The organism is Agrobacterium leguminum (assembly GCF_005144435.2).
GTDB lineage: Bacteria > Pseudomonadota > Alphaproteobacteria > Rhizobiales > Rhizobiaceae > Agrobacterium > Agrobacterium leguminum.
Window position 1 is genome coordinate 914,302 of sequence record NZ_CP120212.1, and the last position, 57,671, is coordinate 971,972.

Sequence of the window (57,671 nt, forward strand, 5' to 3'; positions counted from 1 at the left end):
ACCTGGGGGCTGAACCGCTATCTCGACCTGACGGCGGACGTCAGCTACCAGTGGACGCCGGTTTATGACAGCAGCGAGCTGCGTGTCGGCGCAGGACTTGTCCTCAAGCGATAGGCTTCGGCCAAAAAGAAATCCCGGCGCTAAGGCCGGGATCCCGTTTCTGTTCTGGTGGATTATTTCAACCCGTCGATCAGAGCCTTGATCGGCTCTTCGATCGCAGGGCGAATATCGCCACGCTCCAGCGCGAAGGCGACGTTGGCAAGGATGAAACCATCCTTGGCGCCGCAATCGAAGGTCTGGCCACGGAAATGATAGCCGGAGAATTCCTGCGACTTGGCAAGCGTCAGCATGCCGTCCGTCAGCTGGATTTCGTTGCCGGCGCCACGCTCCTGATTTTCGAGAATGTCGAAAATCTCGGGCTGAAGAATATAACGGCCGTTGATGTAGAAATTCGACGGCGCCGTACCCTTGGCAGGCTTTTCGACCATTTCAGTGATCTTGAAACCTTCGCCCACTGCATCGCCCACGCCGACGATACCGTATTTATGCGTCTGGTCGGGAGCGCATTCCTGCACCGCGATGACGTTGCCCTGGGTCTGGTCGTAAAGTTCGACCATGCCCTTGAGGCAGCTTTTCTGCGAATGCATGATCATATCGGGCAAGAGCACGGCGAAAGGCTCGTCGCCGACGATATCACGGGCGCACCAGACTGCATGGCCAAGACCGAGCGGCACCTGCTGGCGCGTGAAGCTCGCGGTGCCCGCCTTGGGCAGAAGGCCGGCCAGCAATGTCAGCTCGGCATTCTTGTTGCGCTCGCGCAGCATCTGTTCAAGTTCAAATTGAATATCAAAATAATCTTCGATCACCGCCTTGCCGCGGCCGGTGACAAATACAAAATGCTCAATGCCCGCTTCCGCCGCCTCATCGACGACGTATTGAATGACCGGCTTGTCGACGACGGTGAGCATTTCTTTCGGAACCGCCTTGGTTGCGGGCAGGAAACGCGTGCCGAGACCTGCGACCGGAAATACGGCCTTCCGAATTTTCTTCTGTTCTACCACATATCCCTCCTGAGAGATAAAACTTGATCACAATCCCCGCACGCTGTTGTTATTTCAAAAATAACAACGTTTTGTAAAGGGTGACGCTACCATCTATTAATGGTAAAGAATTTGTTGACGTTCTTTTGTTATCCATGATGACGCCCGATGCGTTTTCGCAATCGAAATGACATTCGAGAGAACGAAAGACAGACGATGACAAAGATGATCCTTTCAGATGTCCGCAAATTCGGCTGCATGGTGGTTGCAGGCCTGGCAATCTCGCTGGCGCCCGTTTCGGCCCGCGCCGATCAGGGATTCCGTCAGTGGATCAACCAGTTTTATGCAACAGCCGCGAAAGAAGGCATTAGCAAGGCGACCTATCAGAAGGCCTTTGCCGGTGTCAGCGAGCCGGATCCCGACGCGCTGCGCAAGGCCACCTTCCAGCCGGAATTCACCACGCAGATCTGGGATTATCTCGATTCCCGCGTCAATCCGTACACGGTGCGGATCGGCCGCGAGATGAAGATGAAGCACGCGACGACCCTCAACTGGATCGAGCGTAACTTCAACGTCGACAAGCACATCATTCTCGCCATCTGGTCGATGGAATCGAATTACGGCGCGGTTCTCGAAAAACCCGAACGTCTGCACAATATCCCGCAGGCGCTGGCAACGCTCGCCTATTCCGATCCCAAACGCGCCAAATTCGGGCGCACGCAATTGATCGCTGCTCTGAAGATTCTCCAGGCGGGCGATGTCACGCCGAAACAGCTGACAGGCTCCTGGGCAGGCGCGATGGGTCACACCCAGTTCATTCCCACCAGCTACCTGCTTTATGCGGTGGATGCGGATGGCAACGGCAAGCGCGACATCTGGCACTCCGTTCCGGACGCGCTGGCAACTGCGGCCAATCTTCTTTCCAAGAACGGCTGGGAACCGGGCCGGACCTGGGGTTATGAAACCGCCGTTCCGCGTGGCGGCGCCCGTTATGAGGGGCAAACGAAGACCATTGCGGAATGGTCGAAGCTCGGCTTTGCCCGCCCGAACGGCAAGAACTTCACGCGCGGCTCCGATCGCGCCATGCTGAAATTGCAGGGCGGAGCAAACGGCCCCGGCTTCCTGATGATGAAGAACTTCTTCACCATCAAGAAATACAACGCCTCCGACAGCTATGCGCTCGCCGTCGGCCTGCTTGCGGATGAGATCGCCGGTTATGGCGGCATGCAGCAGAAATGGCCGCGCCCCGATGGGACGCTGGACATTCGTGAAAAATTCGAGCTGCAGACCCGCATGAAGGAACTCGGCTATTATGACGGCGAGGTCGATGGCAACTTCGGCTCCGGGTCGAAAGCCGCCATCAGCGCCATCCAGTCGCGCATGGGTATGGAAACCGACGGCCAGCCGTCGCAGCGGTTGCTGAGAGCCCTGCGCAATTGATAATGTGCCGGTGAATTCGGCGGCGGCGTGAACGCCGCCGATGCATCCGGAAAGGTTGATGTCATGAGTAGGAAACCTGCGGCAAAGAACGGAAGAACCGGCTGGCGTTTCTGCGCCGTCCTTCTTTCCGCTGTCCTTGTCGTGCCGCTCGTTCCTTCCGAAAGCTTCGCCCAGGAGCAACGGCGCACCCTGTTTGAAATGCTCTTCGGCAGACCGGTGGGCCGCGATGGCGGATCCGGGCGCGAATACCAGCCCCGCAACCGCCGCGACTTTCCGTCTGCTCCGCGTGAAAGATCGGTCACCCGCCCGCAACCCGCCAGAAAAGCGCCCTCGGTGGTGCAGATGCGAACCGCAAAGCCGGAGCCTGCCGCCAAGCTTGAAAATGCGCGGCGCGTTCTGGTCATCGGCGATTTTCTCGCCGGCGGCATGGGCGAGGAACTGGTCAATGCCTTCGCCAGTTCGCCTGCAATCGCCGTCGATGTGCGTGCCAATGGTTCTTCCGGCCTCGTCCGTACCGATTATTACGACTGGTTTACCAACCTGCCGCAATTCATCAGCGAGACCAAACCGGCCACCATCGTCATCATGATGGGATCGAACGATCGCCAGCAGATGCAGATCGGCGATATCAGGGAAAAATTCGGCACGGAGGTCTGGTTCAAGGAATATGAGCGGCGGATCGACGAGCTTCTGGCCCTTGCCGGACGCCAAAAGGTGCCGCTCTTGTGGGTTGGCCTGCCCGCCTTCCAGTCGCCGTCGCTTTCGGCCGATCTCGTCGGTTTCAACCGGCTTTATCGCAGCCATGTCGAGAAGTATGGCGGCGAATTCGTGGACGTCTGGGACGGTTTCGTCGATGAGGCGGGAAAATTCGTCATTACCGGCTACGACATGAACGGCCAGCAGGCCCGCCTGCGCGAGGCTGATGGCATCGGCATGACGCAGGCCGGCAAACGCAAGCTCGCATTTTACGTCGAAAAATTCGTGCGCCGGCACCTCGATAGCGCCGGGCCGGACCTCGTGAAACTGGACGGCAGCAATCTGCCGGCGCTTACCTCCCTGCCCGCACTCGGCATCGATGCCGGGCAGGTGCGCACCCAGCCTATCAGCCTCACCGACCCCAATCTCGATGGCGGCGACAAGCTGCTGGGCGATGCCCCTTTGGCCGCCGGACCGACACGCGTATCCGTGGTGGAATCGCCGCGCGAAAGGTTGACCAAGCGGGGCGAGATGGCCGATGCACCGGCAGGCCGCATCGATGACTATCGTGTGGCGCCCGATACCACGCAGGCAAAACAATAAGCCCTTTCGCAGCAGCCTGACCGCCCCGCAGCGGGCGTAATGTTTAGGCAATCCGCACATGACAGGATAGGTACAGCTTTGCAGGAATGCGGGGTTGGCCATCCACCATCCCCGGTCCCCTTTTTGCATGGCGACATCTATTTGACGGCGACGCCTCGCTTGTTCGTGGCGTCAGCGGCGCCGTCGTTTTTTTGCCTTTCGCCGCGCCCCTTTCCGGAAGGTACGCCGGACAATACCGAGATGAATTCATGCGCCTGCTGCTTGTTGAAGACGAACGCGAAATGGCAGCAGCCCTGTCCGCCGCGCTCCACCGGTTCGATATTATCGTGGATACGGTCGGCACGCTCGATCTTGCCCGTCACGCCATCATGGACGGCGTCCACGATCTTGTCGTGCTTGACCGGCAATTGCCCGACGGTGACGGCATCCAGCTTATCGAAGATTTGCGGCTTCTGCCCGTCACCCCGCCCGTCATCGTGCTCACCGCGCAGGGCGCGCTTGTGGATCGGGTGAATGGCCTGAACCTCGGTGCGGACGATTATCTGGCCAAGCCATTCGCAGTCGAGGAACTGCTTGCGCGCATCCGCGCCCTGATGCGCCGGCCGGCCGGCGCCGTGACGATGACGGCAAAACTGGGCAGGCTGGAATTCTGCTTCGAAACCCGCGAAGTGCGTATCAAAGGCGAATTCCTTCCGCTGACCAGACGCGAACTGCTGATCCTTGAGGCCCTGTTGCGGCGACAGGGCAGAACGGTGCTGCGCTCATTGCTTGAGGAAGCCGTTTATAATTTCGACGATGAGATTCAGTCCAATGCACTCGATTCCCATATTTCCCGCTTGCGCCGCAAATTGGCGGCCGCGGATGCGGGCCTTGAGGTCCACGGCATTCGCGGCGTCGGTTACCTGCTGAGGGCAACTTCGTGAAGCTGGCCAGAAGAAAATCGCTCAAGCGCCGGCTCACCATTCAACTGCTGCTTTTCCAGATCGGCAGCCTGTTCTTCGTCACCGCCGCCATTGTCACCTATATGTCGAGCGGCGGCGCAGGCAGCGCGCTGCTCAGCCCGGAGGCGGCCCAGATAACCGCCAACGCGATCATACGGAATGAGGACAATCGGCTGGTTCTCAAAGAAACGCCCGAATTCATCAACCTGCGCAGCAATACCTCCGATTTCTGGTTCGTCGCAGTCAGCGAAAAAGGTGAGATCGTGCAGGGCGGGCAGGTGCCCGAGGCATTCAGCAACATGGATCAGCAGCTGAGCGACATCAGGGTCTCCGACGTGCGCGACGCGGCGCTGTCCTATTCCTACCTCGCCGTGGTGCGCATCGCCGTCGTTCGCCGCGCTTCGGGGCCGGCCGGAGAATTCGTCATGATCGGCAAAGGCGGGCCGTTCAGCATGACCTTCCCCGTTTTGTTGTTCTCGAACATATTGATCATGCCTGTCCTCATTCTCATGTCCATCGTGACGGTCGTGACCATCCCCTGGATCATCCGTAGGGAATTTCGCGCCCTTTCCACCATTGCCCGCACGGCGGAAACCATCGATATCGACAGGCGCGGATACCGATTGCCGGATGGCGATATTCCACGGGAGGTGCAGCCGCTCGTGCATGCCGTCAACGGCGCGTTGAAGCGGCTGGACGATGGCTACGAACGGCACAAGCGCTTCATTCTCGATGCCGCCCATGAATTGCGAACCCCCGTCGCCATTCTCCAGACCCGGGTGGAAACGCTGCTGGACGGCCCGGCCCGCAGCAGAATATTGGCGGATGCCAGCCGTATCGCCGTGCTGGCCGAACAATTGCTCGATTTGCAGCGCCTTGGCGGGCAGAAGGCCCCTCTGGTCCCCCTTGATCTTGTCACCCTGTGCAGATCGGTCGTCGCCGATATGGCCCCGCTCGCCATATCACAGGGATATGCGCTGTCCTTCGAACCGGAGGAAGAGCCGATCCTCGCCCTTGCCGACGACGCTTCGTTGCAGCGCGCCCTGATGAACATCGTGCAAAACGCCATCGAACATGGCGGCAATCGCGGCACGATCACGATAAGGGTGGCGGCAAACCGGGTGATCGAGATAGCCGACGAGGGCAATGGCATTCCCGAGGAGGACCGGGAACTGGTTTTCGATGCCTTCCACCGCCTGCGACCGAAAGATCGCGGCACCGGGCTCGGGCTCAACCTCGTGCAGGAAATCGTCCGTTATCACGGCGGGGAGATTACCATCAGCGATGCTTCCACCGGTGGCGCCTGCTTCCGTATCACCCTTCCCTATTGCTGAAGAAGAAGCCGTCATTTTCACAGCCAAAAGAAAAGGCCTGTTGCATCTGCAACAGGCCTTTCCGGCTCGTATTACCGTCAGTGCTTAGCGCGGAAGAACGGTCGCACCCATCAGCGCTTCATCGATCGCGCGCGCCGCCTGACGGCCTTCGCGGATCGCCCAGACCACCAGCGACTGGCCACGGCGCACGTCGCCCGCCGCCCACAGCTTGTCGACCGAGGTCTTATAGTCCGTTTCGTTGGCGATCACATTGGTGGAACCGCGACCGTCGGTGTTGAGCGTCAGCTTGCCGTCCATTTCCTTGAGCACGCTGTCCGTGAAGGGACCGGAAAAGCCGATGGCGATGAAGGCGAGATCGGCCTTGATGATGAATTCCGTGCCGGCAATCGGCTTGCGGCGGTCATCCACCTGACAGCACTTCACGCCGGTCAACACGCCGTCTTCGCCGACGAATTCGAGCGTCGCCACCTGGAACTCGCGGATGGCGCCTTCGGCCTGCGAGGACGAGGTGCGCATCTTGGTCGCCCAGAAGGGCCAGACCGCCAGCTTGTCTTCCTTTTCCGGCGGCATCGGGCGGATGTCGAGCTGCGTGACCTTCACCGCACCCTGACGGAAAGCCGTGCCAACGCAGTCGGATGCGGTATCACCGCCGCCGACAACGACGACATGCTTGCCGCCGGCAAGAATCGGATCGGCCGGCCAGCCGACGCTGTCGATATTTTCGCGGCCGACGCGGCGGTTCTGCTGCACGAGATAGGGCATGGCATCGTAAACGCCATGCAGATCGGCGCCGCCGATACCGGCCGGGCGCGGGGTTTCCGAACCGCCGCAATAAAGCACGGCATCGTGGTCGGCCAGAAGCGCCTCAACCGTTACATCGACGCCGACATTGACGCCGCAATGGAAGGTGACGCCTTCACCCTTGATCTGCTCGACACGGCGGTCGATGAAGTTCTTCTCCATCTTGAAGTCCGGGATGCCGTAACGCAACAGGCCGCCGGGCTTGGATTCGCGCTCATAGACATGAACCTCGTGGCCGGCGCGGCCGAGCTGCTGCGCCGCCGCCATGCCCGAAGGACCGGAACCGATGATGGCGACTCGTCTGCCGGTGTGGATCGTCGCCGGCTTCGGCACAATAAAGCCCAACTCATAGGCCTTGTCGGCAATCGCCTGTTCGACGGTCTTGATGGCGACCGGCGCATCCTCGAGGTTCAGCGTGCAAGCCTCCTCACAAGGCGCGGGACAGACGCGGCCGGTAAATTCCGGGAAGTTGTTGGTGGAATGGAGGTTGCGGATCGCCTCTTCCCAATTGTTGTTATAGACCAGATCGTTCCAGTCGGGGATCTGGTTGTGCACGGGACAGCCGGTCGGGCCATGACAATAGGGAATGCCGCAATCCATGCAGCGCGCCGCCTGCTTCTGCACCTCAGCATCCGACATCGGAATGGTGAATTCGCGGAAATGGCGGATACGATCCGATGCGGGCTGATACTTGCCCACCTGCCGGTCGATCTCCAGAAAACCTGTAACCTTGCCCACGTTTATATCCTCACATCAAAGCGGAGCGCCTGTCGGGCCCCAGTACCAGTAAGCGAAACCAAAAGCCGCCCCCAGCACGATGAACTCAAATCCGGTCTCGCCGCTCGTCCAGTAGATCGCCGTGGGAACGGCGACCGCGATCATCAGCGAGACCAGTTGGTGTAGTATCCTCACGCGGCGGATTACTCCGCCGCCACGCCCATGCGCATGCGCTCCATTTCCTCAAGCGCACGACGGTATTCGACCGGCATGACCTTGCGGAACTTCGGACGGAACTCGCTCCAGCGGTCGAGTATATCCTTGGCACGCGACGAGTTCGTGTAATGGAAGTGGTTGGAGATCAGCTGGTAGAGGCGCTCCTCGTCGTGGCGCGTCATGTCCTCGGAAACGTCCACGCGTCCCTTGTGCATGAGGTCGCCGCCGTGATGGTGCAGCTTTTCCAGCATATCGTCTTCTTCCGGAACCGGCTCCAGCTCGACCATGGCCATGTTGCAGCGGGTGGCGAAATCGCCCTTCTCGTCGAGAACATAAGCCACGCCACCGGACATGCCGGCCGCGAAGTTGCGTCCCGTTTCACCGAGAACAACGACGATGCCGCCGGTCATATATTCGCAACCGTGGTCGCCCACACCTTCGACAACCGCGACCGCGCCGGAGTTGCGCACCGCGAAACGCTCACCGGCCACGCCACGGAAATAACACTCGCCGGTGATCGCGCCGTAAAGAACGGTATTGCCGACGATGATCGAGTTTTCCGCGACGATACGGGTGTTTTCCGGCGGGCGCACGATGATGCGGCCACCCGAAAGGCCCTTGCCGACATAGTCGTTGCCGTCACCCACCAGATCGAAGGTGATGCCACGGGCGAGGAAAGCGCCGAAGGACTGGCCCGCCGTTCCCTTGAGGGTGACGTGGATTGTGTCGTCCTTGAGACCCTTGTGACCCCAGCGCTTGGCGAGCGCACCCGACAGCATGGCGCCGGCGGAACGGTCGACGTTCTTGATCGGCACTTCGAACACGACAGGTTCGCGGTTTTCGAGCGACGGCAAGGACTTTTCGATCAGCTTGCGGTCGAGAATATCGTCGATCGGGTGCTTCTGGCGCTCGGTCCAGAAGGTTGCTTCCTTGGGAGCCTCGACCTTGTGGAAGATGCGGCTGAAATCCAGCCCCTTGGCCTTCCAGTGCGCCAGCATCTCGTCCTTCTCGAGCAGTTCGGAAGCACCGATGATCTCGTCCAGCCTGGTAACGCCAAGCGAAGCGAGGATTTCGCGCACTTCTTCGGCCACGAAGAAGAAGTAGTTGATGACGTGTTCCGGCGTGCCCTTGAAGCGCTTGCGCAGAACCGGGTCCTGCGTGGCGACGCCCACCGGGCAGGTGTTGAGATGGCACTTGCGCATCATGATGCAGCCGGCCGCGATCAGCGGCGCGGTGGCAAAGCCGAATTCATCCGCACCGAGCAGCGCGCCGATGATGACGTCGCGGCCGGTCTTCAGACCGCCATCCACCTGCAGGGCAACGCGCGAGCGAAGACCGTTCAGCACCAGCGTCTGCTGGGTTTCGGCAAGACCGATTTCCCATGGGGAACCGGCGTGCTTCAGCGAGGTGAGCGGCGAAGCGCCCGTGCCGCCATCGAAACCGGCAACGGTGATATGGTCGGCGCGCGCCTTGGCGACACCGGCCGCAACCGTGCCGACGCCGACTTCCGACACCAGCTTCACCGAAACATCGGCTTCCGGGTTGACGTTCTTCAGGTCGTAGATCAGCTGCGCCAGATCTTCGATGGAATAGATGTCATGATGCGGCGGCGGCGAGATGAGGCCGACGCCCGGGGTGGAGTGACGCGTCTTGGCAACCGTCGCATCCACCTTGTGGCCGGGCAGCTGGCCGCCTTCGCCGGGCTTGGCACCCTGCGCCACCTTGATCTGCAGCATATCGGCATTGACGAGATATTCCGTCGTCACGCCGAAGCGTCCGGAAGCGATCTGCTTGATGGCCGAGCGTTCCGGGTTCGGCTTGCCGTTCAACAGCGGCATGTAACGGTCGGATTCTTCGCCGCCCTCACCCGTGTTGGACTTGCCGCCGATGCGGTTCATGGCGATCGCAAGCGTGGTATGCGCCTCGCGGCTGATCGAGCCGAAGGACATGGCGCCAGTCGAGAACCGCTTGACGATATCAGCCGCTGGCTCGACATCGTCGATGGAAACCGGCTTGCGGCCGAGCGCTTCCGCCGACTTGACCTTGAACAGGCCGCGAATGGTGTTCATGCGCAGCGCCGTCTCGTTCACCATGCCGGCGAATTCGCGGTAGCGATCCTGGCTGTTGCCGCGCACGGCGTGCTGCAGCGAGGCAACGGCATCCGGCGTCCAGGCATGGCTTTCGCCGCGCATGCGATAGGCGTATTCGCCGCCAATATCGAGCGTATTGGCAAGGATCGGATCCTTGCCGAAGGCAGCCGTGTGGCGCGTTACGGTTTCTTCGGCAATCTCCGTCAGGCCGACGCCTTCGATGGAGGTGGCGGTGCCGAAGAAATACTTCTCGACGAATTCCGAAGACAGGCCGATGGCGTCGAAGATCTGCGCGCCGCAATAGGACTGGTAGGTGGAAATGCCCATCTTGGACATGACCTTGAGGATGCCCTTACCCACAGCCTTGATGTAGCGATAGACCACTTCATCGTCGGAGACTTCCTTCGGGAAGGCGCCGTGCTTGTGCATGTCGAGCAGCGTATCGAAGGCGAGATAGGGGTTGATCGCCTCGGCACCATAACCGGCCAGCAGGCAGAAATGGTGGATTTCGCGCGGCTCACCGGTTTCGACGACGAGGCCGACCGAGGTACGCAGACCCTTGCGGATCAGGTGATGGTGCACGGCGGCGGTCGCCAGAAGGGCGGGGATCGCAATGCGGTCCGGGCCGAGCTGGCGGTCGGAGAGAACGATGATGTTGTAACCGCCGCGAACGGCCGATTCCGCGCGCTCGCACAGGCGGTCGAGCATTTCAGGCATGCCTTCGGCGCCGCGCTCCACATCATAGGTAAAGTCGAGCGTCTTGGTGTCGAAACGGTCTTCCGTGTGGCCGATGGAGCGGATCTTTTCCAGATCGCCATTGGTCAGGATCGGCTGGCGCACTTCCAGACGCTTGGCGCGGGCGGCACCTTCATGATCAAGAATGTTCGGGCGGGGACCGATGAAGGACACGAGGCTCATGACAAGCTCTTCGCGGATCGGGTCGATCGGCGGGTTGGTCACCTGCGCGAAGTTCTGCTTGAAATAGGTGTAAAGCAGCTTCGACTTTTCCGACATGGCCGAGATCGGCGTATCGGTGCCCATCGAGCCGATGGCTTCCTGACCGGTGGTCGCCATCGGCGACATCAGCAGCTTGGTATCTTCGCTGGTGTAGCCGAAGGCCTGCTGGCGGTCGAGCAGCGACACGTCACGGCGCAGCGCGCGCGGTTCAACCGGCTTCAACTCTTCGAGGATGAGCTGCGTGCGGTCGAGCCAGGTGCGGTAAGGATGCTTGGCGGCAAGCTCGTGCTTCACTTCCTCGTCGGAAACGATGGAGCCCTTTTCCATATCGATCAGCAGCATCTTGCCGGGCTGCAGACGCCACTTCTTGACGATGCGCTCTTCCGGCACGGGCAGCGTGCCGGCTTCCGACGCCATGATGATACGGTCGTCATCGGTGACGAGATAACGCGCCGGGCGCAGGCCGTTACGGTCGAGCGTCGCGCCGATCTGCTTGCCATCGGTGAAGGCGACGGCGGCCGGGCCGTCCCACGGCTCCATCAGCGCTGCATGATATTCGTAGAACGCCTTGCGTTCGGCCGACATGGACTGGTTGCCGGCCCAGGCCTCCGGGATCAGCATCATCACGGCATGGGCCATGGAGTAGCCGCCACGCACGAGGAATTCGAGCGCGTTGTCGAAGCAGGCCGTATCCGACTGGCCTTCATAGGAGATCGGCCAGAGCTTGGAGATATCGTCGCCGAACAGCACGGAGGAAACCGACGCCTGACGCGCCGCCATCCAGTTGACGTTGCCGCGCAGCGTGTTGATTTCGCCGTTATGGGCGACCATGCGGTAGGGATGCGCAAGCTTCCAGGACGGGAAGGTGTTAGTCGAAAAACGCTGATGCACGAGGGCCACGGCGGATTCGAAGCGCGGATCGGCAAGATCCTTGTAATAGGCACCCACCTGATAGGCGAGGAACATGCCCTTGTAGACGATGGTCGAGGAAGAGAGGGAAACGGGATAGAAATCCTGCGTTTCCTTGCCGCCGCCCTCGTCATAGATGCGGTTGGACAATACCTTGCGGATCAGGAACAGCTTGCGCTCGAAATCGGCATTGCTCGCGGCATCGCGGCCGGCACCGATGAAGACCTGCACGTGGTGCGGTTCGGTCGCTGCGATATCCGGCGCCTTGGAGAGCGAGGAATTATCGACCGGCACATCGCGGAAGCCGAGGAATTGCTGCCCCTCTTCGCCGATGACGTCGACGATGACCTTCTTGTAGTGCTCGATACGGGAAGGATCGCGCGGCATGAAGATGTGGCCGACGGCATATTCACCGGCCTTCGGCAAGGTGACGCCCTGCGCCGCCATTTCCTCGCGGAAGAAGCGGTCGGGGATCTGCACGAGAATGCCCGCACCATCGCCCATCAGGGGATCGGCGCCGACGGCACCGCGATGCGTCAGGTTTTCAAGGATGAACAGGCCGTCCTTGACGATCTGGTGCGACTTCTGACCCTTCATATGGGCAACGAAGCCGACGCCGCAGGCATCATGTTCATTGGCCGGATCGTAAAGACCCTGCCTTTCCGGCAAACCGCCCGCGAAACGCGCTTTCGCAGAAACGGGTGCGGCCGCAGCCGCGGTGGGACAGTCTGTGGTCAGGGTGGCGGCGGCGATTTCTGCCTGCGGCTTGTTCGTCATTTTTGTCCCTCCTGCAAAATTACTTGCATGGTTTCATGCGAAGATCCGGCTCGACACGAATTTTCGCTTCCCGCAAAATCCGCATTCAATCCGGCTCGACCAAATTTAGGACAGCAAAGCTGTCTCAATTCACGAGGATTTTGGCAGAAACAGGCGAATTTAGCAAGGGTGCGAATCCAATTAGTGAAAGCCCCATTTTGCAGCGAAGTTTCGATACTGACCTATTGCGCGAAACTTTCTTATCGCAAGACCCGCAGAGCCATTGCTTTCATTGCCGGATTTGCCAATCGCAATCTTAGGTCATAGAACTTTGCCGTTCATCGCGCCACGCATTCCCAAACCAGAACCCCAGCCATCGGAAAGCCTTCAGAGATGTTTTTTGCTTCAGACAATTGGGCCGGCGCCCACCCTGCCGTCAACGAACGGCTTTCGCGGGAATCCACGCGCTTTGCCGCCGCCTACGGCACCAGCGAACTCGATCTCTCCATCGAAAAGCGCTTCAACGAGATTTTCGAGCGCGAGGTCGCGGTGTTTTTCGTCGCCACCGGCACGGCTGCCAATTCGCTTTCGCTGGCCAGCATCGCCCGCGCCGGCGGCCTGACCTTCTGTCATTCCGAAGCGCATGTGATCGAGGACGAGTGCGGCGCGCCGGATTTCTTTTCCGGCATGCGCATGGTCGCCGTCGAGGGACCGAACGGCAAGATGTTGCCGGAGAACCTGATCGAGCGCATTGCGCGTTATCCGCAGGATGCCGTTCACCACGGCCGGGCCGCAGCCATCACCATGACGCAGGCGACCGAGGCCGGCACGGTCTACACGCTCGATGAAATCGACGCCATCGCCAAAATCGCAAAAGACAACGGCCTGCCGCTGCATATGGACGGCGCGCGTTTCGCCAATGCACTGGCCGCCCTCGGCACCACCCCCGCCGAAATGACCTGGAAACGCGGCGTCGACGTCCTGTCTTTCGGCGGCACGAAAAATGGCTGCTGGTGCGCGGAAGCCATCGTCTTCTTCGATCCCTCGCTCGCCAAGGATTTTTCCTTCCTGCGCAAGCGCACCGCCCAGCTTTTTTCCAAGTCGCGCTTCATCGCCGCGCAGTTCGAGGCCTATCTGCAGGACGACCTGTGGCTTGGGCTCGCCAGCCACGCCAATGCCATGGCCAACCGGCTGCGCGCCGGTTTCGCTTCGCTGAACAGCGCCCGCCTTGCATGGCCGACCCAGGCCAATGAAGTTTTCGCCATTCTGCCAAAGGCCGCCGCAGAAGCCGCCACGGCAAAGGGTGCGAAGTTCTATGACTGGCTGGAGCCGCGCGACATGCCGGAAAAGGTCGGCAAGGACGAAGTGCTGATCCGCATGGTCACCAGCTTTGCGACGACCGAGGCCGATGTGGACGAATTCCTGTCGATCTGCGCCGCCGTTTAAACTATCGGAGGGCGTCGCCTTGCGGCGCCCTCATACCTCCTGCAGCCGATAACCGACACCGGTTTCCGTCAGAATATAGCGCGGCTGATCCGGGATTTTTTCGATCTTCTGGCGAAGCTGGCGCACATAGACCCGCAAATATTGTACATCGGTCAGTTCGTCCCATACATGCTCCAGCAGGAAACGGTGCGTCAGCACCTTGCCGGCATGCTGCACCAGAACCCGCAGAATGTCATATTCCTTAGGCGAGAGCTTCACCTCCCGGTCCTCCACCTTGACGATGCGCCTGACCAGATCGACGGAAAGATCTCCGGTCTGGAATACCGGCCTCTCCCCCTGGCTTTGCAGACGATGGCGCAGGGCGACACGGATGCGGGCGACGAGTTCGTTCATGCCGAAAGGCTTGGTGATATAGTCATCCGCCCCCAGTTCCAGCGCCCTGACGATACCCGCCTCATCCGTGCGGCTGGAGAGAATGATGACCGGCAGCGCCAGCCCTTCGCCGCGCCATTTCGCCAGAAGATCATGCCCCGACATATCCGGCAGGCCGAGATCGAGAACGACGAGATCGGGCTTGTCCTCACTGACCAACTCCATGGCCACCTTCGCATTCATCGCCTCGCTCACCGCATATTCTTGGGTCGACAGCCCCACGCGCAAAAGCTTGCGGATCGGCGGTTCGTCGTCGACGATCAGAATACGAACGGCGGAATTGGTCATTTCCGATCTCCCTCAGCGGCATAGCTGCTTGTCGCCGGCAATCGCGCCTTAATCATGGTCTATCACCGGCGCATCGGCGGGAACCGGCAAACTGACAGTAAACTGCGCACCGGTGCGGCCCGACCTGTTTTCCGCGCGGATCGAGCCACCCATGGCCTCGATAAACCCCTTGCAGATCGACAGCCCCAGGCCCGTTCCGGCCTGCACATGATCCGCCTTGCGCACCCGGTAGAAACTGTCAAAGACCCGTTCCGTATCGTCGGGCGGAATACCCGGCCCCGCATCGGCCACGGAGAGGAAGATATTTTTGCCCTGCCGCCAACCGCGAATCTCGATGGCTGTGTGTTCGGGAGCGTATTTGGCGGCATTGTCGATGAGATTGAACAGAACCTGTTCGAAAAGCACAGGGTCGACCTTCAGCATCGGCAGGTCGGAGGGAATATCCAGAACGATCTCATGCCTGACGACGATTTTCGCTGCGCGCGAAAGTGCGGTTCCGACCATATCGCCCACGAAATGCAGACCGTAATTCGGCTCCATCGCGCCCGAACCGATCCGCGTCATATCAAGAAGATTGGAGATGAAGCGGTTCAGCCGCTCGGATTCCTCGACGATCGTCGACAGCAGTTCGGCGCGGGCATCCGGCGGGATGTCCTCGGCGAAATCCTTCAGCGTTCCCGCCGAGCCCAGAATGGCCGCAAGCGGCGTCTTGAGATCATGGGAAATGGATGTCAGCAGCGCGGTGCGCAGCCGGTCGGTTTCCGCCGCAAGCCTTGCCCGGTCGACATCCGAGACGAGCTGGATTCGCTCGATGGCAAGTGCTGCCTGATCGGCCAGGGCATCGAACAGTCGCTGCTGTTCGGGCGTCAGAAGCGGACCGAGCCGGTCATCGTCCAGCCCCACCACGCCGACGGCGCCGCTGCCGGTGCGTAGGGGCAGGTAAAGACGTTTGGCGCCGGGAAGCGTATCTGCGCCCCTGCCCGCAGCCTTGTTATGTTCCCAGGCCCATTGCGCGGCGGCAATATCGGCATCCACCAGCGTATCGTCCGGCGGATACCCCGCCTTGACCGTGATCGTATTGTTTTCCGGTAGAAGCAGAACGATCCGAACCTTCAGCATCGAGGCCATCTGGAAAGCGGCCGCCCACAGCACATCGTCCAGCGTTCCCGTCACCGAAAGCTTCTTGGAGAACAGATATAAATCTTCCGTCGTTCGCGCCCTTGCCCGCGCGGCAGCGGCCTGCCGTTGTACGGCCGCCGTGAGATTGGAGGCGACAAGCGCCACGCCGAGATAAAACAGCAGCGCCACGACACTTTCCGGATCGCGAACGGTGAGGGTATAACGCGGCTCAAGGAAGAAAAAATTGAATGCAAAAGCGCCGAGCAGGGAGGCATAAAGCGCTGGCCCCAGCCCGCCGCGCACGGCGGCGGCCAGAACCGCCATCAGGAACACCAGCGCCAAATTTCTGACATCGAGCGTCTGGTCGAGCACGATGCCGGCCACGATCGCCAGGCCGACGAACAGGGTGCTGTTAAGATAAGGCCGTATGGAACGATGCGATTGCGCCGAGGCCGGCTTTGCGGCCTGGCCCAGCTTCCCTTCTTTTTTATCGCCGGAAATGACGTGAACGCTGATATCGCCCGCATGGTCAATCAGATCATGCGTCAGCGAACGTTGAAAAATCCGCTGCCACCAGGATTTTCGCGGGCGGCCGATGATGATGTGGGTGAAATTATTGGCGTTGGCGTAGGAGATGATCTCCCGCGTCAGATCGAGCGCCGGCAGGGTCACCGTCTCGCCGCCAAGCTGCTGCGCGAGCCGCATCGTGCCGGCCAGCCGGTCCTTTTCCGCCTCCGACAATTGCTGCGAACGCGGCGTATCGAGATGCAGCGCCGTCCATGGTGCGCGCAGACGATCCGCCTGCCGGCGGGCATAACGCACCAGCCCCGGACCGTTGCCGCCATGATCGAGGCAGACCAGAACCCTGTCTCCCGCCGCCCATGGGCCGGAAATGGCATGGGACTGCATGTGGTTGAGCAATTGCTCATCCACCCGTTGCGCGGTGCGCCGCAGCGCAAGTTCGCGTAGCGCGGTCAGATTGCCGCGCGAGAAATAATTCTCGATGGCGCGCCGGGCGGTGCGGGGCAGGTAAACCTTGCCATCCTGCAGCCGCTTGATCAGATCGTCTGGCGTAATATCGATGATTTCGACATCGTCGGCCCGGTCGATGATGCTGTCCGGCACCGTTTCGCGAACACGGATGCGGGTGATCTGTGCAACGACATCGTTCAGGCTTTCGACATGCTGGATGTTCAGCGTCGTATAGACATCGATGCCCTGCGCCAGAATCTCCTGAACGTCCATATAGCGCTTGGGGTGGCGGCTGCCGGCGGCATTGGTGTGGGCCAGTTCATCGACCAGAACCAGGGCGGGACGACGGGCGAGAATGGCATCGAGATCCATCTCTTCCAGCACCTGACCGCGATAATCGATACGCCGGCGCGCGATGATCTCTAAACCCTGCACCAGCGTTTCGGTTTCCCGGCGGCCATGGGTTTCCACAACGCCGATGACGGCATCTACCCCCTCCGCCAGCTTCGCACGGCCGGACATCAACATTTCATAGGTCTTGCCGACGCCGGGCGCCGCCCCTAAAAATATCTTCAGCCGGCCCCGCGCCTCGCGCCGGGCGTTTTCCAGCAGCGCATCGGGCGATGGTCGGCTCGGCATATCGCGATTGTCGTCAGGCATTTAACCCACCAGTGTCGAGGCTATGGCTTGCGAACAAGCCATAGCCATTTCAGTTCATGAGCCGGCTGCGTCAAGAGCCATATTGAGCGCCAGCACATTCACGACCGGCTCTCCCATGAATCCAAGTTCCGGTCCTTCGACATGGCGCTCGACGATGGTACGCAAGGATGCCTCATCCATGCCCCTTGCTTTGGCGACGCGCGGCACCTGAAAATAAGCGGCCTCCGGCGAAACATGCGGATCAAGGCCGCTGCTCGAGGCCGTCACCAGATCGGCCGGAACCTCGGCCGCCGGATTTTCGGCTTTTGCGGCCTCGTAATCCTGTTTCACCCGGTCGATAAGCTTGGCGCTCGTCGGACCGAGATTGGAGCCGGACGACGAAGCGGCATTGTAAGCATCGCCGGCAGCCGATGGCCTGCCATGGAAATATTTCTCACTGGCAAAGGACTGCCCGATCAATTGCGAACCTACAACCGCACCACTCTTTTCGATGAGGCTGCCATTGGCCTGAAAGGGGAAGATCGCCTGCGCGAGACCCGTCATGCCCAGAGGATAGGCAAGGCCGGTGATGGCGGTGGTGGCGAGGATGAGCACCAGTGCGGGACGAAGCTGTTTGAACATTGTCTTTACTCCTCAGGCAAGACCGAGCGCCGTGATGGCGAGGTCAATGGCCTTGATGCCGATGAAGGGAACGATGATGCCGCCGAGGCCATAGATGACCAGATTGCGCGACAGCAGCGCGCCCGCGCCGATCGGCCGATATTTGACGCCCTTCAGCGAGAGCGGGATGAGCGCGATGATGATGAGCGCGTTGAAGATGATCGCCGACAGGATGGCGCTCTGCGGTGTCGAAAGCCCCATCACATTCAGAACGCCGAGCTGCGGATAGAGCGCCAGGAACATTGCCGGGATAATGGCGAAATATTTGGCGATATCGTTGGCGATGGAGAACGTCGTCAGCGCGCCGCGCGTCATCAGCAATTGCTTGCCGATTTCGACGATCTCGATGAGCTTGGTCGGATCGCTGTCGAGATCGACCATATTGCCCGCCTCGCGTGCCGCAACCGTGCCGGTATTCATGGCAACACCGACATCGGCCTGCGCCAGCGCCGGTGCGTCGTTGGTGCCATCGCCGCACATGGCGACGAGCTTGCCCTTGGCCTGTTCCTCGCGGATAAGCTCCAGCTTGTTTTCCGGTGTCGCCTGGGCGAGGAAATCATCGACGCCGGCTTCGGCCGCAATCGCTGCCGCTGTCATCGGGTTGTCGCCCGTGATCATAACCGTGCGGATGCCCATGCGGCGAAGCTCTGCGAAACGCTCGCGAATGCCGCCCTTGACGATGTCCTTCAGCTGCACGACACCCAGCAGCTTTCCGTCCCGCACGACGGCGAGCGGCGTGCCGCCGGTCTTGGCGATCTCTTCCGCAATTGTCCGGATGCCGCGTGCGGCGTCCGTTTCGGTTTTGACGGCAAGCGCCACATTGCCCTGTTGCGGAGCGCCGCCGTTAACATAGGCGAGAACGGCGTCGACTGCGCCCTTGCGAATGGACGAACCTTCGAAATCGACACCGCTCATGCGGGTCTGGGCGGTGAAGGGAACGAAATTCGCATGCAGTTTCTGCATGTCACGCGCGCGGATGCCGTATTTTTCCTTGGCAAGAACCACGATGGAACGGCCTTCCGGCGTTTCGTCGGCAAGGGAGGCAAGCTGCGCCGCATCGGCCAGTTCCTGCTCGGAAACGCCGGCAACGGAGCGAAACTCGGTCGCCTGACGGTTGCCGAGCGTGATGGTGCCGGTCTTGTCGAGCAGCAACGTATCCACATCGCCGGCAGCCTCGACGGCGCGGCCGGACATGGCCAGCACGTTGAAACGCACCAGCCTGTCCATGCCGGCAATGCCGATAGCCGACAGAAGCGCGCCGATGGTGGTGGGGATGAGCGTCACGAACAGCGCCACCAGCACGATGATCGGGATCGAACCGCCGGCATAGGATGCAAAGCTCGGAATAGTCGCCGTAGCCAGCACAAAGATCAGCGTCATGCCCGCGAGCAGAATGTTGAGCGCGATCTCGTTCGGCGTCTTCTGGCGTTCAGCACCTTCGACCAGCGAAATCATCCGGTCAAGGAAGGTGGAACCGGCGGCGGCGGTGATGCGAACCCTGATCCAGTCCGACAGCACCTGCGTGCCGCCGGTGACGGCAGAGCGGTCCCCACCGGATTCGCGGATGACAGGGGCGGATTCGCCTGTTATCGCCGCCTCGTTGACGGAGGCGACACCTTCGATGACCTCGCCGTCGGAGGGGATGATATCGCCCGCCTCGACGAGAACGACATCGTTCACCTTCAGGCTGGTGCCCGCCACCATCTTATACTGGCTGCGGTCATCGCCGGTGAGCAGTTTCGCCTGGGTTTCGGTGCGGGTCCGACGCAGCGAATCCGCCTGCGCCTTGCCGCGCCCTTCGGCGACGGCTTCCGCGAAATTGGCGAACAATACGGTGAACCAGAGCCAGAGGTTGATCTGGAAGGAAAAACCGAGATTGGCGCCGCCCATGATGAGATCGCGGATGAACAACACGGTCGTCAGCACGGACACCGTCGCGACCACGAACATGACCGGATTGCGGGCAAGCGTGCGTGGGTTGAGCTTTTTGAATGCGGCGGCAATGGCCGGCACGAAAATGCGAGAATCGAGGATGCTCGCTTGTTTGGACTGGCTCATGAAGAGGCTCCAGCGTTTGAAACAGGGCGACCGATGAAGGTCGATCAACCCGTGATAACTTCGAGAGCGACAACGGCGGCGACGAGAGCCGCCATCATCGCGAGAATGACATTGGAAGCGCACCAGCCGCCGGGCGTGGCGCTCCCCCTGCCGGGAGCGCCTTTGCGGGTGGAAACGATGCGGTTATTTCGGGACTTGTCGTTCATGGCATCACCTCAGAAGAGCTGGCCTGCCGCCATCACCAGATGTTCGGCAACGGGGCCGAGCGCCAGTGCAGGCAGGAAGGTAAGGCCGCCGACGATCAGGATCGTGCCTACAAGCAGGCCGACAAAAAGCGGGCCATCCGTCGGGAAGGTGCCAGCCGAGGCCGGAACGGTCTTCTTGGTGACCAGCGAACCGGCAATGGCGAGTGCCGGAATGATGACCAGAAAACGTCCCATCAGCATGCCAAAGCCAAGCGTGATGTTGTACCAGGTCGTATTGCCAGTAAGGCCGCCGAAAGCGGAGCCGTTATTGGCGGCCGCCGAGGTATAGGCATAGAGGATTTCGGAGAAGCCGTGCGGCCCTGCCGTGCCGATTGACGCGACCGCCGAGGGCAGCACGGTGGCCGTTGCCGTGAAGACCAGCATGGCGAGCGGCAGGCAGAGAATGGCCAGAACCGCCATCTTCATTTCCTTGGCCTCGATCTTCTTGCCGAGATATTCCGGCGTGCGCCCGACCATCAGACCCGCCACGAAGATGGCGATGACGATGAACAGCAGAATGCCGTAAAAACCCGCGCCGACACCGCCGACGATCACCTCGCCCAGTTGCATGTTGATAAGCGGGATAAGACCGCCCAGCGCCGTGAAGCTGCCGTGCATGGCGTTGACCGCGCCGCAGGAGGCGGCGGTGGTGATGACCGCGAAGAGCGACGAGAGCGCCACGCCGAAGCGGACCTCCTTGCCCTCCATATTGCCGCCGGCAAGACCGAAGCCGTGCATCAGCGGGTTTCCGGCCGCTTCCGCCCAATAGGTGACGGCGACACCGGCGATGAACAGCACGCCCATGGCGGAGAGGATCGCCCAGCCCTGGCGCTGGTTGCCGACCATGCGGCCGAAGACGTTGGTAAAGGCTGCGCCGATGGCGAAGATCGACACCATCTGGATCATATTGGAAATGGCGTCCGGGTTTTCGAACGGGTGTGCGGAATTCGCGTTGAAGAAGCCGCCGCCGTTAGTGCCCAGCATCTTGATCGCCAGCTGCGACGCCACGGGACCAACCGCAATCGTCTGCTGCACCCCTTCCAGCGTCTGGGCATTCACATAGGCGCCCAGCGTCTGCGGCACGCCAAGCCAGACATAAACGAGGGTCAGCACGATGCAGAGGGGTAAAAGCACGTAGAGGGTTGAGCGGACCATATCCACCCAGAAATTGCCGATCGCCTTGCCGGAAGCGCGGGAAAATGCGCGGATCAGGCCGATGGCGATTGCCATGCCTGTTGCGGCGGAGACGAAGTTCTGCACGGTGAGACCCGCCATCTGGGTCAGATAGGACAGGGTGCTTTCGCCGCCATAATTCTGCCAGTTGGTGTTGGTGACGAAGCTGACCGCCGTATTGAAGGACAATTCCGGCCCCACGGCCGCCATTCCCTGCGGATTATAGGGCAGCACCGCCTGAAAGCGCATCAGGGCATAAAGCAGGGCAAAACCGAGCAGGTTGAAGAGCAGCATGGAGAAAGCATAGGTCGTCCAGTGCTGCTCCTCACGCTCGCTTGTCCCGGCAAGGGCATAAAGGCCGCGCTCGACCGGTGCGAGAACCGGCGACAGCAGGGTGCGCTCGCCACTAAAGACACGCGCCATATAGAAGCCGAGCGGCTTCACCAGCGCAAAAATGATCCCGCAAAACAGCAGAATCTGAAACCATCCATTGAGGGTCATGGTATTGAACTTTCAATAAAGCATCGGACCGAAAAGTGTCATGCGGTTTTCGGAAGATCCGATGCTCGGACAGAAAGAGAGAGCGGCGGATCCGATTCCATTTTCTCTGCGCCGCTCGAACCGCCGCTTCCCGATCAGAAACGTTCGGGGCGAATGAGAGCATAGGTGAGATAGGCGGCGATAAAGACCGTGACGGCACCGCTCAAGATATAGTCGAATGTCATCGCAGCCTCCGTCTAAAGCCGGTCGCAGGCGCGCGTATAGGCAAAGCAGAGGGCGAAAAACACCGTGGCTGCGCCGATCAGAACAATATCCATCATCGATGGGACTCCTTTTTATTCGAGGAGCCGGACAGGAAGAAAAGCGCCGTCATGTGGGACGTCGCTTTTCATTCTTTCTGGCTGAGAAGGGAACACCATCCCTTCACGCACAGAAGAATGCACCCGAACCGCATAAAGGTTCGAGACGGCCACAGAGACAATAAAATAGGAATCCTATAGGAATTTCGATGCCCGCCGGTCGCGGGCATCGCTGCCGCTACTTAGAGTTTTGACGCATTTCCGGACGGAAAACCGGGGTCCACTTTTCCTGGAAATGCTCTAAGCGAGCGGGCTGTCACCGAAAGCGGAAACGATGGTTTCCGGCGGGCTTTTACCGGCCAGCAGCGCGGCCAGCAAAATGCGGGCCTGACCCGGGCGAAGCGTGGATGAATGCACGGCACCCGCCGCGACAAGATCATGCCCGCCGCCACCGCCGCCATAAGTCGCCACCAGCCGCCCTTCCGGCACGCGGCTGGAAACGATGACGGGCACGCCGCGTTCGGCGCAGCGCTTCACGGCTTCGGCGATACGCGGATTGGCGTTGCCGGAACCGAGTGCGGCAAGAACGATGCCTTTCGCGCCCGCCTGCAGGCTTGCATCGATATGGGTTGCGTCACAGCCGGGATGAATGGCGACGATATCGACGCGCTGATCGGTTACCGGGGCGGAAAGCCGCAGCGTTGCGGCAGCGGCCAGCGGCCGGGCGGAGCGGAAGGCATCCGCTTCGTCCGCGCTCAGCTTATAAAGCCCCCAGGCCGGCAGACAGCGGCGGCCGAAGGAGAGGAGCACGCCTTTTGGGGCATTCGCCTGATCGAGCGCTGTTTCTATGGCCCGGGCCAGATTGGCCGGCCCGTCCGCGTCCTTATGGTCTGCGGTAAACTGTGCGCCGGTGAAGACCACCGGCTTTGTGATGGCCCGCTGCAAATGCACGAGCAGCGAGGATTCTTCCATGGCGTCGGTGCCATGCAGAACCACGATGCCGGCAATAGCGGGATCATCGAGCTCGGCGCCCACCGCATCGCTGATGCGCTGCATGTCTGCCAGTGTCAGGCTGGAGGAATCCTTCGCCATCAGGTCGACCGGCTTCAGCCGGGCGTTGATCTGCGGAACCAGCGCCAGCAGGTCCTCACCCGAAAGGCTGGGCGTGCTGACGCCATCGGCACCACGCCGGCTGGCGATGGTGCCGCCGGTGGCGATGACCGCCACCAGAGGCGTTGCGTCCTGCCCGCTCACTGCGATGCCCCCGCACGCTCGTCCGCGAGGCGGTAGATGCGGTCACGCAAGAGATACCAGCCGATGACGAGCGCCGGGATGATGACCAGCAGGGACGCGATGGTCCAGGAGCCGACGGGATAATCGAAGGCCATCAGCACCAGCACGCCGAACAGGAAGATGAGCGTGAGAATGCCGGTATAGGGCGCGCCGAACATGCGGAAATCCGGACGCACGAGTTCACCGCGCTCAGAAAGCTGCCAGAGCTTCAACTGGCAGAGCACAATGACGGCCCATGCGCAGATGATGCCAAGCGCCGAGAGGTTGAGCGCGATCTCAAAGGCCGAAGCGGGAACGACGGCGTTCAGCGCCACACCGAGAACAGTGACGACGGCAGTCACAGCGATGCCGCCATAGGGCACGCCGTTCTTGTTCATCTTCGCAAGTGCTGCCGGCGCCGAACCGGAAACCGCCATCGAATGCAGGATGCGGCCGGTGGAATAAAGCCCGGCATTGAGCGAGGACAGCACGGCGGTCAGAACGACGAGGTTCATGATCACGTCAGCGCCCTGCACGCCGATGGAACCGAAGAAGGTGACGAAGGGGCTCTCGCCGGCCTTGTAGGCGGTATAGGGCAGAAGCAGCGCGAACAGCAGCACCGAACCGACATAAAAGACCACGAGACGCAGGACCACGGCGCGGATGGCGCGAGGCATGACCTTGCGCGGGTCTTCCGTCTCGCCTGCCGCCGTGCCGATCAGTTCGATGGATGCATAAGCGAAGACGACGCCCTGTATGATCACGAAGGCTGGCAAAATGCCGTTCGGGAAGAAACCGCCATTATCGGTGATGATGCTGAAGCCGGTGACATGGCCTTCGATGGGGGTGCCGAAGATGACGAAATAAATGCCGACCACGAGGAAGATCGCAAGCGCCAGCACCTTGATGAGGCTGAACCAGAATTCAAGCTCACCGAAGACCTTCACCGACAGCATGTTCATGGCCAGCACGACCAGAAGCGCCGTCATCGCGAAGACCCACTGGTCGATACCGGCAAGCCACGGAACATATTGCTTGAAGAAATTCATGTAGAGGGCAACGGCGGTCACATCCGCCACCGAGGTCATGGCCCAGTTCAGCCAATACATCCAGCCGGCCGCGAAGGCCATTTTCTCGCCGTAGAACTCACGGGCATAGGACACGAAGGAACCGGAGCTGGGGCGATGCATGATCAGTTCGCCGAGCGCGCGCAGCACCAGAAACGCGAAGAAGCCACAAAGCGCATAAACGAACACCAGCGCCGGGCCTGCCTGCGCCAGACGCCCACCCGCACCAAGGAAAAGCCCGGTGCCGATGGCGCCGCCAATGGCGATCATCTGGATCTGACGCGGCTTGAGGGCCTTGTGGTAACCGAGATCTTCTTCGACGAAGACCTCACGGTCGGCAGACGCCGTTTTCCCAGAATGCATGGATATTTATCCTCCCGATAAAGTGCTTGCAGTCGGCGATAAGCCGGAAATGAAAATGAAACTGGCACAGTCCGCGCTGGAATATGGCCAGCATGCATGCTCATGCACGCTGTAAAGCTGCATGACAGATTTTCGCTCCTCATAATGGCAGATAATGCCGTTCGTCAAGCGTATTCGATATGATTGACCTTCTCCTCCCCCCGAATTAAGGTCGAAAAATCTGTAAGACAGCTTTACAGATATAGCAACGCTTAAAAGCCAGTGGAGGAAAAAGTGAGCGTGACGCGCAAGGAGCATGATTTGCTCGGGACGAAGGAAATTCCGGCGGATGTCTATTGGGGCGTGCACACGGCGCGCGCCGTGGAAAACTTCAAGATTACCGGGGTGACCATCGGCCACAACCCCTATCTCGTCAGGGGACTGGCCTATGTGAAGGAGGCGGCGGCACGCGCAAATCACGAGCTCGGCCTTCTCGACACGGAACGCATGCAAGCCATCGCCGCAGCCTGCCGCGAAATCCGCGCCGGTGCGCTGCATGAGCAGTTCGTGGTGGATGAAATTCAGGGCGGAGCCGGCACCTCCACCAATATGAACGCCAATGAGGTCATCGCCAACCGTGCGCTCGAACTGCTCGGACACGAAAAAGGCGATTATGCCCGGCTTCACCCGAACGACCATGTCAATCTAAGCCAGTCGACCAACGACGCCTATCCGACCGCGATCAATGTCGGGCTGATCGAGGCCATCGACGATCTGGCGGCTTCCATGGGCGTGCTGAAGGATGCCTTCGACCGCAAGGCGCAGGAATTTGCCGGCTTCATCAAGATCGGCCGCACGCAATTGCAGGACGCCGTGCCGATGACGCTCGGCCAGGAATTCCGCACCTTCGTGGTGATGCTGGGAGAAGATCAGGCGCGCCTCATCGAATCCGCAGCACTTCTGCACGAGATCAATCTCGGCGCCACCGCCATAGGTACCGGGCTGAATGCGCCGCGCGGTTATGCCGAGCTTGCCTGCCAGCACCTGGCGGAACTGACCGGACGTCCGCTGGTGACGGCGGCAGACCTTATCGAAGCCACACAGGACCCCGGCGCTTTCGTGCATCTCTCCGGCGTGCTGAAACGCGTCGCCGTGAAGCTGTCGAAAACCTGCAACGATCTTCGCCTGCTCTCTTCCGGCCCGCGCGCCGGTATCGGCGAAATCACCCTGCCCTCCGTTCAGGCGGGTTCCAGCATCATGCCGGGCAAGATCAATCCGGTCATTCCCGAAGTGGTCAACCAGGTGGCCTATGCGGTGATCGGCAATGACATCACCATCACCATGGCGGCCGAAGCCGGGCAATTGCAGCTGAACGCTTTCGAGCCGATCATCGTGCGCGCGCTTTCACAGAGCATCAGCCAGCTCAGCGCCGCCTGCCGCACCTTGGCGGAACGCTGCGTCGACGGCATCGTCGCCAATCCGACAATCATGGCGCAGCGTGTGGAAGAATCCATCGGTCTCGCCACCGCGCTCAACCCGCTGATCGGTTATTATGCGGCGACGGAAGTGGCCAAGGAGGCGCTTGCCAGCGGCCGCACGGTGCCGCAGGTGGTTCTGGAACGAGGTTATCTCACCGATGCGCAATTGCAGCAGGCGCTGAGCCCGCGGCACCTTGCCAACCTGCCCGCCGTCACGGCTGGCGAAGCCGATCTTCGCCAATAATCGTCGTCACCACCTGCTTCACCTGCCCAAGGTGAAGCTCCATCGCCTCCCGCGCCTCGGGCGCTGAACCCCGCCGGATCGCCTCGACGATCCGGCGGTGCTCGAAATTCGAGGCGACGCGGCGACCCGCCATCAGGTTGACCATCTCTGACTGTTGGGAAAGGGCCTCACGGGCATCGGCCACCACCTTGGCGAACAGCCTGTTGGCCGAAGCTTCCGCAATGGCGCAATGGAATTGCCCATCCAGCAGCACCCAGGGATGCGGCCTTTCTTCGGCTTCCATCCGATCACAGAGGTCAAGCAAGACTTCCAGTTGAGCATTCGTGCGCCGCAACGCCGCCCAACCGGCCGCAGGAACTTCGATGAAGGGGCGGGCCTCGATCAGATCGCGGGCGGAATAGGCGCCGTAATTCAATTCGGAAGGCGGCGTCGGCGTCATCACATAGGTGCCGCTTCCGGTGCGGGTCTGCGTCAGCCCCAGGGTCTGGAGCGACCGCAAAGCCTCGCGAATGATCGGTCGGCTAACGCCATATCGGGCGGCCAGATGGGCTTCGGAAGGCAACCGGGTGCCAACCGCAAGCTGCCCCGAGGTGATGGCGGAACGGATATCATCGAACACCGCTTCTGCGGCATTCTTGCGATTGATCGGCTGCGCATCCGCAAGCCAATCCGACAACCCGCCCATCTTCAAACCCTCCGCACTCTCAATATGTTCGCAATATCAACGCAAAACCAGACAGCCGCCCAAACGCAAAAGGACGGCCGCCGCTCTCGCGGCCAAGCCGACCTTCCTAACATTATCCTGCCCGCCGGAACAACGACGGCGGATATTTTTGTTGAAGCGAGGATGCAGCATCGCCGCACCCTCACGCCGCGTCAGATATTACGCCTTGATTTCCGCTGCCTCCGGCTTGTCATCCTCACGCGGAATGCGGAACCACGCGACATAGAGCGCCGGCAGGAAAAGCAGCGTGAGCGCCGTGCCCACCACGATACCTCCCATCATCGCATAGGCCATCGGGCCCCAGAAGATTTCCCGGGAGATGGGGATGAGGGCAAGGGTGGCCGCCGCCGCCGTCAGCATGATCGGCCGCATACGATGCTCGGTCGCCTCGATGACGGCTCGCCAAGCCGAGACCCCTTCGCTTCTCAGATGCTCAATCTGCACGACGAGGATGACCGAGTTGCGGATCAGGATGCCAATCAGCGCCAGCACGCCGAGAATGGCGACGAAGCCCATCGGCGCATTGGAGAAGAGCAGCGCCACCACGACGCCGATCAAGGCAGTCGGCGCCACGGCGAAGACCAGGAACAGCCGGCTGAAGCTCTGCAACTGGATCATCAGGATGGTCGCCATCGCAAACAGCATCATCGGCACCACGGCAACGATTGGCCCTTGCGAATCCGCGCTGGATTCTACCGAGCCGCCCGTCTCCAGCGTGTAGCCAACGGGAAGCGCTTTCTGGAACGCCTCGATCTTCGGCTTCAGCTGTTCCACGATTGTGGCGGGCTGCGTCGAGCCGATGACGGCGGCCTTGACGGTGACAGTCGGAATCCGGTCGCGACGCCAGATGGTCGGCTGCTCCAGCTCATAGCGGAAGTTGGCAATCGCCGAGAGCGGGACGGCCTTGCCGTTGGTCGCCGGCAATTGCAGGTTCTGCAAGGTTTCGATGGAGCTGCGCTCAGACATCTGCGCCCGCGCCACCACGTTGACGAGGTAAATATCGTCCCTCACCTGCGTGACGGTGGAGCCTTCGACAATGCTGTTCATGGCATTGGCAATATCTTCCGAGGAAACGCCGAGCTGGCGGGCCTTGTCCTGCAGAACATCCACTTTCACCACACGAGTCGGCTCGTTCCAGTCCATCACCATGTTGGACAAGAGCCGGTGTTCGCCGACGATGCCCGACAATTGCTGCCCGAGCTCGCGCACCTTCTGGATATCAGGGCCACTCAGGCGATATTGCACCGGCTTTCCGACCGGAGGACCGATATCGAGCAGTTTCACGAAGGCGTCGGTGCCGATAAAAGTCTTGTTCAGATAGTCCTGCAACTCGGCGCGCACCTTGTCACGCACATCCAGCCCCTTGGTGACGATGACCGTCTGGCCGAAGGTGACATCCGGCGTCTGCACGTCGAAAGACAGGATGAAACGCGGCGCGCCTTCACCGACATAGGTTGTCCAATGGTCGATATCCGGATTCTTGGAGAGCATTTCCTGCTCGAACTGCGCCATCTGTCGGTTGGTTTCGGCAATGGAACTGTTCTGCGGCAGGTTCCAGTCAACGATCAGCTCCACGCGGTCGGATGACGGGAAGAACTGCTGCTGCACAAGGCTCATGCCGCCAACGGAAAGACCGAACAGCGCAATGGTGAGGATAATCGTCACCCAGCGCCAGCGCAGCGCCCGGCCAAGAAGCCAGGAAAAGGCGGAGGCAAAGCGGCCCTTCTTTTCATGGTGCGATTTCATCGTCTTCGGCAGGATCGTCACGCCGAGCAACGGCGTGAACAGGACCGCGACGATCCATGACACGATCAGCGAAACGGCGATCACCACAAAAAGCGTGAAGGTGAATTCACCCGCCGCGCTGTTGTTGAGACCGACCGGAATGAAGCCGGCAACGGTGACCAGCGTACCGGTCAACATCGGGAAAGCGGTGGAAGTATAAACATAGGTCGCCGCTTTCCTGAGATCGTCACCGACCTCAAGCCGCGCGACCATCATCTCGACGGCGATCATCGCATCATCGACGAGAAGCCCGAGCGCGATGATGAGGGCGCCCAGAGAGATACGCTGCAAGGAAATGCCGGTATATTCCATGTAGACGAAGGTGATCGCCAGCACGAGCGGAATGGAAACGGCAACCACCATGCCGGCCCTGAGGCCAAGGCTGATGAAGCTGATGACGAGAACGATGGCGATGGCCTCGAACAGCGCCGAGGTGAAGCCAGAGACCGCCTCATCGACCACGGCCGGCTGATCGGACACACGATGCACATCGACACCAACAGGCAGATCCGCCACCACCCGCTTCATCTCAGCATCCAGCGCCTCGCCGAAATGCAGCAGGTTCGCGCCGGTTTTCATGCCGATAGCAAGGCCGATGGCCGGCTGACCGTTAAAGCGGAACAGCGAGGACGGCGGATCGACATAACCGCGCCGGATCGTCGCCACTTCCGTCAGCGGGAAAAACCGGTTGTTGACCCGCAGATTGATGGACCGCAGGCTGTCTTCCGAGGTGAACTGGCCGCTGACGCGCAGCGCCACGCGCTCAGGCCCGGCATTGACGAAGCCGGATTGCGTGACGGCGTTCTGGGCTTGCAGCGTCTTGATGATCGACTGCTGGTCGATGCCGAGCGCTGCGATCTGACGTGTGGAGAACTCCAGATAGATCGTCTCGTCCTGTGCGCCGATGACATCGACCTTGCCGATATTGTCGACGGTCAGCACCTTCGCACGGGCATCCTCCACCAGATCGCGCAATTGCCGCTGGCTGAGACCGTCGCTGGTGAAGGCATAGATATTGCCATAAACATCGCCAAAGCGGTCATTGAAGAAGGGACCGACGACGCCCGAGGGGAAATCGCCCTTGATGTCGCCGATCATGTTGCGCACCCGCACCCAGGTCGGCTCGACGTTGCGCGCCTTGGTTTCCGGCACCAGCTCCACGAAGATCGTCGTACGGCCGGCCACCGTCTGGCTGCGCAGATGGTCGAGATTGTCGAGTTCCTCGAGTTTCTTCTCGATCCTGTCGGTCACCTGCCGCGCCACTTCTTCGGCGGAAGCGCCGGGCCATTGCGCGCTGATCACCATGGTCTTGATGGTGAAGTTCGGATCTTCCTCGCGGCCGAGGTTGAGATAGGAGAAAACGCCGGCAAGAACGAAAACCAGCATAAAGTACCAGACGAGCGAACGGTGTTCGAGCGCCCAGTCGGAGAGATTGAATTTCTTCACTGACGGACCTCCTGATCGATCCTGATGGCCTGTCCATCCTTGAGCTTGTGAACGCCGGCGCTGGCAACACGCTCGCCGGGCTTGACGCCGCCGGTGATGCGCAAGCTGCCGCCTTCGGCAGGCTCGCCCTCTATCGTGACCGGGCGGAGCGTTACCGTTGCCGTATCGGCATTGACGATCCAGACGCCCCATCCATTGTCGGTTTTCAGCAGGGCCGATGACGGAAGCATGATCTGCGGTTCGGATGCGGCAAGCACCGAGGCTGTGACGACGGAACCGAGCCGAAATGCCGGTGGCGCATCCTGCAGGCTGATCTTCGTGCGGCGTGTGCGCGTCGCCGTTTCGGCTTCCGGAGCGATCTCGCGCACCACGCCGGTAGTGCGAATTTTCGGGTCGAGCTGCAGGGCGATCTCGAAGGCGGAGCCGATTTCCAGCCGCTGGGCCGCAAATTGCGGAACGTCGACCACCACATCGCGCACTTCCGGACGGGCAATGGTCACGACCGTTTGCCCGGCCGAGACGACCTGACCGATTTCGCCCGAAGTTGCCGTCACCACACCGTCAAATTCCGCATGCAGCTGCGCATAACCCAGTTGCTCTTCGGCCTTGTCCAGATTGGCGCGGGCCTTGGCGACGGACGCATTGGCGGTGCGGGTGGCCTGCTCGGCCTCTTCCAGTGCCGCTTCCGTGCCGCTGCGGGCTTCCGCCAGCACGCGCTGGCGCTGCTCGGTCGTCACTGCATTGGCCAGCTGCGCTTCCGCATTGGAGAGGTCGGATTGCGCGCTCTTCACCGCAAGCTCGAGCGCGAGCGGATCGATTGACGCCACCACGTCACCCTTCTTCACCAGATCGGCGACATCGACATTGCGGGCGATAATGCGCCCGAGCACGCGAAAGCCGAGATCGGTCTGAATGCGCGATTCCACCGTGCCGGTCAGCCGCAGGGCATCGGCCGGCTTCTCTTCCGCGACGACGGAAAGCACCGGGCGCGGCGCCTCGGCGGCGGCTTCTTGCTTGTCCTCGCAGGAGGAAACCGCAATCGCCACAGCCACCAAAAACAAGCTTTTGTATATACTGGACATTATTGTGCCTGCCCTTTTTCATAGGCGACCTTTTCACCGGCGCGGAGAAATTTGGTGCCGACGGTGACGACGAGATCGCCGGGATTAAGCCCCTGCGTGATGACGAATTGACCCGTCTCGTAATCGGCGACCTCGATGCGCCGCATGGCGATTTCCGAGGATTGCGGATCGACCACCCAGACGGCGGGGAAGCCGTCCTGCGACGTCATCGCCGACCACGGAAGCTCAATCGCATCGACCTGTTTGAAGCGGAAATGGCCGGATACGGGCGCGCCGAGCGGCATGGTCATATCGCCGTTCAGGCCGACCTTGACCCTGATCGTTCCATTGTCCGGGTCTATCGTCGGAGAAATCTCCCGCACCGGCGCCGCAACACTGCGGGCGGGGTCCGACAGGAGGCTGACATTGACGAGATTGTCGATATCACGCTCAAGGAAGAGGGATTCATAAACATCGAAGACCGCATCGCGCGGTCCGTCATGCGCGAGCGTGAAAACGAGCTGGGCGGCTTGCGCCACCTGGCCGACCTCCACATTACGCGCCGTGATAACGCCATCCGCATCCGCCCTGAGTTCGGTATAGGACAGGGCATCGCGCGCCGTATCGAGCTGCGCCTGCGCCGATCTCACCGCCCCTTGCGTCGTGAGAAGGGTTTCCTGGGCCTTGTCGACCGCCGAACGTGAGGTCACCTGCGTCTTGAACAGGCTTTGCTGACGGTCGAACGTCAATTGCGCCTGCGTCTGCTGCGCTTCCGCTGATTGCAGGTTGGCCAGGGCGACATCTAGATCGGCCTTTTGCTCTTCGGGATCCATGCGGGCAAGCAATTGCCCGGTCTTCACCCGAGCGCCCACATCCACCAGCCGCTCGGTGATTTTGCCGCTGACCCGGAAGGACAGATCCGTCTGGACCCGTGCCTTTACTTCGCCCGTGATGACGCTACCGCGATCAACGGGCTTTTTCTCAGCCGCGACCACATCGACGGTGCGGAGCGGCTTTTCGGAGGGCGGCTCTTCATTGCTGCAGGACGACAGGGCGAAAATACCGCCAAGCGCCGCCGCGATAAGAATGGTTCTCATGGTGACCTCTTGATCTTCGCCTCATCCTATAATATTTGACTGACTGAATAGTCAATGAAATTCTTATGCCGCTGATCGGGGAGCTGTCCGGAGTATCGGTACAGGTTCCCGAATGATCGTTCCCTTCTCGTCCGGCACATACCTGCGGGCGCATTGGCAATGTTCCGGCATAGTGAAGCATGCGCGCGCCTTCACAAAAATCGTTCCGGTTTTTGCGCCGGTGCTATAGGCAAACCCATCTCTCATTTCCGCCAATCGCGACGGACAGAAGGGCACGCGTCAAAAAATAGAAGGATCCGGGGCCATGGCGAAAGCAAAACTGACACGTGCTGAACAGAAGATACAACGTCCGTTGCAAATTCTCGATGCCGCATTCGAGGAATTCACCAAAAGGGGATTTACCGCGACGCGGGTGGAAGACATCGCGGAACGGGTGGGGGTGACGAAAGGGACGGTCTACGTCTATTTCGAAACCAAGGAGGCGCTCTTCGAAGCGATGGTCAAGCATGCCTCCCTGCCATTCCAGGAGGCGTTCAAGGCCTATACGCATACATCCGACGACCCGGTCGAGGAGCTTCGCCTGCTGCTGGAATTCCTGTTCGATGCACTCGTCGACAACAAGAAGATGCGGGAACTGTTCCGCTTGATCCTTGCGGAAGGCGCAAAATTTCCCGATCTCATCGACCAGCATCACGACACGTTGATGGCACCGGTCTTTGCGCGCATCGATACGGTCCTCGAGGAAGGCGTCGCGAAAAAAAGGTTCAGGGCCAACCCTCCCGAACTCGCCAAAGTGGTGATGTCACCCATGGTCGGAACATTGGTGTTTCGGCTGATTTTCAACGACCGACGCATTCTGGACAGACAGGCCGTCCTGAAAATACATCTCGAGCTGATCATGCGTGGGCTGTTGGCATAGGCATCATTCTTCGCGGCCCGGCCTTAGCCGACACCGCCGATGCAGACATATTTGAGCTCGGTATATTCCTCGATGCCATGGCGTGACCCTTCCCGGCCGAGACCCGACATCTTGACGCCACCGAAAGGCGCCTCGGCGGTGGAAATAGCCCCCGTATTGACGCCGACCATGCCATATTCGAGCGCCTCGGCGACCCGGAAGACCCGCGACAGATCGCGCGCATAAAAATAGGAGGCGAGGCCGAAATCGGTATTGTTCGCCTGCGCAATCACATCCGCCTCGTCCTCGAAGCGGAAGAGCGGCGCAAGCGGTCCGAAGGTTTCCTCACGCGCCACCTGCATGCCGGCATCGACATTGCGCAGGATCGTCGGCTCGAAGAAATTGCCGCCCAACGCGTGTCTTCTGCCGCCCGTGGCGATCTCGGCGCCTTTCGAAAGCGCGTCGGCAATATGGGCTTCCACTTTGGCAACGGCGTTTGCGTCGATGAGAGGCCCGAGAATACTTGCCCCTTCCAACCCGTTGCCGACCTTCAATTGCGCGACGGCCCCTGCGAATTTTTCAGCGAAAGCGTCATAGACGCCGCTCTGCACATAGAGACGGTTGGCGCAAACGCAGGTCTGACCATTGTTGCGGAATTTGGCGAGGATCGCGCCCTCGACAGCGGCATCCAGATCGGCATCATCGAAGACGATGAAGGGCGCATTGCCGCCGAGTTCCAGTCCCAGTTTCTTGATCGTCGGCGCACATTGCCGGTAAAGATGTTCGCCCGTACGCGTCGAGCCGGTAAAGGTCAGAAGGCGGATATCCGGGCTTGCCGTCATTTCTGCGCCTATCTCCGCGGCTGGCCCCGTCAAAATGCTGAAAAGCGCAAGCGGCAGGCCGGCGCGCTCGGCAAGGATGGCAAGGGCGATGGCAGAAAACGGCGTTTGCGGCGCCGGTTTCAGCACCACCGCACAGCCGGCGGCCAGCGCCGGGCCGGCCTTGCGGGTGATCATTGCATTGGGGAAATTCCATGGCGTGATGGCCGCAACCACGCCCACGGGCTGGCGAAGAACCAAAATGCGTTTGTCAGGCTGGTGGCCGGGCACTGTCTCACCATGGATTCGCCGCGCCTCTTCTGCAAACCATTCGATGAAGCTTGCACCATAGGCGATCTCACCTTTGGCTTCCGCGAGCGGCTTGCCCTGTTCCAACGTCAATATCATGCCGAGATCGTCACGGTTTTCCATGACGAGCCGGAACCATTCCTTCAGGATATTCGCACGCTCGCCGGCGGTGCGGCGGGCCCATTGCTTCTGAGCAATCACAGCCGCAGCGATCGCTTCTCTCGTTTCCTTCGCGCCGAGCTCTGGAACCCGCCCGACGATCTCACCGGTCGCGGGATTGCGGATCGCCGCCGTTTCACGGCCATTGCAACCGACCCAGCGGCCTGCCACCGGCACTTTCTCGCCGAAGAGTGTGGGATCATTCAGATGCATGGCCCATTCCTCAACAGAAGACCTGCGCCGAGGCCGGATCGAAGGCGAGATGCACGAGGTCGCCACGGCTGAGGCCGGAAATCGCCTCATGGCCGAAAGGCAGGCGCACCGCAAGCGGCTCACCCGAGCCGGTATGGGCCACCACATGGACATTGTTGCCGAGGAAAGTGATGTCGCTGACCGTGGCCTGGAAACCGGCGGCGGCGACCGGCCGGTTACGGCTGAGCTGCAGCCGCTCCGGGCGCAGCATCAGCGCCGCCTTCTTTCCCGGCGCGGCTTCGCCATGCATCGGAATATGATTGAAAACGATATCCCGGCCGAGCGAAACCGTCGCCTTTCCACCCGAGGCAGCGAGGAGGTCGCAGGCGATGAAGTCGCTGTCGCCGATGAATTCAGCCACGAAGCGGGTAGCCGGGTGAGCGTAAAGCTCCGGTCCCGTGCCGATCTGGTCGATAACCCCCTTGGAAAACACGGCGATGCGGTCGGAAAGACGCAAGGCCTCTTCCTGATCGTGGGTAACGTAGAGGATCGTCACTTCCGTCTGCTGGTGAATACGGCGGATTTCGAACTGGATTTCTTCGCGCAGCTTCTTGTCGAGCGCCGACAGCGGCTCATCCATCAGCAGAACCGGCGGGTCGTAGGCAAGCGCACGGGCCAACGCCACGCGTTGCTGCTGGCCGCCCGACATTTGCGCCGGCTTTCTGTCCTCGAAACCTTCGAGACGGACAAGCCGCAACATTTCCTTCACCTTCGCATTGATTTCCGCCTTGCTCTTGCGGCGGACCTTCAGCGGAAAGGCGATGTTCTCGCCGACCGACAGATGCGGAAACAGGGTGTAGCGCTGGAAGACCATGCCGATATTGCGCTTGTGCGACGGCGTCGACAGCAGGCTTTCGCCGTTCAGCAGAATATCGCCCGATGTCGGCTGCTCGAAACCGGCAAGGATATAAAGCGTCGTGCTCTTGCCCGAGCCGGACGGCCCGAGAAATGTCATGAACTCACCCGGCTGCACGTCGAGATTGACGTCCTGAACGGCGACGACCGGTCCGTATTGCTTGCGGATGCCGCGAATCTGCAGGAGCGGTTTGGTCATGTTTTCAGTCCTTTTCGCACAGCCGCGACAAGCAGCATCAGAATGATGGTCACCGCGATGAGAAGCGTGGAGGCGGCCGCAATCACCGGCGTCAAATCCTGACGCAGGGTCGCCCAGATTTTCACCGGCAGCGTCTGCAATGTCGGGCTTGCCATGAAGATCGCCAGCACCACCTCATCCCACGAGGTTAGGAAGGAGAAGATCGCCGCCGAAAACAGGCCGTGGCTGATGGCGGGAAGCGTGATGCGGATTTTCGCCTGCAACGGGCTTGCGCCGCACAGCACCGCCGCATCCTCAATCGATTTGTCGAAACCCTCGAGCGCGCCGGTCAACGCCAGAATGGAAAAAGGCAGCGCCACGACGAGATGGGCGATAACGAAACCGGCAGTCGTGCCGGCAAGGCCAAGTTTCAGGAAAAAGGCGTAAAGCGCCACCGCCAGCACCACGACGGGCAGGATCATCGGCGTCATGAACAGCGCGCGAAGCGTGTTACGCCCGATGAAACGGCCGCGCACCAGCCCGAAGGAGGCAATAAGACCGATCAGCACGGACAGCACCGTAACCATGAGGGCGATGCGCAGGCTGGTCCAGGCGGCCTCCAGCCATCGTGGATCGGCGAAGAAATCCGCATACCATTTCAATGTCCAGCCGGGTGGCGGAAAGATCAGCCATTGCGACGAGCCGAAGGACAGCGCTGCGATGAAAACGATGGGCAGGATGAGAAATGCCGTCGTCAGCAGCGTGATCAGGAGGAGCAACCATTTCCAGAGGCCGAGGCTGTTATAGTTCAAAAGCATGTCAGCGCCCCCCTGCCCCGGCCGCGCCGAAAAATTTGAGCTGGATGGCGTAAAGCGTCAGCGTCACCACCAGCAGCACCAGTGCGGCCGCCCCGCCCATGCCCCAGTTGACCAGCGACTGCACGAATTGCGCGATGAGTTCGGCCAGCATCATGTTCGCCGTACCGCCAAGGAGCGCGGGGGTGACGAAATAACCGAGCGACATGACGAAGACCATCAGCGCGCCGGAAATCATGCCGGGCGCTGCCAGCGGAATAAGGATGCGGGTCAGCGCCTGAAAGCGTGTCGCCCCGCACAAAGCCGCCGCCTGAAGAATGGCCGGATCGATCTTGCGGATGACGCCATAGAGCGGAATGATGATGAAGGGCAGCATGATATAGGTCATGCCTATCGTTACCCCGGTAAGATTGTTGACCAGCGCCAGAGGCTGATCGATGATACCCAGCCCCATCAGCGTCTTGTTCACCACGCCCGTGCGCTGTAACAGCACCATCCACGCATAGGTGCGCGCCAGAAGATTGGTCCACATCGACAGGAGCAATATGGCAAAGACGATGGAAGCGAGCCGCGCCGGCATGATGGCGAGCGCCCAGGCGACGGGAAAGCCGATCGCCAGCGACACCACCGTTACCAGCGCCGACACCGCGAAGGTATTGAAGAAGATCTTCAGATAGTTGGAGCTTCCCAGCAGGGCGGCATAGTTGCCCAATCCGAAAACGGGTTCGGTGACGCTGCGCGACAGCAGGATCAGAACCGGAACGACGAAAAACAGGACAAGCAGGACAAGCGCCGGCAGGGTAGCCGTAAAATTGCCGGGCCGGAAAGGCGTCCGCACCTTCGCTTTCGGGCTGACTGTTTCATCGGTAAGCGAGACCATGCCCAAACCTCCCGGACGTGGAAAATCGCGCGGGCGCCTGTCGCGGCCCGCGCCGTTATCTTACTTCGCCTGCCAGGCGTACCAGCGCTCGCCGATCTCATCGCGATGCTGCGCCCAGTAGTTCATATCGGCGTTTACCTGGCTTGCCGTCTGCTGGTCCGGCAGGGTCTTGGCAGTTTCCGGATCCATCAGCTTGGCGGATTCGATATTGACCGGCGCATAACCCGTCGCGGTCGCCATATCCGCCTGCGCCTGCGCAGAGGTGGCGAGCGCAATGAACTTCATCGCCGCATCCCTGTTCTTCGTCCCCTTGGGAACGACGAGGGAATCCGCCGCGGTGATGTTCTGCTGCCAGGAGGTTTCCACCTTCACGCCGCTTTTTTCAAGCGCCGTCATGCGGCCGTTCCAGACGCTTCCGAAAGGCGCTTCCGCAGATGCAATCAACTGCTGCGACTGCGCACCGCCGGACCACCAGATGATATCGGATTTGATCGTATCGAGCTTCTTGAAAGCGCGGTCGAGATCGAGCGGATAAAGCTTGTCGGCGGCCACGCCGTCGGCCAGAAGGGCTGCTTCGATCACACCCGGCGCCGACCATTTGTAGAAGGTTCGTTTTCCCGGAAATTTCGCGGTGTCGAACAGATCGGCCCAGCTCTTCGGGCAGGCGGCCACGGCATCGACATTGCAGCCGATGACGAAGGAATAATAAAAGCTGCCGACGGAGTAATCCGTCACGAAACGCGGATCGAGCTTGGTCTTGTCGATGACGGCAAAATCGAGCTTCTCCAACAGGCCTTTCGGGCCGGCCTGTGCGGCATAATCGCCCTCGACATCGACCACATCCCAGGTCACGCCGTTCGCCTCGACCATGGCTTTCAATTTGCCGTAGTCCGTCGGACCGTCCTGCACCACGTTAATGCCGGTCGACACCATGAATTTTTCGGCCCAGGCCGCCTTCTGGGCGTCCTGCGTGGTTCCTCCCCAGCTGGAGAAAACCAGATCATTCGCCTCAGCAGATGCACCAAGGGCAAAAAGAGCAGCGCATGTCGTCAATACCAGTTTCAATTTCATGTTCCCTTACTCCGTTTTAGAGCTTCTTGTTGGTATGCACGTCGCGACCGGCGCATTTCACCCGAGCGGTGAAAACCGCGCCGGTTTCATGATCTTGTTTTCAGCGACTTCGATGAGGTCGCGGATCTTCGGAAGGAAGGACAACCAGCGCGGATCGGCCATCAGCCGTGCGCGCCGTTCCTCGCGGTCATCCAGGCTCGAAAAGGCCCAGATATGAACGATCTCATTGATCGGGCCGATCTCGGAAAAGAAGTAACCCACCAGTTCGCCGAGATGGCTCTTCTGGATTTCGATGCCCTCTTCCTCGACCACCTTGAGGTAGGCGGGGATGGCGCCGTTCTTCAGCCGGTAGGTGCGGATTTCGTAAAACATGGGCTCACCGCATCACGAAGGGATCGGGGATCGGGTCATCGGAGGTGCGCAACCATATGGTCTTGGTGCGCGTGTAATCGAGCGCCGCTGCAAGCCCGCCCTCGCGTCCGTCGCCCGACAGGCCGAAGCCGCCGAAAGGCGCAATCGGCGAGACCGCGCGGTAGGTATTCACCCAGACGATGCCGGCCCGGATCGCCTTCATCAGACGGTGGGCGCGGGTCAGGTTCTGCGTGAAGACACCGGAGGCAAGCCCATAGACCGTGTCATTGGCCAGCGCGATGGCTTCCGCTTCGGTTTCAAAGGAAACGACCGAGAGGACGGGACCGAAGAACTCTTTCTCCATCGATGGGGAACGAATGCCGTCGCAATCGAGAATGGTTGGCCGATAGAAATAACCGTCGCCGTCTACAGGCACACCGCCTGTGACAACCTTGGCGCCCGCGTCCACGGAGGCAGAAACCAGAGAAACGATATGCTTCCTCTGGCGCTCCGTCGCCAGCGGGCCTACTTCCGTCGCCATATCCAGCGGCGAGCCGATGCGGATCGCCTCAGCTTTCGCCTTCAGAATTTCGAGGAACCGATCCTTGACGCTTCTTTCGATAATCAGCCGCGAGCCGGCGACGCAGCTCTGGCCGGTCGCGGCGAAAATTCCCGCCACCTGCGCATTGGCAGCGCTTTCAAGATCGGCATCGGCAAAAACGAGGATCGGCGATTTGCCGCCGAGTTCCAGCGAGGTGGAAGCGAGGTTTTCAGCCGAATTGCGCACGATATGACGCGCCGTTTCCGGACCGCCGGTAAAGGCGATATGGGCCACTTTCGGATGGGTGGTGAGCGCCGTGCCGCAGGACGCGCCGAAGCCGGAGACGATATTGACCACACCGGCGGGAAAACCGGCCTCATGCACCAGCCGGGCAAATTCCAGAAGAGGTGCAGGGCCATCTTCCGAGGCCTTGACGACAATGGTGCAGCCGGCCGCGAGTGCGGGACCGATCTTGACGGCGGCGAGAAACAGCTGGCTGTTCCACGGCACGATGGCCGCCACGACGCCCACGGGTTCACGCCGCAGCCAGACATCCATATCCGGCTTGTCGATCGGCAGATAGGCGCCCTCGATCTTGTCGGCCAGACCCGCATAATAACGATAATAATCCGCGACATAGGCAATCTGCGCGGAGGTTTCCCGAATGATCTTGCCGGTATCGCGGGTTTCGAGTTCGGCGAGCGTCTTCGCATTCTCAGTGACCAGATCGGCGAGCCGGTAGAGCAGCTTGCCACGCTGTGTCGCCGTCAGTTTCGACCAGCCTGCATCTTCGTAAAGCGCCCGGTGAGCGGCCTCGACCGCACGGCCGACATCGGCCTCGCGGCTTTCCGGCATTTCGGCCCATGCAGCGCCGCTTGCGGGATCGAGACTTGCGAAACGCGCCTCGCCATCTTCGAAACGTCCGTCGATATAGCACTGGAAACTGCGCATCGCGTTACTCCCCGAAAGCCGGCATGACATCGGAAAGGAAGCGCTCCAGCGAGGCCTTCTTACGCTCGAAGCTCATGCCCGTATCGATCCAGAAGGAATATTCGTCATAGCCCATGGCCTCGTAAGCTTTAAGCCGGCTAATCACCTCATCGGCATTGCCGACGACATTGTTCTTTCGCATGACATCGGTGGAAAGCATCGCGTTGGCGGCGATGTCTTCGGGCGCAATACGCTCGATCAGCCCCTGATGGATCGGTTTTTCGTTTTTGAACCAGGCGAAGAAATAATTGTAATAGACGCTCATCTCATGCGCCGCCTGAGCGATATCGGCTTCATCGGAACCGACATAGGTGTGGCGAAGCAGCATGATCTTCGGCCGCTGTTTTTCCGGGTTCTTGGCGCAGGCATCGTTGAAGCGGCCCATCAGGGTTTCCACCTCGTCATCGCCCTGCCAGAGTGGCGTCACCTGCACGTTGCAATCATTGGCGACGGCGAATTCATGCGAGTTCGGATCGCGCGCCGCCACCCAGATCGGCGGGAAAGGCTGCTGCAATGGCTTGGGAGCAGACGTGGTGGCCGGAAATTTGTAGAATTCGCCGTCATGGGCATAGTCGCCCGCCCACACACCTTTGACGGCCGGGATCAGCTCGCGCATGCGCTGGCCGGCGCCCCAGGCATCGAGACCCGGAAGCAGCCGCTCATATTCAAACGAGTAAGCACCGCGCGCGATGCCGATATCGAGACGGCCATCGCAGATGAGGTCGGTCATCGCGGCTTCGCCGGCAAGCTTGATCGGGTGCCAGAAGGGCGCAATCACCGTACCAGTGCCGAGACGCGCCGTCCTGGTGCGCCGGGCAAGATCGGCGATCGTCACGAAGGGGTTCGGCGCAATGGTGAAATCCATGCCGTGATGTTCACCGGTCCAGATGGCATGCATGCCGCCGCGATCGGCGATTTCGCAAAGCGTCACGAACTCCTCGTAGAGCGTCTTGTGATCCTGCGAGGCGTCCAGCCGTTCCATATGGACGAAGAGGGAGAATTTCATGGGTTTGCCGCCTTCATCGAGATGGGATGGACCCTGCCGGCAGTCTCGTTACCGACATAGACACCGAAATTGCCGATTGAACTTTCCAGCGCGAACCGGTTGACAATGTCCGCCGTCGCGCCGGAATCGAACTTTGCCGAAGCCAGCGCGCCGGGCAACAGAAAACGGCCCTGGCGCGGCGCATCGTCCCCATCCGCAAGCGCGTGGTAGACGATGTGCTGACGCCCATCCGCCTTGTTTTCATAAACCGAGTAAAGAAAGCCCGTCCTGACCGGTAGTCCGGTGAGCTCTTCAAGCCGCGCCGTCAGCGCCGCGACCGGATCGCCGCCCGCCACGACGCAGCCGGGCAGCGACAGCACATCCTCCCCGACGAGGTAAATCTCGCCACGACGCTCAAGAACTGCGCCGACGGCGATTTCACCCTCCGCCGCAGCCGAGAGCGCCTTTGCGGCCAGCATCGGCGTGAAGTAACCGCCGCGCGCATAACCGAGGCCGTTCAGGCCGCTATTTTCGAACGCGTCGATGCGACCGAGCAGAATGACGTGGTCTCCGGCCTCGATAACCTCCTGCATCGAACATTCGAACCAGGCCGCAACATCGGCAAAGACCGGTGAGCCTGCCGGCGCATCCGACCAGGTGGCGGCGGCAAAACGGTCTTCCACCGGTCGGGCGAACGTATTGGACAGGTCCTTCTGGCCTTCAGACAGAATATTGACGGCAAAATTTTTCGTACCCGTCATCGTCGCGAAATTGCGCGAGGTGCGGGCAAGGCAGATCAGCAGCAACGGCGGATCGAGCGAGACCGAGGTGAAGGAATTTGCGGTGAAACCCACCGGCTTTTCGGCTTCGTCGCGGGTGGTAACGATCGTCACCCCCGTCACGAAGGCGCCGAATGCGTCGCGCAGGGCGCGCGGGTCAAGGGTTGCAACGGTCATTGCGGCTCCTCCTCTAAAGCCAGCCATTCGGCCATCAGTGCATTGACGGTTTCGGGTGCGGTCAGATTGACCATATGCCGGTGCGCCTCGACGATGCGGGCATAACCGCGCGGCGTGATCGCCGCCATCTGTTCCGCCATCAGGGGCGTGGAGTTCGGATCATCCGAACCGGTCAGAAAAAGCGCCGGGCAGGCAACCGAAGGCCAGCGGTCGGCATAGGTCTCGTCCCCGCCCGCAAAGGCGGTATAGGCGACCGCGTAACCTTCCGGGTCGACCATTTCCAGCCAGCCCCGCGTCAATTCCCGCGCGTGCCGGCTTTTCAGATCATCGCCGAACCAGCGCAGCAAGGGGCCTTCCTTGTCCACGCCCGTGGTGCGGATCGCCGCCGCGCGCGCAAGCACCGCCGCCTTCGCAACGGGGTCGCGGCGATAAACACCGTTCAGATACCCGACACGCGCTATGCGATCTCCAAGCATCGCGGCTGCCCCGCCGGAAATCAGCGCCCCCATGGAATGCCCGGCGACATTGGCGCGCTCTATCCGCATGTCGTCGAGAAACCGGCCGAACCAGCCGACGAAATCCTCAAGAGTGCTGCCGGCCGCAAGACGTTCGCTGCCGCCGTGGCCGGGCATGTCGACCGCGATGACGCGGTGCGTTGTCGAAAACACCTCGATCTGCGGCGTCCAGGCTTCGAGCCGCATTCCAACACCGTGGATGAGGATCAGATTCTCGCCCGCGCCGGCTTCGAAATAGGCGGCCCCGCCTCCGGTCGTTTTCCGGGGGAGCGTGGCGGCGCCTGCCTTTGCACCATTGACCCGTGACGTGTCGGCGACCCTTTGCATTGGCGTCCGCCTCAAACGCCGGCCGGATTGGCGACATCCTGGCCGAGATCCTTCAGATCCTGATAACGGTCACCGATGCGGTGGTGCGGCCGGCCGCCAACGGAAGCACCGAGCGCGACCACGATCTCGTCCGCAGCCGGGGCATCGGGAATGGCCGTCTGGATCGTCAGATAATGCGAACGGCGGCCCTCATCATTCTTGTCCATCAGCGGGATCATGATCGGCGCATTGCCGGGGCCGCGCGTGTTGCAGAAGGCAAGATAGGATTTGGCGCCGACCGCCTGACGATAGTGATTGCCGAAGCGCAGCGTATGGATGAGCGCGGAAGCATGCTCGATCTCACCATCCAGCCCCACGACGGCCGCCTTGCCATAGGCCTCCACCGCCTCGCCGGAACCGACAGCGTCAAGGATCATCTTCGTCAGCAACTCGCCGAGCACCGGCGCGCCTGCGTGAATTTCCGGCTTCAGATCAGCTACGAAACGTTTGCCCGCCCACGGATTTTTAACGACCGCAATGGCGGCGAACAGCTTCAACGGCGCTGCGGCAGCCTTGCCCCCCTCAATCAACGTCGTTTCGACCTGCAGCAGGGTCTTGCGGATCTGGATGGACATCAGCGCTCTCTCCGTAAATATGATGGCTTATGGTATGCCATAATATATGACTGTCAAGTACCGTAATCCCGCAAGGGCGAGCAGTTGAATTTTGAGGATTGTCGTCGCCGATAAGTCGAGCGCTATGGGCAACCGATTGCACTTGGCAAGCAACGATTGGAGGCGGGGAAATGGGGCAGATTTGAGCGGGGCGTCATCAGCCGGGCTGGATGCGCAAGTGGCCGCCTTATATGGCGATAATGTTTCGGAAGATCAGGGCAACTGAGGCCGGCGGCCTCTATTCCTGACTTTCAAGCCGATATCGGGAACCGGGATAGAGCAGCCGTACGGACGTGACGGCGCGGCTCGATGACCAGGTTCTGCGGCGCACGAGAAGGCAGGGCTCGTTTCGGCTGATGGCCATCAATTTGCATTCCCAGGGCTGGGGCGATGCCGCCTCGATGAATTGCTCGGTCCGCGAAATCGGTGCCGCCGCCGTCAGATAGGCATTCGGGGTGAGCGTATTGAAATCCTGCATCAGATAATCGGGAGCGATCTCCGCATTGACGAAGCGATCTTCAAGCTGGATCGGCACATCGTCTTCGTGGTGCACGATAATGGAGTGAAAAACCTTCGCTCCCACGGCGATCTCCAGCGCCGTTGCGAGATCGGGACCGCAAACTTCCGTCTGGGCGAGGATCAGGCTCGGCCGATGCGTCGAACCGCGCTCCTTGATCTCGTCGGCGATGTTGCGCACGCCCATCATGCCGGCGCTTCGCTTTTTCGGGGCGACAAAAGAGCCGCGCCCCTGCACGCGAACGATCACCCCCTCGGTTGCCAGCTCCCGCAGCGCGCGGTTTGCCGTCATCCGACTGACACCCAGCATGTCGACGATCTCGTTTTCGGAGGGTATCCTGTGGTTGGTCAACCAATCGCCGCTGGCGATCTTTTCCTTGATCTGTTCTTTCACCCGCTCATACAGCGGCAGGGAGGAGCGATCGCCCGAGACAGGAAACTCGTTTTCGGTGACGGGCAGCATTGAAACTCCTAAAAATCGGGCGACTGCACAAAACGCAGCCAGAATCCGCGCAAGCACAAAATTATCACATCCTATCTTGCTTGTCTTTCGCAAATGTGTGAAGTTACATATACAACTTGAGGGGAAAATAATGGCAAGCGAAGACTCGATCTCCAGCGGCCGCAAGTCTCCCGCCGGTAGTCGGGGCGATATTCGAATGCCCGCCCAGCGCAACGGCAGGAGCTGCCATACCGATGCCGAAGCCATGTTTGGTGGCTCGGCCGTGCAATATGCGCTGAAAGACCGCCCTTGCCAGAACCCGCCAACCGCATACGCCTTCGACCCGGCGTGGCCAATGCGCGTGAAGCATATGAATTTCTCAAAGTTGTATAGTGAACTTCCGACACGCCGCTCCAGGGTAAACATCGAATTCCATATTGATTCGACGAGTGCCCGGCCGCCGATTTCGACGGGACATGAAATGCACCAATGACCGCCGGGCTCAGGGATAGACATCTACCCAGGGCACGCCCGGCTGAAACCACAAAAACGCATGCCAGCAACTTGCCAATCATCAAACCAAAAGGGGAATGCAATGCTGAATTCAAAGCTGAAAATCGCGCTGGCCACCACCGCGCTCATCATGGGAGCCTATGCCGGGTCCGCGAGAGCGGAAGGCTATTGCGCCGCTGGAAAGACCATCACCTTCGCCGGTATCGACTGGGAAAGCGGCGCTTTCATCACCGAAGTCATGAAGGAAATCCTTTCCAAGGGCTATGATTGCAAGGTCGATTCCATTCCCGGCAACTCCGTGACGCTGGAACAGGCGACCGCCAATAACGACGTGCAAATCTTCGCTGAAGAATGGATCGGCCGCTCCGACGTCTGGAACAAGGCTGCGGAAGCCGGGCAGGTAACATCGGTCGGCAAGACCTTCGTCGGCGCCGCCGAAGGCTGGTTCGTGCCGGAATATCTGGTCAAGGGCGACCCGGCAAAAGGCATCGAAGCCAAGGCTCCGGACCTGAAGAGCGTCGACCAGCTTTCCGACCCGAAGATCGTCGAACTGTTCAAGGATCCGGAAGAGCCCACCAAGGGCCGCTTCCTCAATTGCCCCTCGGGCTGGACCTGCGAAGGCGTCAACACCGCCAAGCTGCAGGCCTACAAGCTGGAAGCAAATTATGTGAACTTCCGCCCCGGTACCGGCACCGCTCTCGACGCCGCAATTGCCGCCGCCTATCTCCAGGGCGAGCCGATGCTGTTCTATTACTGGAGCCCGACGGCGATCATGGGCAAATACAAACTCATCCAGTTGCAGGAGCCGGCCTATAGCGACGCCTGCTGGAAGGAACTGACGAGCGCCGATGGAAAGCGCGACGCCGGTTGCGCCTTCCCCTCCGTCGAGGTGGCCTATGGCGTGAACAGCACCTTTGCGAAGGAAGCGCCGGACATCATCGCGATCCTTGAAAAGGCGACATTCCCGCTGACCGAGATCAACTCCAGCCTCGCCTACATGACCGACAAGCAGGTCGATGCGACCGCAGCCGCCAAGACCTTCCTTCAGACCAAGGCCGATATCTGGGGCAGCTGGGTTTCTGCGGAGGCCAAGGCGCGTATCGAAGCCGCCGTCAAGTAAACATCGCAGGCGCGCCGGGCTTCCGGCGCGCATTTTCCCGTCAGGACAGGGGCCGGCTACCGGACATGGGGTCGGCAGGCGCGAGGACGACACCAATGTTTCCTGAAGTTTTCCATATTTCCATCCGAGGCCCGATCAATGAGATCGTGCGTTCGCTGGTGGTGAATTACGGCTCCGTTTTCAAGGCGATCTCGCAGACGATCCTGCAGGCGATCCTCTTCGTGGAATGGGTGCTGCGCGGTCTGCCGTGGTGGGTCATTTTTCTGGTCTTCCTGGTGCTCGCCTGGTTCGCGGCGAAAAAGATTTCGCTCGTCATCATGGTGGCGGTGATGCTTTTCATCGTCGGCGCGCTCGGTCTCTGGGACCTGACGATGCAGACGCTGGCGCTGATGCTGATTGCCAGCCTCATCTCAATCGTCATCGGCGTGCCCATGGGCATTCTGCTTGCCAAAAGCGAATGGGCGCGGCGCATCACCCTGCCGGTGCTCGACGTCATGCAGACCATGCCGAGCTTCGTCTATCTCATTCCCGCCATCATGCTTTTCGGCCTCGGCAAGGTCCCGGCCGTGCTTGCCACCATCGTTTACGCCGTGCCGCCGCTGATCCGCCTGACCGATCTCGGCATTCGGCAGGTGGACCGGGAAGTGGTGGAGGCGGCGACCGCCTTTGGCGGCAGCCCGCGACAAATCCTCTTTGGCGTCGAATTGCCGCTCGCCACGCCCACGATCATGGCCGGCCTCAACCAGACGATCATGATGGCGCTCTCCATGGTCGTCGTCGCCTCGATGATCGGCGCGCGCGGCCTCGGTGAGCAGGTGCTGAACGGCATCCAGACGCTCGATGTCGGCAAGGGCCTCGAAGCGGGCCTCGGCATCGTTATTCTCGCAATCGTGCTCGATCGTATCACCCAGGGTTTTGGCCGATCCAGCCGGAAGGAAATGGGCAATGACTGATATCCATATCCGCAACGTGTCCAAGATCTTCGGCGGCAACTGGAAGGCCGCGCTCGCCATGGCGCAGCAGGGCGCGGAAAAGAGCGACATTCTGGCAAAGACGGGATGCAGCGTCGGGCTAGACAATGTCAGCCTCGATATAGCGGGCGGGCGCATTTTCGTGATCATGGGCCTCTCCGGTTCCGGCAAGTCGACGCTCGTGCGCCACATCAACCGCCTTATCGAACCGACAAGCGGCGAGATTCTCGTCGGCAACGACAATGTTCTCGCGCTGAAACCGAAAGATCTGCGCGACTTCCGCAACCGGCGCGTCAGCATGGTGTTCCAGAATTTCGGCCTGATGCCGCACCGCACCGTGTTGCAGAACGTCGTTTATGGCCAGCGCGTGCGCGGGCTAACCAAGGCCGACGCGCGGCCCATCGGCATGAAGTGGATCGAGACCGTCGGCCTTTCTGGCTATGAGGACAAGTTTCCGCACCAGCTTTCCGGCGGCATGAAGCAGCGTGTCGGCCTCGCCCGCGCGCTCGCCGCCGATACTGACGTCATCCTGATGGACGAGGCCTTTTCGGCGCTCGACCCGTTGATCCGCGCCGACATGCAGGACCAGTTGCTGCAGCTCGAAAAGAACCTGCACAAGACCATCGTTTTCATCACCCACGATCTCGACGAGGCGCTCCGCATCGGCGCGCAGATCGCGATCCTGAAGGATGGCAAGCTGGTGCAGGTGGGAACGCCGGACCAGATCCTCAACAGCCCCGCAAACGATTATGTCGCCCGTTTCGTGGAGCGCCGCACGGGTGCGGGAGAAGGCCAGCATGGCTGATACGATCACCATCGATCGTCCCCTCACCTGGCAAGAGATCGCCGCTGTTGCAAAGGACGCCACGCTTTCCCTGTCGGATAAAGCGTGGCGGCGCATCGCCGAAGCCCACGCCATCGTCGATGCACTCGTCGAAAAACGGGTTCGCGGTTATGGCATCAATACGGGTGTCGGCGCGCTCTGCGATGTGATCGTCGACATCCCGCAGCAGCAGGCCCTCTCCCGCAACATCCTGCTCAGCCACTCCTGCGGCGTCGGAGAACCGCTCGGACGCGAAGAAACGCGCGCCATCATGGCCGCCCAGATCAACAACTTCGCGCATGGTTATTCCGGCGTGCAGGTCAAAACGGTCGAAGCGCTGCTGGCCCTGCTGAATGCCGATATTCTTCCCGTCATTCCGTCGAAGGGCTCGGTGGGCTACCTCACCCATGCCGCGGCCATAGGGCTGGTGCTGATCGGCGAAGGCCGGGCCTGCCACCGGGGCCAACTCATCAGCGGCAGGCAGGGGCTCGAAAAGCTCGGCCTCGAACCCATGGTTCTGCAGGCGAAGGAGGGGCTCAGCCTCGTCAACGGCACGCCCTGCGCCACCGGCCTCGCCAGCCTCGCGCTCGCCCGCACGACTTCGCTCCTTGACTGGGCCGATGCGGCAGCGGCAATGAGCTATGAAAACCTTGGTGCGCAGGCCGATCCGTTCGCCGCAGCGCCGCTCGCACTGCGCAGCTCGCCCGGCATCCAGACCGTCGGCGCAAACCTGCGCCAGCTTCTGGCGGCAAGCCCGCTTCTCGCCCGGTCGGCCGGATCGCGCACGCAGGATCCGCTCAGCCTGCGCGCTGTGCCGCAGGTGCATGGCGCCGTTCGCGACAGCGTCGCGCAGATCGCAGACGTCGTAGACCGCGAACTCACAAGCGTTACGGACAACCCGGTCGTCGGCGGCACGCCGCAGTCGCCCGAGGTCCATTCCCAGGCCCATGCTGTCGGTGCGGCGCTCGGGCTTGCCATGGATGGGCTGGCGACGGCCGCAGCCGAACTTGCGGCGATTTCCGAACGACGTATCGACCGCCTCGTCAACCCGCTTGTCAGCGGGCTGCCAGCCTTTCTGGCGGAAAGTGACGGTGTCTGTTCCGGTTTCATGATCATCCAGTACACGGCCGCAGCGCTTGCCGCGGAAAATCGCCGCCTCGCCGCCCCCGCCAGCCTCGATGGCGGCATCACCTCCGCCTTGCAGGAGGATATACTGACTCACGCCACCGCCGCCGCCGACAAGACGCTTTCGATTATCGGCAATCTGGAAACCATTCTCGCAATCGAGATCATGAGCGCCGCGCAGGCCTACGACATGCAGCCAGACGAAACTGGCCGTGCGCCCGGCACCGATAGGCTCTACCGGCGTGTCCGGACGGCGGCGCCATTTTACCGCGACGACCAGCCTCTCAACGATCTGGTAGCTGCCGTTCGGGAAATGCTGCAAACCACGCTTGCGGGGATAGGTGCCGACGCAGGTTGAATGCTGCGCCGGAAATTTTAGCCGCACACGAGGTGGAAGAGGTCACTCTTTGCCGGTCTTCTGGGCGATGAGAACGGCTTCCGCAATCGCGCTTGCGCTGGCGACATGGTCCAGAGCCGCCTTGTAAGCGGCATCACCATCCCCCTGCCGGATGGCCTCGACGATCTTTTCCATCTGTGCCGGACCTTCGGTATCGCGGCTTTTCGTCTTGATCGTCATCGAACGAAGATGGTTGATCCGCACCGTCAGCAGATTGACGACGCCCCAGGCGACATGCCGGTCGATCTTGCTGAACAGCGTCTGATAAAAGGACGAGGTATGCGCCAGAACGCCCGGCATATCCCTTTCGACATAGCTTTCGCGGATATGACTGAGCGACGCTTCAAGCGCTTCCACGATGGCAGGATCGCGGCGCTCCGCACAAAGGCGCGCCGCCATTCCTTCCAGCGCACCGCGAATTTCATAGATCTGCTTCGCCTCATCAAGATCGAGCATCGCAACCATCGGGCCCTTGTTCGGCAAATTCGCCACCAGTCCCTCGGATTCCAGATGCCGCAGGACCTCACGAACGATGGTGCGGGAAACGCCGAGCTGGGCGCAGAGATCGCGCTCGACCAGACGGTCGCCCGGGCGGAAATAACCGTTCACGATGGCGTCACGGACCTTGTCGAGCGCGAGTTCCCTCAGCGTCTTTGTCGGGCGCTCAACGCGAATGGCAGTTCCGTGCGAAGCATCTGTCATGGTATCACCTCGTTTGACACCTCCCGTTTCGTTGCAACGCAGTTACGAACAAAACGGGAAATGGCTTTTGTATTATGGCGTACCAGCTTATTTAGCGCCGTGCTCTGCTTAAGGCAACATCAGCACGGCTCGCGCAGAATGCTCATCCCATTCTTTCCGAAGCGTAAGAGCCGGGACCGGGGGGAAACACCACGGTTCGGCTGCCGTTCAGGAATACACGACGGTGAATATGGGCGTGGATGGCACGCGCCAGCACCTGCGCCTCCACGTCGCGGCCAAGTGACACGTAATCCTCGGCCGACTGGGCATGGGTGATGCGCACGGTATCCTGCTCGATGATCGGTCCCTCATCCAGATCGGCGGTCACATAGTGCGCCGTCGCGCCGATCAGCTTCACACCGCGCTGATAGGCCTGCTTGTAAGGGTTGGCCCCCTTGAAGGACGGCAGGAAGGAGTGGTGGATATTGATGATCCTGCCCGACATCGCCTCGCACATCCTGTCGGAAAGCACCTGCATGTAACGCGCCAGCACGATGAGTTCCGTACCCGAGCTTTCCACGATCTCCATGATCCGGGCTTCGGCCTGCGGCTTGTTCTCTTTCGTCACCGGAATGTGGTGGAACGGAATGTCATGATTGACGACGACTTTCTGATAATCGAAATGGTTGGAAACCACACCGACAATATCGATCGGCAGCGCCCCGATGCGCCAGCGGTAGAGCAGGTCATTGAGGCAATGGCCGAAGCGCGACACCATCAAAAGAACCTTCATCCGCTCTGCCTGGTCGTGCAGCGCCACCTCCATGCCGAATTTTTCCGAGATCGGCGCCAGCCCGGCCATCAACGCGTCGCGTGTCGCACCCTCCTCGGAAATGAAACCCACGCGTATAAAAAAACGACCGGTGCCGAGATCGTCGAATTGCGAACTGTCGACGATGTTGCACCCTTTCTCAGCGAGAAAGCCTGAAAGGGCGGCGACAATGCCGCGGGTGGATTTGCATGTCACGGTCAGGACGAAGTTCGTCATCTGGCACTCTTTCTGTCATCGATAAAGCATGTCTCCCAAAAGTGTGCAGCGGTTTTGGGACCAAGACATGCTTAAAAACAAAGATCTAAAGTGCGTGGCATGAATCGGATTGGACGCGACGCGCTTTAGTGAAAAACCCCGCGCTCTTGATCAGCGCGGGGAAAAGCCGCGAGAGCGGCGGGGAAAACCGGGCTCAGACGTCGAGCGTGGTCTGATGCTCCCATGCGGTGAATTGCGAGCAATAGCTGTTCCACTCGCCCTGCTTGAGCTTCAGATAGGCTTTCGAGAATTCCATGCCGAGCGCCTGCTGCAATTCCGCATCCTTCTCATATTCGCGCAGCGCATCGAGAAGGTTAAGCGGCAGCTTCGGTGCATCCGTGACCTTATGCCCCTCGCGATACATGTCGATATCGTAGTGCGGACCGGGATCGGCCTTGGAACGGACACCCGAGAGGCCGGCGGCGATGATGATGGCCTGCAGCAGATAGGGGTTCACGGCGCCATCCGGCAGGCGCAGCTCGAACCGTCCCGGCCCCGGCACGCGCACCATATGGGTGCGGTTATTGCCGGTCCAGGTCACCGTATTCGGCGCCCAGGTCGCGCCGGAAATGGTGCGCGGCGCGTTGATGCGTTTGTAGGAATTAACCGTCGGATTGGTGACCGCCGCAAGCGCCGACGCATGTTTCATGATGCCGCCGAGAAACGTCTTGCCCTTGGCCGACAGACCGAACGGCATTTCCCTGTCGGCAAAGGCGTTGACCTTTCCGTCGAGGTCCCAGACCGAAATATGGGCATGGCAGCCATTGCCGGTCAGACCCTTGAACGGCTTCGGCATGAAGGTTGCGCGCAGCCCGTGCTTTTCGGCGACGGATTTGACCATGAATTTGAAGAAGGAATGTTTGTCTGCGGTCTGCAGCGCATCGTCATATTCCCAGTTCATCTCGAACTGGCCGTTCGCGTCCTCATGGTCGTTCTGGTAGGGCTTCCAGCCCAGCTCCAGCATGTAATCGCAAATCTCGGCGATCACATCGTAACGGCGCATCACCGCCTGCTGGTCGTAGCAGGGCTTTTCCGCCGTGTCGTATTCGTCGGAGATTTTCGCACCATCCGGCGAAATCAGGAAAAATTCCGGCTCCACGCCGGTCTTGACCCTGAGCCCTTCGCCAGCCGCCTCAGCGATGAGCTTTTTCAGCACCACGCGCGGCGCCTGCTCCACCGGCTGGTCTTCCATCACGCAATCAGCAGCGACCCAGGCGACATCCTTTTTCCACGGAAGCTGAATGACCGAAGAGGCGTCGGGCACGGCGAAAAGATCGGGATGGGCGGGCGTCAGATCGAACCAGGTGGCAAAGCCCGCAAAACCCGCGCCATCCTTCTGCATATCGGCAATCGCTTCTGCGGGAACCAGCTTGGCGCGCTGGCCGCCGAAGAGATCGGTATAACTGATCATGAAATATTTGATGCCCTTTTCGGCAGCAAATTTGGAGAGGTCCAGTGTCACGTCATTCCCCTTTTTTTGAATATCAGACACTTCATCGAAAAAAGACGGGCACATCCTCCCAAATGCGCCCGTCCGTTCTTATGGCTTAAAAGCTACCTTTGCCCGGGAACCAGTTGGTTCCCGCCAGCGGAACCTGCGCCATTGCGGCAGCCTCCATCGTCAGCGCCACCAGATCTTCCGGCTCCAGATTGTGGAGATGGTTCTTGCCGCAGGCACGTGCGATGGTCTGCGCTTCGAGCGTCATGACCTTCAGGTAATTGGCAAGGCGGCGACCGGCAGCGACGGGATCGAGACGGGCGGCCAGTTCCGGGTCCTGCGTGGTGATGCCGGCGGGGTCTTTGCCTTCGTGCCAGTCATCATAAGCGCCGGCCGTGGTGCCGAGTTTCTGATATTCCTCTTCCCAATGCGGGTCATTGTCGCCGAGCGCCACCAGCGCCGCCGTGCCGATGGCGACCGCATCGGCACCCAGCGCCAGCGCCTTGGCGACATCGGCACCCGAACGAATACCGCCGGAGACGATGAGCTGCACCTTGCGGTGCATGCCGAGATCCTGAAGCGCCTGCACGGCGGGGCGAATGCAGGCAAGCGTGGGCATGCCGACATTTTCGATGAAGACATCCTGCGTGGCGGCCGTACCGCCCTGCATGCCATCCAGCACCACCACATCCGCACCGGCTTTCACCGCCAGCGCCGTGTCGTAATAGGGGCGTGCACCGCCAACCTTGATATAGATCGGCTTTTCCCAGTCAGTAATTTCGCGCAGTTCGAGGATCTTGATTTCGAGATCGTCCGGGCCGGTCCAATCGGGATGACGGCAGGCGGAGCGCTGGTCGATACCCTTCGGCAGATTGCGCATATTGGCGACGCGATCGGAAATCTTCTGGCCGAGCAGCATGCCGCCGCCGCCCGGTTTCGCGCCCTGGCCGACGACGACCTCGATGGCGTCCGCACGGCGCAGATCCTTCGGGTTCATGCCGTAACGCGAGGGCAGATACTGATAAACCAGCGTCTGGCTGTGGCCGCGCTCCTCATCCGTCATGCCGCCATCGCCCGTCGTGGTGGAGGTGCCGGCGATGGTCGCACCTCGGCCGAGCGCTTCCTTGGCGTTGCCTGACAGAGCGCCGAAGCTCATACCCGCAATGGTGATCGGCGTTTTCAGCGTGATCGGCTTCCTGGCGAAGCGCGTGCCGAGGGTCACGGTCGTATCGCATTTCTCGCGATAGCCCTCGAGCGGATAACGCGAGATGGACGCGCCGAGAAACAGGAGATCGTCGAAATGCGGCACCTTGCGCTTGGTGCCCGCACCGCGAATATCATAGATGCCGGTCGCGGCCGCGCGGCGGATTTCCGCCAGCGTATGGTCGTCGAAAGTTGCGGATTTGCGCGGCGGGGTGAAGGGGTTGTGATAGCTCATCGGAAAATCCCTCGCCTCAATACGCGTCGGCGTTGTCGATGTTGAAATTGTAGAGCGTGCGTGCCGAGCCGTAGCGCTTGAACTCGCCAGGGCTGACATCCGTGACGCCGGCCTTTTCCAGAAGTTCTGCGAGCTTTTCGAGATGTTCGGGCCGCATCTCCTTCTCGATGCAATCGGCACCCAGGCTCTTCACCGAACCGCGCACGAAAAGCTTCGCCTCATAAAGGGAATCGCCAAGCGCATCGCCCGCATCGCCGCAGACGACAAGGTGGCCGGACTGGCCCATGAAAGCCGACATGTGGCCGATATTGCCCTTCACGACGATATCGATGCCCTTCATGGAAATGCCGCAGCGGGAGGCGGCATTGCCCTTGATGACCAGAAGCCCGCCGCGACCTGTAGCGCCGGCATATTGCGAGGCGTCCCCCTCGATGACGACGGTGCCGGACATCATGTTCTCAGCGACACCCGGCCCGGCCGAGCCGTGCACGGTGACGTTGCCGCCATCATTCATGCCGGCGCAATAATAACCGACCGAACCATGCACATCGACGGTGACGGGGCTGTCGATGCCAACGGCGACAGCATGGTGGCCGCGCGGATTGACGACCTCGAATTCGGTGTCGTTTGCGCCCGAGGAAAGACCGTGGAGCGCCTTGTTGAGTTCACGCAGCGGCGTGTGGGAGAGATCGAAAACTGGCATGGATTATGACTTTCAAAACAGGCGCCGATGACGGGTCTCAGGCGGCCTTTTCATGGTCCCAGAAATAGACGGTCGCCGGTTCCGGCTCCCAGACGCGGGCATTTTCAATGCCGGGCAGATTGACCAGAGCGCGATACTCAGAGCCGAAAGCGACATATTGGTCGGTCTCAGCCATGACAGCAGGCTTGCAGGCGATGGGATCACGCACCACCCCGAAACCGGATTTGGTGCCGACGACGAAAGTGAAGAAACCATCGAGATCGTCGAGCGCGCCGGTCAGCGCCTCACCCAGATCCTTGCCCTTGGCCATTTCCGCCGTGAGATAGGCGGCGGCCACTTCCGAGTCGTTCTGGGTCTCGAAGACCATGCCTTCGCGCACCAGTTCGCGACGCAGATTATTGTGGTTGGAAAGCGAGCCGTTATGCACCAGGCACTGGTCTGCGCCGGTGGAGAAAGGATGCGCGCCAAGCGTCGTCACCGCCGATTCCGTCGCCATGCGGGTGTGGCCGATGCCATGGGTGCCGGCCATGGAACGCACGTCAAAACGGGTGACGACGTCCTTCGGAAGACCGGTTTCCTTGTAGATTTCGACGCTGTCGCCGGAACCCATCACGCGCACATTCGGACGGATTGCGGAAAGAACCGCGCGGACACCATCCAGCTTCTCGGCGGGAATATCGAGAACAGCATGAGTGCTTTTCACTGTGACCACGGCATCGACGCCGCTTTCCTTCAGCGCTTCGGCAAGGCCGGAAAAATCGGCGGCCGGATCGCCCGACTGGATCGTCACTTTCGCGCGGCCATTGGCAGCGCTTCCGTAGATCGCGATGCCGGCCGAATCCGGGCCGCGATCGGTCATGGTGACGAGCATGTCCGAAAGCAGCTGACCCAGCTGCGGTTCAAGGCTTTTGTCTTTCAGGAATAGTCCAACAATGCCGCACATCGACAGGCACCTCCATTCGTTTCTGAATGAAGGGCTAACATATGGAATTCCATTCCGTCAACTATCAGGAATATTTTTTTCTTCTAAGGCAAATTATCAATCGTTGCCCAGCCGCCTTTGCGGATAGGAAATGATCGACAGATAACGGGCGGGAAGCTTCACCAATTCCTCCGGACCGTGCGGCGCATCGGCGTCGAAAAATAGGCTGTCGCCGGCCTGCATGGTGAAAAGCTGCTCGCCATGGCGGTAAACCACCTCGCCTTCCAGCATGTAGAGAAACTCCATTCCCTCATGCTGGAAGGTCGGGAACACGTCCGAATCCTTGGTCAGCGTGATGAGATAGGGCTCGACGGTGACGCCGCTGGTATTGTTGTCGATATGGCCGAGCAGGCTGTATTGATGACCGGCGCGAGTGCCCCTGCGCTCGATATTCACGCCCTGGCCCGCCTTGACGAAGGTGGCGCTGCGCGGTTCCTCGAAACCGCGAAAGAAGGCCGTGATCGGCACGCCCAGCGCCTTTGAAAGCGTCTGCAGCGTGGTGAGCGACGGCGAGATATTGCCGTTTTCGATCTTGGAGAGCATGCCCACGGAAACGCCGGTGGCCGATGCGAGATCGGTGACCGTGATGCCGAGTTTCTTGCGATAGGCGCGCACCTCGTGGCCAATCGCCATTTCCAGATTATTGACCCTTGGCTCGCGGATGGCATGGGGATCCTGCGACAGGAACTGCGCAGTTTCGGTCTTGGTGGTATCCTTCGCCATGGCGTCCTCCGGCATTATCGTGTTTTCCCTTCCTTACAGGAAAACTATTTTAATTCGGAGGAAATCTTTGCCGCATTGTATTTGGGGTATGGCCGAACCGGGCCTTGAAGCTTCCGGAAAAATGCCCGGCGCTTGAGAAGCCGGTGGCGAAGGCCACTTCGGCAATGGAGAGCGGGCTTTGCTCCAGCAGCCGCCGGGCGTGATCAAGGCGGATCGCGCGGTATGTTTCCAGAAACGTCGTTTTCAGATGGGTTGCGAAAAGCCGGTCGAGGTGGCGCGCGCTGGTTCCC

50 protein-coding genes (2 of these 50 only partly in view) are annotated in these 57,671 nt (G+C 60.7%); 13 read left to right on the forward strand and 37 right to left on the reverse strand.

All coding sequences use genetic code 11. The features are described from left to right. Positions 1 to 114, forward strand: the end of a protein-coding gene (uppP, locus tag CFBP4996_RS18795) for a polysaccharide biosynthesis protein UppP (protein ID WP_080854237.1). Its footprint begins 1,386 nt before the window's first position; only the last 114 of its 1,500 coding nucleotides appear in the window; the start codon falls outside the window, past its left edge; it ends in the stop codon at positions 112 to 114. A gap of 59 nt (positions 115 to 173) precedes the next feature. Here uppP and galU read toward each other — a convergent pair whose 3' ends face one another. After that, the gene (gene galU / locus CFBP4996_RS18800) at positions 174 to 1,061 is read right to left on the reverse strand and encodes a UTP--glucose-1-phosphate uridylyltransferase GalU (protein WP_003519549.1); all 888 of its coding nucleotides are present in this window, start codon (positions 1,059 to 1,061) and stop codon (positions 174 to 176) included. 195 nt (positions 1,062 to 1,256) lie between these two features. Between galU and CFBP4996_RS18805 the strand changes: the two genes are divergently transcribed. From CFBP4996_RS18805 to CFBP4996_RS18820, 4 genes are all read left to right on the forward strand, one after another. Continuing rightward, positions 1,257 to 2,480: a lytic murein transglycosylase gene (locus CFBP4996_RS18805; RefSeq protein WP_080854236.1), complete on the forward strand. Its 1,224-nt coding sequence runs from the start codon at positions 1,257 to 1,259 to the stop codon at positions 2,478 to 2,480. 63 nt (positions 2,481 to 2,543) lie between these two features. Further along, complete coding sequence (locus CFBP4996_RS18810) at positions 2,544 to 3,779, forward strand: SGNH/GDSL hydrolase family protein (RefSeq protein ID WP_080854860.1); 1,236 nt, start codon at positions 2,544 to 2,546, stop codon at positions 3,777 to 3,779. A 248-nt stretch (positions 3,780 to 4,027) separates the two neighbouring features. After that, positions 4,028 to 4,702 carry a response regulator transcription factor gene (locus tag CFBP4996_RS18815; RefSeq protein ID WP_003519552.1) on the forward strand — a complete coding sequence of 225 codons (675 nt, stop codon included), beginning with the start codon at positions 4,028 to 4,030 and terminating at the stop codon, positions 4,700 to 4,702. Then, complete coding sequence (locus tag CFBP4996_RS18820; RefSeq protein ID WP_080854235.1) at positions 4,699 to 6,054, forward strand: sensor histidine kinase; 1,356 nt, start codon at positions 4,699 to 4,701, stop codon at positions 6,052 to 6,054. Before CFBP4996_RS18815 ends, CFBP4996_RS18820 begins: the two co-directional genes overlap by 4 nt. An 84-nt stretch (positions 6,055 to 6,138) precedes the next feature. Here CFBP4996_RS18820 and CFBP4996_RS18825 read toward each other — a convergent pair whose 3' ends face one another. The 3 genes from CFBP4996_RS18825 to gltB are packed head-to-tail and all read right to left on the reverse strand — an operon-like array spanning position 6,139 to position 12,521. Continuing rightward, on the reverse strand, positions 6,139 to 7,593 hold the full coding sequence (locus CFBP4996_RS18825; protein WP_080854234.1) for a glutamate synthase subunit beta: 1,455 nt from the start codon (positions 7,591 to 7,593) through the stop codon (positions 6,139 to 6,141). Positions 7,594 to 7,608: 15 nt separating this feature from the next. Further along, positions 7,609 to 7,767 (reverse strand): hypothetical protein, encoded by a 159-nt coding sequence (locus tag CFBP4996_RS18830; protein ID WP_155275992.1) that lies wholly within the window; start codon positions 7,765 to 7,767, stop codon positions 7,609 to 7,611. Positions 7,768 to 7,775: 8 nt separating this feature from the next. Continuing rightward, positions 7,776 to 12,521, reverse strand: coding sequence for a glutamate synthase large subunit (gene gltB, locus CFBP4996_RS18835; protein WP_080854233.1), 4,746 nt, complete (start codon positions 12,519 to 12,521; stop codon positions 7,776 to 7,778). Between the two features lie 372 nt (positions 12,522 to 12,893). Between gltB and CFBP4996_RS18840 the strand changes: the two genes are divergently transcribed. Continuing rightward, entirely contained in the window at positions 12,894 to 13,946 is a 1,053-nt protein-coding gene (locus CFBP4996_RS18840) for a threonine aldolase family protein (protein ID WP_080854232.1), read from the forward strand. A 30-nt stretch (positions 13,947 to 13,976) separates the two neighbouring features. Here the strand turns inward: CFBP4996_RS18840 and CFBP4996_RS18845 are convergent, their stop codons facing one another. From CFBP4996_RS18845 to CFBP4996_RS18885, 9 genes are all read right to left on the reverse strand, one after another. Next, complete coding sequence (locus tag CFBP4996_RS18845) at positions 13,977 to 14,666, reverse strand: response regulator transcription factor (RefSeq protein WP_080854231.1); 690 nt, start codon at positions 14,664 to 14,666, stop codon at positions 13,977 to 13,979. Between the two features lie 48 nt (positions 14,667 to 14,714). After that, the gene (locus tag CFBP4996_RS18850; protein ID WP_080854230.1) at positions 14,715 to 17,417 is read right to left on the reverse strand and encodes a DUF4118 domain-containing protein; all 2,703 of its coding nucleotides are present in this window, start codon (positions 17,415 to 17,417) and stop codon (positions 14,715 to 14,717) included. A gap of 54 nt (positions 17,418 to 17,471) precedes the next feature. Beyond that, positions 17,472 to 18,038: a potassium-transporting ATPase subunit KdpC gene (kdpC, locus tag CFBP4996_RS18855; RefSeq protein WP_080854229.1), complete on the reverse strand. Its 567-nt coding sequence runs from the start codon at positions 18,036 to 18,038 to the stop codon at positions 17,472 to 17,474. A 12-nt stretch (positions 18,039 to 18,050) separates the two neighbouring features. Next, on the reverse strand, positions 18,051 to 20,135 hold the full coding sequence (gene kdpB / locus CFBP4996_RS18860) for a potassium-transporting ATPase subunit KdpB (protein WP_080854859.1): 2,085 nt from the start codon (positions 20,133 to 20,135) through the stop codon (positions 18,051 to 18,053). A 44-nt stretch (positions 20,136 to 20,179) separates the two neighbouring features. Further along, a complete protein-coding gene (locus CFBP4996_RS18865) occupies positions 20,180 to 20,341 on the reverse strand; it encodes a hypothetical protein (RefSeq protein ID WP_162936065.1) in 162 nt (53 codons plus the stop codon). A 9-nt stretch (positions 20,342 to 20,350) separates the two neighbouring features. Beyond that, the gene (gene kdpA / locus CFBP4996_RS18870; protein ID WP_080854228.1) at positions 20,351 to 22,054 is read right to left on the reverse strand and encodes a potassium-transporting ATPase subunit KdpA; all 1,704 of its coding nucleotides are present in this window, start codon (positions 22,052 to 22,054) and stop codon (positions 20,351 to 20,353) included. Between the two features lie 134 nt (positions 22,055 to 22,188). Further along, the gene (gene kdpF / locus CFBP4996_RS18875) at positions 22,189 to 22,278 is read right to left on the reverse strand and encodes a K(+)-transporting ATPase subunit F (protein WP_003506089.1); all 90 of its coding nucleotides are present in this window, start codon (positions 22,276 to 22,278) and stop codon (positions 22,189 to 22,191) included. A 375-nt stretch (positions 22,279 to 22,653) separates the two neighbouring features. Next, a complete protein-coding gene (locus tag CFBP4996_RS18880; RefSeq protein ID WP_080854227.1) occupies positions 22,654 to 23,607 on the reverse strand; it encodes an asparaginase in 954 nt (317 codons plus the stop codon). Beyond that, positions 23,604 to 25,055, reverse strand: a complete 1,452-nt coding sequence (locus CFBP4996_RS18885) for an amino acid permease (RefSeq protein ID WP_020813467.1) — start codon at positions 25,053 to 25,055, stop codon at positions 23,604 to 23,606. The genes CFBP4996_RS18880 and CFBP4996_RS18885 overlap by 4 nt, the downstream gene beginning before the upstream one ends. A 273-nt stretch (positions 25,056 to 25,328) precedes the next feature. On the opposite strand from CFBP4996_RS18885, the gene CFBP4996_RS18890 reads away from it, so the two are divergent. Beyond that, positions 25,329 to 26,756 (forward strand): aspartate ammonia-lyase, encoded by a 1,428-nt coding sequence (locus tag CFBP4996_RS18890; RefSeq protein ID WP_233283573.1) that lies wholly within the window; start codon positions 25,329 to 25,331, stop codon positions 26,754 to 26,756. Here the strand turns inward: CFBP4996_RS18890 and CFBP4996_RS18895 are convergent. The 4 genes from CFBP4996_RS18895 to CFBP4996_RS18910 all read right to left on the reverse strand — a co-directional run bounded on the left by CFBP4996_RS18895 (position 26,725) and on the right by CFBP4996_RS18910 (position 32,869). Next, the gene (locus CFBP4996_RS18895; RefSeq protein WP_020012272.1) at positions 26,725 to 27,441 is read right to left on the reverse strand and encodes a FadR/GntR family transcriptional regulator; all 717 of its coding nucleotides are present in this window, start codon (positions 27,439 to 27,441) and stop codon (positions 26,725 to 26,727) included. The two genes, CFBP4996_RS18890 and CFBP4996_RS18895, sit on opposite strands and share 32 nt — an antisense overlap. A 198-nt stretch (positions 27,442 to 27,639) precedes the next feature. Then, positions 27,640 to 30,711 (reverse strand): efflux RND transporter permease subunit, encoded by a 3,072-nt coding sequence (locus CFBP4996_RS18900; RefSeq protein ID WP_080854225.1) that lies wholly within the window; start codon positions 30,709 to 30,711, stop codon positions 27,640 to 27,642. Next, positions 30,708 to 31,793: an efflux RND transporter periplasmic adaptor subunit gene (locus tag CFBP4996_RS18905; RefSeq protein WP_080854224.1), complete on the reverse strand. Its 1,086-nt coding sequence runs from the start codon at positions 31,791 to 31,793 to the stop codon at positions 30,708 to 30,710. Before CFBP4996_RS18905 ends, CFBP4996_RS18900 begins: the two co-directional genes overlap by 4 nt. Next, complete coding sequence (locus CFBP4996_RS18910) at positions 31,793 to 32,869, reverse strand: efflux RND transporter periplasmic adaptor subunit (RefSeq protein ID WP_080854223.1); 1,077 nt, start codon at positions 32,867 to 32,869, stop codon at positions 31,793 to 31,795. Before CFBP4996_RS18910 ends, CFBP4996_RS18905 begins: the two co-directional genes overlap by 1 nt. A gap of 304 nt (positions 32,870 to 33,173) precedes the next feature. Between CFBP4996_RS18910 and CFBP4996_RS18915 the strand changes: the two genes are divergently transcribed. Then, complete coding sequence (locus tag CFBP4996_RS18915) at positions 33,174 to 33,788, forward strand: TetR/AcrR family transcriptional regulator (protein ID WP_080819556.1); 615 nt, start codon at positions 33,174 to 33,176, stop codon at positions 33,786 to 33,788. Between the two features lie 23 nt (positions 33,789 to 33,811). On the opposite strand, the gene CFBP4996_RS18920 is transcribed toward CFBP4996_RS18915, so the two are convergent. The 12 genes from CFBP4996_RS18920 to hutC all read right to left on the reverse strand — a co-directional run bounded on the left by CFBP4996_RS18920 (position 33,812) and on the right by hutC (position 45,401). Continuing rightward, positions 33,812 to 35,266 carry an NAD-dependent succinate-semialdehyde dehydrogenase gene (locus tag CFBP4996_RS18920; protein WP_080854222.1) on the reverse strand — a complete coding sequence of 485 codons (1,455 nt, stop codon included), beginning with the start codon at positions 35,264 to 35,266 and terminating at the stop codon, positions 33,812 to 33,814. A 10-nt stretch (positions 35,267 to 35,276) separates the two neighbouring features. Then, positions 35,277 to 36,359 carry an ABC transporter ATP-binding protein gene (locus CFBP4996_RS18925; RefSeq protein WP_080854221.1) on the reverse strand — a complete coding sequence of 361 codons (1,083 nt, stop codon included), beginning with the start codon at positions 36,357 to 36,359 and terminating at the stop codon, positions 35,277 to 35,279. Further along, positions 36,356 to 37,156: an ABC transporter permease gene (locus tag CFBP4996_RS18930; RefSeq protein WP_080854220.1), complete on the reverse strand. Its 801-nt coding sequence runs from the start codon at positions 37,154 to 37,156 to the stop codon at positions 36,356 to 36,358. Before CFBP4996_RS18930 ends, CFBP4996_RS18925 begins: the two co-directional genes overlap by 4 nt. 1 nt (position 37,157) lies before the next feature. After that, a complete protein-coding gene (locus CFBP4996_RS18935; protein ID WP_080854219.1) occupies positions 37,158 to 38,033 on the reverse strand; it encodes an ABC transporter permease in 876 nt (291 codons plus the stop codon). A gap of 60 nt (positions 38,034 to 38,093) precedes the next feature. Beyond that, entirely contained in the window at positions 38,094 to 39,104 is a 1,011-nt protein-coding gene (locus CFBP4996_RS18940) for an ABC transporter substrate-binding protein (RefSeq protein ID WP_003519582.1), read from the reverse strand. 57 nt (positions 39,105 to 39,161) lie between these two features. Then, positions 39,162 to 39,476, reverse strand: coding sequence for an NIPSNAP family protein (locus CFBP4996_RS18945; RefSeq protein WP_020813480.1), 315 nt, complete (start codon positions 39,474 to 39,476; stop codon positions 39,162 to 39,164). A 4-nt stretch (positions 39,477 to 39,480) separates the two neighbouring features. Further along, the gene (locus CFBP4996_RS18950) at positions 39,481 to 40,947 is read right to left on the reverse strand and encodes an aldehyde dehydrogenase (RefSeq protein WP_080854218.1); all 1,467 of its coding nucleotides are present in this window, start codon (positions 40,945 to 40,947) and stop codon (positions 39,481 to 39,483) included. Between the two features lie 4 nt (positions 40,948 to 40,951). Next, positions 40,952 to 41,992 (reverse strand): LLM class flavin-dependent oxidoreductase, encoded by a 1,041-nt coding sequence (locus CFBP4996_RS18955; protein ID WP_020813482.1) that lies wholly within the window; start codon positions 41,990 to 41,992, stop codon positions 40,952 to 40,954. After that, entirely contained in the window at positions 41,989 to 42,927 is a 939-nt protein-coding gene (locus tag CFBP4996_RS18960; protein WP_080854217.1) for a flavin reductase family protein, read from the reverse strand. The genes CFBP4996_RS18955 and CFBP4996_RS18960 overlap by 4 nt, the downstream gene beginning before the upstream one ends. Further along, positions 42,924 to 43,769, reverse strand: coding sequence for an alpha/beta fold hydrolase (locus CFBP4996_RS18965; RefSeq protein WP_080854216.1), 846 nt, complete (start codon positions 43,767 to 43,769; stop codon positions 42,924 to 42,926). Before CFBP4996_RS18965 ends, CFBP4996_RS18960 begins: the two co-directional genes overlap by 4 nt. Positions 43,770 to 43,780: 11 nt before the next feature. Then, the gene (locus CFBP4996_RS18970; RefSeq protein ID WP_080854215.1) at positions 43,781 to 44,383 is read right to left on the reverse strand and encodes an amino acid synthesis family protein; all 603 of its coding nucleotides are present in this window, start codon (positions 44,381 to 44,383) and stop codon (positions 43,781 to 43,783) included. A gap of 277 nt (positions 44,384 to 44,660) precedes the next feature. After that, on the reverse strand, positions 44,661 to 45,401 hold the full coding sequence (gene hutC, locus CFBP4996_RS18975; protein ID WP_162936064.1) for a histidine utilization transcriptional repressor HutC: 741 nt from the start codon (positions 45,399 to 45,401) through the stop codon (positions 44,661 to 44,663). A 130-nt stretch (positions 45,402 to 45,531) separates the two neighbouring features. Here hutC and CFBP4996_RS18980 point away from each other — a divergent pair, with 130 nt between their 5' ends. From CFBP4996_RS18980 to CFBP4996_RS19000, 5 genes are all read left to right on the forward strand, one after another. Then, positions 45,532 to 45,873: a hypothetical protein gene (locus CFBP4996_RS18980; RefSeq protein WP_121490349.1), complete on the forward strand. Its 342-nt coding sequence runs from the start codon at positions 45,532 to 45,534 to the stop codon at positions 45,871 to 45,873. Positions 45,874 to 45,975: 102 nt separating this feature from the next. Beyond that, entirely contained in the window at positions 45,976 to 47,013 is a 1,038-nt protein-coding gene (locus tag CFBP4996_RS18985; RefSeq protein ID WP_078052080.1) for an ABC transporter substrate-binding protein, read from the forward strand. A gap of 95 nt (positions 47,014 to 47,108) precedes the next feature. Next, complete coding sequence (locus CFBP4996_RS18990) at positions 47,109 to 47,966, forward strand: ABC transporter permease (RefSeq protein WP_003519593.1); 858 nt, start codon at positions 47,109 to 47,111, stop codon at positions 47,964 to 47,966. After that, the gene (locus CFBP4996_RS18995) at positions 47,959 to 48,789 is read left to right on the forward strand and encodes a quaternary amine ABC transporter ATP-binding protein (protein WP_020813487.1); all 831 of its coding nucleotides are present in this window, start codon (positions 47,959 to 47,961) and stop codon (positions 48,787 to 48,789) included. Before CFBP4996_RS18990 ends, CFBP4996_RS18995 begins: the two co-directional genes overlap by 8 nt. Beyond that, positions 48,782 to 50,290, forward strand: a complete 1,509-nt coding sequence (locus CFBP4996_RS19000) for an HAL/PAL/TAL family ammonia-lyase (protein ID WP_080854213.1) — start codon at positions 48,782 to 48,784, stop codon at positions 50,288 to 50,290. Before CFBP4996_RS18995 ends, CFBP4996_RS19000 begins: the two co-directional genes overlap by 8 nt. A gap of 42 nt (positions 50,291 to 50,332) precedes the next feature. Here the strand turns inward: CFBP4996_RS19000 and CFBP4996_RS19005 are convergent, their stop codons facing one another. The 8 genes from CFBP4996_RS19005 to CFBP4996_RS19040 all read right to left on the reverse strand — a co-directional run. Then, on the reverse strand, positions 50,333 to 51,031 hold the full coding sequence (locus CFBP4996_RS19005; RefSeq protein ID WP_059757796.1) for a GntR family transcriptional regulator: 699 nt from the start codon (positions 51,029 to 51,031) through the stop codon (positions 50,333 to 50,335). 142 nt (positions 51,032 to 51,173) lie between these two features. Beyond that, the gene (gene purU, locus CFBP4996_RS19010) at positions 51,174 to 52,058 is read right to left on the reverse strand and encodes a formyltetrahydrofolate deformylase (protein ID WP_078052082.1); all 885 of its coding nucleotides are present in this window, start codon (positions 52,056 to 52,058) and stop codon (positions 51,174 to 51,176) included. 193 nt (positions 52,059 to 52,251) lie between these two features. Continuing rightward, positions 52,252 to 53,559, reverse strand: coding sequence for a type III glutamate--ammonia ligase (glnT, locus tag CFBP4996_RS19015; protein WP_080854858.1), 1,308 nt, complete (start codon positions 53,557 to 53,559; stop codon positions 52,252 to 52,254). Between the two features lie 85 nt (positions 53,560 to 53,644). Next, positions 53,645 to 54,973: an FMN-binding glutamate synthase family protein gene (locus tag CFBP4996_RS19020; RefSeq protein WP_080854212.1), complete on the reverse strand. Its 1,329-nt coding sequence runs from the start codon at positions 54,971 to 54,973 to the stop codon at positions 53,645 to 53,647. A 16-nt stretch (positions 54,974 to 54,989) separates the two neighbouring features. Continuing rightward, positions 54,990 to 55,676: a GltB/FmdC/FwdC-like GXGXG domain-containing protein gene (locus CFBP4996_RS19025; RefSeq protein ID WP_080854211.1), complete on the reverse strand. Its 687-nt coding sequence runs from the start codon at positions 55,674 to 55,676 to the stop codon at positions 54,990 to 54,992. 37 nt (positions 55,677 to 55,713) lie between these two features. Further along, positions 55,714 to 56,619 (reverse strand): class II glutamine amidotransferase, encoded by a 906-nt coding sequence (locus tag CFBP4996_RS19030; protein ID WP_080854210.1) that lies wholly within the window; start codon positions 56,617 to 56,619, stop codon positions 55,714 to 55,716. A gap of 96 nt (positions 56,620 to 56,715) precedes the next feature. Continuing rightward, on the reverse strand, positions 56,716 to 57,396 hold the full coding sequence (locus CFBP4996_RS19035; RefSeq protein WP_162936063.1) for a helix-turn-helix domain-containing protein: 681 nt from the start codon (positions 57,394 to 57,396) through the stop codon (positions 56,716 to 56,718). Between the two features lie 34 nt (positions 57,397 to 57,430). Next, on the reverse strand, positions 57,431 to 57,671 hold the end of the coding sequence (locus tag CFBP4996_RS19040) for a GlxA family transcriptional regulator (RefSeq protein ID WP_080854209.1). 734 nt of this gene lie beyond the right edge of the window; the window shows 241 of its 975 coding nt (coding positions 735-975); its start codon lies beyond the right edge, outside the window; its stop codon occupies positions 57,431 to 57,433.

What these genes read in the sequence shown, in the direction of transcription:
- CFBP4996_RS18805 (WP_080854236.1), top strand. Translation starts at nt 1,257, where the DNA reads ATGACAAAGATGATCCTTTCAGATGTCCGCAAATTCGGCTGCATGGTG.
- CFBP4996_RS18810 (WP_080854860.1), top strand. Translation starts at nt 2,544, where the DNA reads ATGAGTAGGAAACCTGCGGCAAAGAACGGAAGAACCGGCTGGCGTTTC.
- CFBP4996_RS18815 (WP_003519552.1), top strand. Translation starts at nt 4,028, where the DNA reads ATGCGCCTGCTGCTTGTTGAAGACGAACGCGAAATGGCAGCAGCCCTG.
- gltB (WP_080854233.1), bottom strand. Translation starts at nt 12,521, where the DNA reads ATGACGAACAAGCCGCAGGCAGAAATCGCCGCCGCCACCCTGACCACA.
- CFBP4996_RS18840 (WP_080854232.1), top strand. Translation starts at nt 12,894, where the DNA reads ATGTTTTTTGCTTCAGACAATTGGGCCGGCGCCCACCCTGCCGTCAAC.
- CFBP4996_RS18845 (WP_080854231.1), bottom strand. Translation starts at nt 14,666, where the DNA reads ATGACCAATTCCGCCGTTCGTATTCTGATCGTCGACGACGAACCGCCG.
- CFBP4996_RS18850 (WP_080854230.1), bottom strand. Translation starts at nt 17,417, where the DNA reads ATGCCTGACGACAATCGCGATATGCCGAGCCGACCATCGCCCGATGCG.
- kdpC (WP_080854229.1), bottom strand. Translation starts at nt 18,038, where the DNA reads ATGTTCAAACAGCTTCGTCCCGCACTGGTGCTCATCCTCGCCACCACC.
- kdpB (WP_080854859.1), bottom strand. Translation starts at nt 20,135, where the DNA reads ATGAGCCAGTCCAAACAAGCGAGCATCCTCGATTCTCGCATTTTCGTG.
- CFBP4996_RS18865 (WP_162936065.1), bottom strand. Translation starts at nt 20,341, where the DNA reads ATGAACGACAAGTCCCGAAATAACCGCATCGTTTCCACCCGCAAAGGC.
- kdpA (WP_080854228.1), bottom strand. Translation starts at nt 22,054, where the DNA reads ATGACCCTCAATGGATGGTTTCAGATTCTGCTGTTTTGCGGGATCATT.
- kdpF (WP_003506089.1), bottom strand. Translation starts at nt 22,278, where the DNA reads ATGACATTCGACTATATCTTGAGCGGTGCCGTCACGGTCTTTATCGCC.
- CFBP4996_RS18885 (WP_020813467.1), bottom strand. Translation starts at nt 25,055, where the DNA reads ATGCATTCTGGGAAAACGGCGTCTGCCGACCGTGAGGTCTTCGTCGAA.
- CFBP4996_RS18895 (WP_020012272.1), bottom strand. Translation starts at nt 27,441, where the DNA reads ATGGGCGGGTTGTCGGATTGGCTTGCGGATGCGCAGCCGATCAATCGC.
- CFBP4996_RS18905 (WP_080854224.1), bottom strand. Translation starts at nt 31,793, where the DNA reads ATGTCCAGTATATACAAAAGCTTGTTTTTGGTGGCTGTGGCGATTGCG.
- CFBP4996_RS18910 (WP_080854223.1), bottom strand. Translation starts at nt 32,869, where the DNA reads ATGAGAACCATTCTTATCGCGGCGGCGCTTGGCGGTATTTTCGCCCTG.
- CFBP4996_RS18915 (WP_080819556.1), top strand. Translation starts at nt 33,174, where the DNA reads ATGGCGAAAGCAAAACTGACACGTGCTGAACAGAAGATACAACGTCCG.
- CFBP4996_RS18920 (WP_080854222.1), bottom strand. Translation starts at nt 35,266, where the DNA reads ATGCATCTGAATGATCCCACACTCTTCGGCGAGAAAGTGCCGGTGGCA.
- CFBP4996_RS18925 (WP_080854221.1), bottom strand. Translation starts at nt 36,359, where the DNA reads ATGACCAAACCGCTCCTGCAGATTCGCGGCATCCGCAAGCAATACGGA.
- CFBP4996_RS18930 (WP_080854220.1), bottom strand. Translation starts at nt 37,156, where the DNA reads ATGCTTTTGAACTATAACAGCCTCGGCCTCTGGAAATGGTTGCTCCTC.
- CFBP4996_RS18935 (WP_080854219.1), bottom strand. Translation starts at nt 38,033, where the DNA reads ATGGTCTCGCTTACCGATGAAACAGTCAGCCCGAAAGCGAAGGTGCGG.
- CFBP4996_RS18940 (WP_003519582.1), bottom strand. Translation starts at nt 39,104, where the DNA reads ATGAAATTGAAACTGGTATTGACGACATGCGCTGCTCTTTTTGCCCTT.
- CFBP4996_RS18945 (WP_020813480.1), bottom strand. Translation starts at nt 39,476, where the DNA reads ATGTTTTACGAAATCCGCACCTACCGGCTGAAGAACGGCGCCATCCCC.
- CFBP4996_RS18950 (WP_080854218.1), bottom strand. Translation starts at nt 40,947, where the DNA reads ATGCGCAGTTTCCAGTGCTATATCGACGGACGTTTCGAAGATGGCGAG.
- CFBP4996_RS18955 (WP_020813482.1), bottom strand. Translation starts at nt 41,992, where the DNA reads ATGAAATTCTCCCTCTTCGTCCATATGGAACGGCTGGACGCCTCGCAG.
- CFBP4996_RS18960 (WP_080854217.1), bottom strand. Translation starts at nt 42,927, where the DNA reads ATGACCGTTGCAACCCTTGACCCGCGCGCCCTGCGCGACGCATTCGGC.
- CFBP4996_RS18965 (WP_080854216.1), bottom strand. Translation starts at nt 43,769, where the DNA reads ATGCAAAGGGTCGCCGACACGTCACGGGTCAATGGTGCAAAGGCAGGC.
- CFBP4996_RS18970 (WP_080854215.1), bottom strand. Translation starts at nt 44,383, where the DNA reads ATGTCCATCCAGATCCGCAAGACCCTGCTGCAGGTCGAAACGACGTTG.
- hutC (WP_162936064.1), bottom strand. Translation starts at nt 45,401, where the DNA reads ATGCTGCCCGTCACCGAAAACGAGTTTCCTGTCTCGGGCGATCGCTCC.
- CFBP4996_RS18980 (WP_121490349.1), top strand. Translation starts at nt 45,532, where the DNA reads ATGGCAAGCGAAGACTCGATCTCCAGCGGCCGCAAGTCTCCCGCCGGT.
- CFBP4996_RS18985 (WP_078052080.1), top strand. Translation starts at nt 45,976, where the DNA reads ATGCTGAATTCAAAGCTGAAAATCGCGCTGGCCACCACCGCGCTCATC.
- CFBP4996_RS18990 (WP_003519593.1), top strand. Translation starts at nt 47,109, where the DNA reads ATGTTTCCTGAAGTTTTCCATATTTCCATCCGAGGCCCGATCAATGAG.
- CFBP4996_RS18995 (WP_020813487.1), top strand. Translation starts at nt 47,959, where the DNA reads ATGACTGATATCCATATCCGCAACGTGTCCAAGATCTTCGGCGGCAAC.
- CFBP4996_RS19000 (WP_080854213.1), top strand. Translation starts at nt 48,782, where the DNA reads ATGGCTGATACGATCACCATCGATCGTCCCCTCACCTGGCAAGAGATC.
- CFBP4996_RS19005 (WP_059757796.1), bottom strand. Translation starts at nt 51,031, where the DNA reads ATGACAGATGCTTCGCACGGAACTGCCATTCGCGTTGAGCGCCCGACA.
- purU (WP_078052082.1), bottom strand. Translation starts at nt 52,058, where the DNA reads ATGACGAACTTCGTCCTGACCGTGACATGCAAATCCACCCGCGGCATT.
- CFBP4996_RS19020 (WP_080854212.1), bottom strand. Translation starts at nt 54,973, where the DNA reads ATGAGCTATCACAACCCCTTCACCCCGCCGCGCAAATCCGCAACTTTC.
- CFBP4996_RS19025 (WP_080854211.1), bottom strand. Translation starts at nt 55,676, where the DNA reads ATGCCAGTTTTCGATCTCTCCCACACGCCGCTGCGTGAACTCAACAAG.
- CFBP4996_RS19030 (WP_080854210.1), bottom strand. Translation starts at nt 56,619, where the DNA reads ATGTGCGGCATTGTTGGACTATTCCTGAAAGACAAAAGCCTTGAACCG.
- CFBP4996_RS19035 (WP_162936063.1), bottom strand. Translation starts at nt 57,396, where the DNA reads ATGCCGGAGGACGCCATGGCGAAGGATACCACCAAGACCGAAACTGCG.